A 57,274-nucleotide genomic window follows, 5' to 3' on the forward strand; every position below is an offset into this window, starting at 1 on the left:
GACGGGCCGTACCCCGAGACCCAGGAGGTCCTGGCCGGGTACACGATCGTGGAGTGCGAGAGCTACGACCGGGCGGTGGAGCTGGCCATGCGGATCGGCGAGACGCAGCATCCGGCGGGAGCCGAGCTCGACAGCGCGTTCTACGTGGACATCAGGCCCGTCGTCGGCGGCGCGGGCGACCTGGACTGACCCGCGGCCCTGCGGCTCGACCTCCTGGAACGGCAAGTGGCCACCCGGCCGGACGGCGGCGGGGTGGCCCTCTTGTGCGTGCGAGGTGAAGATCTACCTGATCAGGCAGTTGTCCCGACCGGGTTCGCCGGAGCCAGGGCGTAGTGGGCCCGGGCTCCGGTTCATCGGGACAACTGCGTGATCACGCGTTGATCGTGGCTGCTGCCGGGTGTCAGGCGGCGGAGATGCCGGCGCTGGCGGCGCGGCGCATGCGACGGCGACGCTCGGAGGCGCGCTCGTCCTCGTTGAGACCGCCCCACGTGCCGTACTTCTCGGGACGGGACAGCGCGTAGTCGAGGCACTCGTTGCGGACGGGACAGCCGCCGCAGATCGCCTTGGCCTTCCGCTCGCGTACGTCACGCTCGGGCTGCCGCTCCCCGTCGGGGCCGAAGAAGAGCACGAGGTCCTCACCCCGGCACGCGGCATCATCCTGCCAACCCCAGCTGGGGCGCGGGCGGGCGAGCTGCCGACGTACCTGAGACATGAGAAAACCACCTTCGTGAGAGGTATTTCGGTAATTGAGCCGCATTGGACGCTTTTGGCGTCACTGTTCCAACGCAAGTAAGAGCCGTGATGTTCCCTTATCAGGCGAGGGCAGGCGTGGCGTACCGCACAGGCGTGAGCCTGTCCAGCGAAACCAGCCGGTAGGTGGTGATCGTGTCGGCGCAAACCGCACCACACGGCGTCTGGAACGCCGATGGCTCAACCACAACCTGGAACCGGACGTCGCCGCAGCGCACGATGGCTTCGGTGACGTCGCCGTCCGACCTGGAGGATTCCACGGCCACTACGCCGACAGAGCACTCTCCCGTATGGGCTCGGGCGAAGTGCTCGACGGCTTGCAATGGCTCAGGGATGCCTGCGCGCCCCCGGTAGCGGTCGAGAATGATCTCGCCCGTCCGGTACGCGTTAGCCGCTGCCAGTGCAGCAGCCTGAGACATGCTGCCGTAGAAAATTCCGTGTGGCAAGCACACGAGGTTGGCGGCGTAGCGATCGCCGCCAACGTGTGACGTTTCCCATACTCTGTCGGGCAAAGATTGCGCCAGTGACCGAGCGAGGGGTAGTCCAATGCGGGCGCAGCACGCATTGCGCTTGGCGTGCGTGCAGACCAGAAATACCGGCTCGTCTTCAAGTATGCAGGACTCCGGGACCACTCCGGCCACCAGAGCGTCCAGGTCAAGATCGTCGGGACCTGCGATGACACCCCCGGCCAGCCAGGGGTTATCGCCTGCCGCGTAGGCCACTAGCACACGGATGCCCTGGTCCCGTGTGCGGGTCCGCTTTCCCGGCCGGCGGATCAGCTGGGGTCTGATACCGCGTTCGAGCGCCCGCCGGACGAGTTCCGAGATGTTCTCAGGAAGCTCGAAGCTTTCCAGGTGCGACGGCCACGGCCCGGTGTACTCCACCAGCAACCACACCCTGGCCCCCACGGTGGCGCTGGCCAGGGTGGGAACCAGGCCGGAGTGACAGCCCGCCGGATGGTCGCAGCCCCTGGTCAACGTCGTTCCCCCTACGCGTGAATCCCCTGCGCGTGAATTAGGTAAGGGTAACCTAACGGGGGCGCGGGTTTCGCGCAGGGGTACCCCTATTGGCCTGGCGTGTTCCCGTTCGACCCCTCATCACGGCTCTCACCGAGGCCCTCGCTGAGGCCCTCGCCGAGGGCTTCGCGCGCGGCCGCCAGCGCGGCGGCCCTGTCGCCCGCCACGAGCCCGATGCGGGTCCTGCGGTCGAGCAGGTCGCCCTCGTCGAGCGCGCCCTCGTGCCTGACCGACCAGAGCAGCTCGCCCGTGGTGATGCCGAGCCCGGCCGGCTCCGGATACGCCTCGGCCAGCGCGCGCACCGCCGCCGCCTCCGCGCCGTAGCGGGCGGCCAGCCGCGCCGGCACGCCCGCGGGCACAGGCCCGGCGCCGACGAGCGGGATCCGCGCGGTGCGGCACGGTCCCGCGGTCAGCCGCGCCAGCGCGACCGCCCGATCCACGGCATCCTCCGCCATGCGCCGATATGTCGTGAGCTTGCCGCCCACCACGGTCACGACGCCGTCGCCGGGCAGCACCGCGTGCCTGCGCGAGATGTCCGCCGTCCGGCCCTCGGCCGCCAGAAGGGGCCTGAGGCCCGCGTAGACGCCCGCGACCGCCTCACGGGTCACCGGAACCTCAAGAACGCCGTTCAACACCTCCAGGAGCGTTCTGACGTCCTCCTCGGGCGCCTCGGGGACGTCGGGGACCGGCCCGTCCACCGGGACGTCGGTCAGGCCGACGTGGACGCGGCCGTCCGGCTGGGGGAGTACGAGCGCGAATCGGTTGGTCTCTCCGGGAATGGGCACGTGCAGCCCGGCACGCAGCCCGGGCAGCGGCCCGAGCACCAGATGCGTGCCACGCGACGGACGCAGCTTCACCGCCGGGTCCAGGCCGCCGGCCCAGACGCCGGTCGCGTTGATCACCACCTCGGCCCTGATGTCGAACTCCGCGCCGGTCAGCTCGTCGCGCACGCGCGCGCCCCGGCCGGTGAGCCGCACCGCGCGGCACCGGGTCAGCACCCTGGCGCCGTGCGCGGCCGCCGTCCTGGCCACGGCCACGACCAGGCGGGCGTCGTCGAGCAGGCGGCCGTCCCACGACAGCAGGCCGCCGCGCAGCCCGCGCCCGTCGAGCACGGGCGCCAGGCCGAGCGCGCGCGAGGCGGCGATCCTGGACGGGCCAGGCAGCAGCCCGCGCGGGGTGCGCGCGGCGGCGCGCAGCCCGTCGCCGAGCCGGTAGCCCGCCATGACCAGCGCCGCCTGCCCGCGCGAGACCGACGGGGTCAGCGGCAGCAGGTACGGGTGCGCCCTGACCAGGTGCGTGTTCCTGAGCAGGATCCCGCGCTCGACCGCGCTCTCGTAGGCGACGTCCACCTGACCCTTGGCCAGGTAGCGCAGCCCGCCGTGCACCATCTTGGAGCTCCACCTGGACGTGCCGAACGCCAGGTCGTGCGCGTCGATCGCGGCTACGCTCAGTCCCCGTGAAGCCGCGTCGAGCGCCGCGCCGGCCCCGGTGGCGCCCAGGCCCACCACGAGCACGTCCACCCGTTCCTCGGCGGTCGAGCGCAGCTCCGCGCTCCTGCGCCGGGCGTTCAGCGAGCTATCCAAGGTAGGCCTCCAGCAGGGTGGTCAGCTCGGCGTCGAGGTCGTCGAGAGTGACGGGGTCCGCGCCGGTCCCGCTGCCCTCGCCCGCCCCGGGGTCGGTCATGGTCGGCGCTGACAGCAGGAACGACTGCGCGACCAGCAGCACCGCCCTGGCCCTGCGCCGGTCGCCGAGCGCGGGCTCCAGCACCGACAGCACCGCCTCGTGCGTGGCGCCCCTGCGGTCGAGCAGGTACGGCACCAGCAGTTCGGGGTCCGCCGCCACGATCTTGCGCCAGAGCGGGTGCGCGCGCAGCTCGCGCACGCCCGCCACGATCGCCTCGACCGGGTCGGACAGGTCGAGCCCGGAGACCACGCGCACCCATTCGCGCGTCATCAGGTCGGCCACCAGCGTGCGCACGTCCGGCCAGCCCCGGTAGATGGTCATGCGTGACACGCCGGCCCGGCGCGCCACGTCGGTGAGCGTCGTCCTGCGCACGCCGAAGGCCAGCACGCAGTCCCTGGCCGCGTCCAGAACGCGGTCGTTGTGACGAATCGACGTCATGTGTCACAGTGTAACCGTGGCTGAAGAACCGATGTCGTGGTCGGGCTGGGGCGATCCCGCCAAGGCCCGCGAGTTGCCGGAACAGGTACGCGCGCTGCTGCGTGACCTCCTGGGCGTGCGCGCGCCCGAGACCCCCGCCGTGCGGCTTGAGGAGGTGCGGCTGGCTCCGTCCGCGCTGGGCGATCACGTGCCGGCCGCGCTCGAAGCGGTCGTCGGCGCGGGCAACGTGCTGACCTCGCACGAGGCCCGGGTGCGGCGCACGCGCGGCAAGTCCACTCCCGACCTGCTGCGCATGCGGGCCGGCGACGGCTCCGACGCCCCCGACGCGGTCGTCCTGCCCGGCTCGCACGACGAGGTCGCCGAGCTGCTGCGGGTGTGCGCGGCCGAGCGGGTCGCGGTGGTGCCGTTCGGCGGCGGTACGTCCGTCGTGGGCGGGCTCGTGGCGACCCGAGCGGGTTTCGCCGGCGTGATCGCGCTCGACCTTGGCCGGATGAACCGGCTGCTCGGCGTGGACACCGAGTCGATGCTGGCCATGTTCGAGCCGGGGGTGCGCGCGCCCGAGGCCGAGCGGCTGCTGGCCGCGCACGGGCTCACGCTCGGCCACTTCCCCCAGTCCTTCGAGTACGCCACGCTCGGCGGCTTCGCCGCGGCCCGCTCCAGCGGCCAGGCCTCGGCCGGCTACGGGCGCTTCGACGACATGGTGGCCGGGCTGACCGTGGCCACCCCGGCCGGGCCGCTCGACCTGGGCCGGGCGCCCAAGTCGGCGTCCGGGCCCGACCTGCGCCAGCTCGTGCTCGGCTCGGAAGGCGCGTTCGGCGTGATCACGGCGCTGCGGCTGCGGGTGCGGCGCGTCCCCGCCGAGCGGTTCTACGAGGGGTGGCGTTTCGCGTCGTTCGCGGCCGGCTCCGCGGCCATGCGGGCGCTGGCCCAGCGCGGGCCGCTGCCCACCGTCCTGCGTCTGTCGGACGAGACCGAGACGATGATCGGCCTGGCCAAGCCGGACGCCATCGGCGGCTCGGGCTCCGGTTCCGGCTGCCTGATGATCGCCGGTTTCGAGGGCGAAGGGGCCGCAGCCCGCCGCGCCGAGGCCGCCGGCGTGCTCGCCGGGGCAGGCGGTGAGCCGCTGGGCGCCGAGCCCGGCGAATCCTGGGCGCACGGCCGCTACTCCGCCCCCTACCTGCGCGACTCGCTGCTGGCCGCGGGCGCGACCGTCGAGACGCTGGAGACGGCCGGTTTCTGGTCGAACCTGCCCAGGCTGTACGACGCGGTACGGCTGGCCCTGCTCGGCGCACTCGGCTCGCCGCTGGTCATGTGCCACATCTCGCACGTGTACGAGACCGGCGCCTCCCTGTACTTCACCGTCGTCACCCCGCAGCACGGCGACCCGGTCGAGCAGTGGGAGTCGGCCAAGACGGCGGTGAACACGGCCATCGTCGCGGCCGGCGGCGCCATCAGCCACCACCACGGCGTCGGCCGCGACCACCGCGACGCCTACGCCGAGGAGATCGGGCCGGTGGGCGTGGAGATCCTGCGTGCGGTCAAGTCGCGGCTCGACCCGGCCGGGATACTCAACCCCGGCGTCCTGGTCCCGTAGCCGGTTCAGTCGTCCGCGTCCTCCTCGGGAGGGGCGATCGTGGAGACCTCGGCCCAGGCGGCGGCGGCGTCGGAGTAGCGGCGCAGTTCTTCCAGGACGCCGGCCAGGCAGGTCAGCGCCACGATCAGGTGACCGCCGCCGGCCAGGCGCGAGAGCGCCACCGCCTCCTCGGCCAGCGGCAGCGCCTCGCCGGGCTTGCCGCGCCCGAGCAGGAGGGTGGCGGTGGTGCGCAGGCTGCGGGCCAGCAGGAGCGTGTGGTCCGACGATTCGGGGTCGAGGCCCCGGCACATGGCGATGGCCCGCTGGGCGCTTTTCAGCGCGCTGCGCCCCCAGCGGGCCTGTGACTGGGTCTGGGCATAGGCCAGCAAACCCTCAATGGCTTGCACTTCCGTGGTGCCGCGCCGGGCTGTGTCGTCTGAATCGTTTCGGGCCATCGAGCCCCCTTAGGCGGGTGCCAACCGCTTGCTTGGGAGGGTGAGGTTACACCATGACGCACCTTCTGTGTTCTCCGCGGCACGGAGCGTTTGGGATGCGGAAAAGGTAGATCGCGGTAAAGATGTGGTCATGGTGGAAGTCGCAGCTGAGCGTGGAAAGCAGCTTTCGTCACGGGTGTCGCAGGAGGGGGCCGGCTGGTCCTGTACGCAGATTGGGACGTTCGCCCAGCTCAGGCCGCATAAGCAGGGGTTTAGCTGGTTGAATCCGCGGACGCTCTGGCTGTCCAGGAACGAGATCCTCGCGGGGTTGTTCGGCGACCCGTCGGGAGAGGTGCGGGCGCGCTGGGTGGAGGCGCAGGAGGCTCGGGGGATAGACGCGGAATTTCGTATTAAGTCCGGCCTTGGGGGAAATTTCAGTTTTCTGTTGCTGGGGGACACCGGAGAAGGCGACGCCTCGCAATACGCCGTCGTGCCCGGCATGCTCAAGCTGGGGGAGCGCACGTCCTTTGCGGTCATTGCCAGTGATGTTCTCTATCCGGCCGGATCGGCGAATGAGTACGGGGACAAGTTCTTCCGTCCGTACAAGGACTACAACGCTCCGATCTATGCGATCCCCGGCAACCACGACTGGTACGACGGTCTCGGCGGTTTCATGCGGGTCTTCTGCGACGCCCCGCCGCTCAAGCCCAAGCCGGACCGGGGCCTGCGCGGCCTGTTGTGGCGCAAGCCCGAGACCATCGACGAGCCCGCCCTGGCCGAGGCGCGCAAGCTCAGGGGGCAGCCCGCGCAGCAGGCCGTCCAGCCGGCGCCGTACTGGGTGATCGAGTCGGACAGCCTGCTCGTCGTGGGCGTCGACACCGGCATCCGCGGCATGATCGACAAGCGGCAGACCGCCTGGCTGCGCCGCGTCTCGCTCGACCCGCGGCCGAAGATCCTGGTCACCGGCAAGCCGATCTACACCAGGAACGACTACAAGCCCTCACCGCTGGAGGAGGGCGGCACGATCGACGACATCGTCCGCGACCCGGCGCACCGGTACGTCGCGGCCATCGGCGGCGACGTGCACAACTACCAGCGATACCCGGTCAGAGTGGGCGACCGGGTCATCCAGTACGTCGTGGCCGGCGGCAGCGGCGCGTTCATGCACGCCACCCACACCATCCGCCGCGTCGACGTGGCCGGCGTGCACGAGGACGACTTCAAGTGCTACCCGCTGCGCGGCGACTCGCTGTCGTTCTACAGCCAGCTCTACGCCCGCAGGCTGCGCATGAAGTGGCTCTACCTCACCCCGGACGAGGCCGCCTGCATGACCACCAAGCAGGTCAAGAACGAACCGGTCAGGCCGCTGGAAGACCCGGTGAGGATCACCAGCAGGATGAAATGGGCGGCCCGGCTGCTCGGCGGCTGGAAATGGCCGTTCCGGCTGCCGGTCGACAAGGTGTTCCACCGCTACCTGTCGGAGTTCTCCGACTGGGACACCCCGCCGTTCTTCAAGCAGTTCCTGCACCTGGACGTCACGCCGGACACCCTGACCCTGCGCTGCTTCGCCGCGACCGGCTGCCTGGAGCAGGAGCTGGACCCGCCGCTCGAGGACGAGGTCCGTATCAGTTTGTCGTAGTCGCCTGGCACTCTGGTGACGTGCACGTGGTGGTGGCGGGTGAGACGATCCTGCCGGTCGGCGGGTCGCCACGGCGGCCCGGTGACCTGGCGGGGGCCGTCCTGGATCTGGAGCGGGCCGAGCGGCCGCGGTGGGTCTGGGCCGAGACGGGAGAGGTCTACCCGGCGCTGCTGGGCGCGGGCGTGCGCGTCTCGCGCTGTCACGACCTCGCGCTCACCGAGAGCCTGCTGCTCGCCCACGAGGGCCGCTACGGCGAGCCGCGCTCGGCCAGGGCCGCGCACGCCAGGCTGCACGGCCTGCCGGTGCCCGACGACGAGCCCAGCGTGCCCGGCACCCTGTTCGCGCCCGAGCCGCTGAGCGCCGAGGCCGTCGCCGAGGTGCTGGCGGACCAGCTCCGGCGGGTCGAGGCGCTGCCCGCGCCCGGCAGGTTCAGGCTGCTGGTCGCGGCCGAGTCGGCGGGCGCGCTGGTCGCCGCCGAGATGGGGCACGACGGCATGCCCTGGCGCGAAGACGTGCACGACGCGCTGCTGACCGACCTGCTCGGCCCGCGCCCGGTGCACGGCATGCGCCCGGCCAAGCTGCAGGCGCTGGCCGACGAGGTGGCCGCGGCGTTCGGCCACCAGGTCAACCCCGACTCGGTGCAGCAGCTCGTCAAGGCGTTCAAGGGGGCCGGGGTGGCGCTGAAGTCCACCAGGTCGTGGGAGCTCAAGCGGGTCGAGCATCCCGCGGTCGCGCCGCTGCTCGCCTACAAGGAGCTGGCCAGGCTGTACAGCTTCCACGGCTGGGTGTGGGCCGACCAGTGGGTGCGCGGCGGGCGGTTCAGGCCCGAATACGTGGTGGGCGGCGTCGTGTCGGGCCGCTGGGCCACCAGCGGCGGCGGGGCGCTGCAGATTCCCAAGGTGATGCGCAAGGTGGTGCTGGCCGACCCGGGCTCCACGCTGATCGTCGCCGACGCCGCCCAGCTGGAGCCGCGGGTGCTCGCCGCGATGGCCGGTGACGTGGGGCTGGCCAGGGCGGCAGGGGAGATCGACCTGTACTCGGCGCTGGCCCGGTCGTTCGGCGGCCAGCGCGACCACGCCAAGATCGCCATGCTGTCCGCCATGTACGGCGGCACCAGCGGCGACGCGCCCAAGCTGCTGGCCGTCATGCGCCAGCGCTTCCCCCGGGCCTACCAGTTCGTCGAAGACGCGGCCAAGGCGGGCGAGGAGGGCCGGCTGGTGCGCTCGTGGCTCGGCCGCACCAGCCCGCCGCCGTCCGCCGGCTGGAGGGAGCAGGTCTCCGGTCCCGAGGGCGGCCGGGCGGCGCGCGACAGGGGCAGGTTCACCCGCAACTTCGTGGTGCAGGCCACCGCGGCGGAGTGGGCGCTGTCGCTCCTGGCGGTGCTGCGCGGGCTGCTGCCCGACCCGGCCAGGCTGGTGTTCTTCCAGCACGACGAGGTCATGGTGCACTGCCCGCTCGACCAGGCCGAAGAGGTGATCGCGGCGGTCGGTGCGGCGGCGGCCGAGGCGACCAGGCTGCTGTTCGGTTCGACGCCGGTGCGCTTCCCGATGGAGGCCGTCGCGGTCGACTGCTACGCCGACGCGAAGTAGCCCCGTTTCCGGAAAGACCCTCTCGCGATCGCTTGCGCCCACTGAACCGTATGTTGTACGGTACGACGTACGGCAACGATAGGGAGAACGACTTGACCATCACCGACATCCGGCCTTTCAGCCTCGAAACCGCTCAGGCCGACCTGGACGACCTGAGCGCGCGGCTCGACCGGGTGCGCTGGCCCGACGAGGTCCCCGGGCTCGGCCGGCGGCACGGCGTCCCGCTCGCCGAGCTCAAGCGGCTGGTCGAGCACTGGCGCACCGGCTACGACTGGCGGGCCGCCGAGGCCGAGCTGAACCGGCACGACCAGTTCGTCACCGAGATCGACGGGCAGTCCGTGCACTTCCTGCACGTCCGCTCGGCGAACCCCGGCGCGCTCCCGCTGCTGATCACGCACGGCTGGCCCAGCTCCCCGGTGGAGTACCTGGACGTGATCGAGCCGCTGAGCCGTGACTTCCACCTGGTCATCCCGTCATTGCCGGGCTACGGGCTGTCCGGGCCCACCCGCGAGATGGGCTGGGGCTCCACCCGGATCGCGCACGCCTGGCTGGAGCTCATGACCAGGCTCGGCTACGAGCGCTTCGGCGTGCAGGGCGGCGACTGGGGCACCTGGATCTCCCGCGAGGTCGGCGTGCTGGCCCCGGAGCGGGTCGCCGGCATGCACGGCAACGGCATCATCTGCTTCCCGATCGGCGCGCCCGGCGAGTTCGACGACCTGAGCGAGGTCGAGCAGGAGCGCCTGGCCTTCCGCGAGAAGTACCTGACCGAGCAGTACGGCTACAAGCTCATCCAGTCGGCCAGGCCGCAGACCTTCGCCTACGGCATGGCCGACTCGCCGGTCGCGCTGCTGGCCTGGTTCGCGAGCGTCTTCGACGAGTGGAGCGACGCCGGCATCGCCGACGACCGGCTGCTCACCACGGTCATGCTCTACTGGCTGACCAACACCGCGGGCTCGGCCGCCCGCTCGTTCGTCGAGACGCCCGACACCGACCAGGACACCAGCGTCGAGTGGGAGCTCAAGCCGGCCACGGTGCCCACGTCCATCTCGGTGTTCCCGAAGGACATCCTGCGGCCGATCCGGCGCTTCGCCGAGCGTGACAACAACATCGTCGGCTGGGTCGAGCACGAGCGGGGCGGCACGTTCGCCGCGCTGGAGCGGCCGGCCGAGTTCGTCGCCGACGTGCGGGCGTTCTTCGCGTCGCTGGAATGAGGCTCAGGCGCCTTGCTGGGGTAAGGCTCAGGCGCCGCGCAGCCGCCACGCGGCGGCCAGCCAGAGCCCGGCCACCGTCACCATGACACCGACCACCAGGCCGAGCATCCCGAATCCGACGCCGCCCACGATCGCGCCCGCGACGATCGTGCCGGTGGCGCCGCAGACGTTCATCAGCAGGTCCGACAACCCCTGGACGGCGGGCCTGCGATCGAGCGGCACCGACTCGGTGACCAGCGCCGACCCGGCCACCAGCCCGCACGACCAGCCCAGCCCGAGCAGCACGAGCGCGGTGGTGACCTGCCAGACCCGGTGACCCGCGGTGCCGGCCAGCACGGCGGCGGCCAGCAGCACGGCCATGCCGAGCAGCAGCACCGGCACCTTGCCCGCCTTGTCGGCGAGCCAGCCGACCACCGGCGACAGCATGTACATGCCGGCGATGTGCAGGCTGATCACCAGGCCGATGACGTCCAGGTTCGAGCCGTCGTGGTGGAGTTTGACCGGGGTCATGGACATGACCGACACCATCGCGGTGTGGCTGACGGCGATCATGACGAGCGCGCGGCGGGCGGTCGGGATGGTGCGCAGGGTGTCCCAGGCCGTCCTGATCGTGCGCTTACCGCCGGATGTGGTGGCCGGGGTGCCGGTCAGCTCGCGGGCGAGCTTGAACGGGTCGGGACGCAGCCCCCCGATGACGATGACCAGCGCCGCCGCGAACGCCAGCGCGGCGAACGCGAACGGCCCGGCGGTCGGCGCCAGGCCGAACTCCCTGCCGATCTGGTCGGCCGGCCTGGCCAGGTTCGGCCCGGCCACCGAGCCGAACGTGGAGGCCCACACGACCAGCGACAGGTGCCGGCCCGCGTGGCCCTTCGGCGACAGGTCGGTGGCCGAGTAGCGGGCCGCCAGGCTGCCCGCGCTGCCGCCGCCGACCAGGACGAGCCCGGCCAGCAGCAGCGGCCAGTTGGCCAGGCTGATCGCGAGCACGGACAGGGCGCAGCCGGCCAGCGCCGCGAGGTAGGCCACCGCCAGCCCGGCCCGCCTGCCGCTGCGGCCGGACGCCTTGGCGGTGGGCAGCGCGAGCAGGGCCGCGCCGAGCACGGTCGCCGTGCCCGCGAAGCCGCTGATCACGGTCGAGCCCGAGAGCTGGTCGACCACCACGGAGCTGAGCGCGAGACCGACGGCGACGCCCACTCCGCCCACGATCTGCGCCGCCGACAGCACGGCCAGGGTGCGGCGCTGGATGCCGCGAATCCGGTCGGTCGGCGAGACGGCGGGCTTCGTGGGGGCGCTGGTCACTCGTGAAGTCTCGCATATCCCCCGAGATTGCCCCAAAGAGGACAGCCGCCCTGTTGAGTGGGGAACGCCGCGAACGGCTATAACCGCGCGAACGGCTATTACAGGACGACTACCTCATCACCTCGGACGATTCGCCCCGGAGCGTCGGGAATGAGGTTGATCCCGAACCACACCTTCCCGTCCCACTTGCGATGCTTCGACAGCGTCCTGATGGGCTCCTTGCCCTTGGCGTAGGTGGCCAGGTCGATGGTGGTCAGCACGCACCGGTCGCAGCCCTTGGTGACCCGGAAGTCGACCTCGCCGACGCGCACCCGCTTCCACTCGTCCTCGGCGAAGGGCCGGTCCGCGCCGTCGACCACCACGCTGGGCCTGAACCGGCCCATCGGCAGCGGCTCGGGCAGGTCCTCGCCGCGTTCCGCGGCCGTCTCGGCGACCCAGTCGTTCAGCCGGGCCAGCGAGGCGGTCGTGGTCAGCAGCAACGGGTAGCCGTCGGCCAGGCTCACCCGGTCCTCCGGTCTGCCGTAGGCGGGGTTGACCGGGCGCCGGGTCGGGTCGTCGAGCCACTTCAGCCGTACGGGCGTGCCGATCAGCGCCGACAGCCACGCCGCCGCCTCCTCGCCGCAGTCGGTGAGCTCGACCGGCGTCCGCCACACCTGGATCGTCGACAGGCCGCCGGTGGGGACGACGCGCAGCGGCTCGGCGTGCGGCCCGGTCAGCGTGAGCGTGTCGCCGTCGAGCCGCGGCACGCAGGACAACATCCGGGGATGCTCGCGGGCGGTCAGCAACTGGCCGGACTCGTCGGTCACGCAGTAACGCCGGTCGCCCGCCAGGCCCCACGGCTGGACCTCGGCCTCGTCGGTGGCATGCCCGGCGGTGGACTTGACGGGGTAATAGTGGATGCTCGCCAGCTTCATGGGGCAGACCGTACCTCAGCGCCCGCCGTGGACTCAGTGCCGGCCGTGGACTCAGTCCGGTCCCTTGGAGCGTTCTCGCGCCGGTGCGACAGCGCCGACAGCGCGATCGCGCCGAGCGCCGCCGCCCCGAGCGCGGCCCCGATCCAGCCCAGCGACGGATACCCGTGCCCCGCCTCGATGGCCAGGCCGCCCAGCCACGGGCCGGCGGTGATGCCGACGTTGAACGCCGAGACGTTCACCGCGGCGGCGAGCGTCGGCGCCCGGTCGGCCAGGGCGAACACCCGGGTGTTGAGCGCCGGGTTGACGGCGAAGCCGAACGCGCCGAGCAGGAAGACCAGCGGCACCGCGACCGGCGCGGACCCGGCCGCCAGCGCCAGCCCGGCCGAGGCCGCGACCAGCCCGGACACACCCGCGACCAGGGTGGGGAACGGCCGCGCGTCGGCGGTCCTGCCGCCCAGCGTGATCCCGATCAGGGCGCCGGCCCCGTACAGCGCGAGCACGGCGGGCACCCAGCCCGCCGCCAGCCCCGTCGCGTCGGTCAGCAGCGGGCTGAGGTAGGCGAACGACACCAGCAGCGCGCCCGTGGCCAGCGCGGTCGTGGCGTAGGCGAGCCAGAGCCCCGGCCTGGCCATGGAGCGCAGCTCGTCGATCACCCGGGACCGCGCGGCGTCAGCGGGACGGCCGCCGGGGACGGTGGCGGCGACCCCGATCGCGCTCAGCGCCGACAACCCGGCCACCGCCCAGAACGCGGCCCGCCAGCCGAGGTGCTGCCCGATCACGGTGCCCGCCGACAGCCCGACGATCGTGGCCACGGTCAGCCCGCCGGCCACCACGCTCATGGCCCTGCCCCTGGCGTCGGCCGGCACGAGCCCGAGCGCGGTGATCGCCGCCACCGCCCAGAACCCGGCGTACACGAACGCGCCCGCCACCCTGGTCGCGAACAGCACCGCATAGCTGCTGGTCAACGCGCCCGCGACGTGCGTGAGAGCGAAGATCGCCAGAAACGTCAGCAGCGCCGTGCGCCGGGGCCAGCGCAGGGTCACCACGGCCAGCACCGGCGCGCCCACCAGCATGCCCAGCGCGAACGCCGAGATCAGCAGCCCCGCGTCGGGGACGGACACGCCCAGGTCGGCCGCCAGCTCGGGCAGCAGCCCGGCCAGCATCAGCTCCGACGTCCCCTGAGCGAAGATCGACAGACCGAGCACGTAGATCGCCAACGGCACGGCGACACCATCCTTTTAGATCGTTCAGTACAAAATGAAGGCAGTGAAAATCGGGAGGCCGAGGCTCAGAATGCGCCGAGCGCGGTCGTCGCGATGGCTTCGAGCGCGGTGCTGTCGGCGCCGGCGCGGGCCGCGACCCGCAGGCCGCCCACGGTGGCGACGACGAAGTGCGCCAGCGCCCACGGGTCCTTGCCGCGGTCGATCTCGCCCCGGCTCTGGCCGAGCGCGATCGCCGCGCGCAGCGCGTCGAGCCGCCGCTCGCCGTCACTCCGCAACATCTCGGCGATCTCCGGGTCGCGCGGCCCCAGCTCCACCGCCGTGTTCACCACCAGGCAGCCGATCGGGTCGGCGGCGTCGGGCTCGACCGCCCGCCACAGCACCTGGCGGATCTTCTCCATGACCGGCAGGTCGGCGTCGAGCAGCGCGAACAGCTCGGCGTTGTGCACGTCCATGTAGTGCCGCAGCGACTTCCCGAACAGGTCGTGCTTGTTCTTGAACGTGTTGTAGATGCTGCTGCGCCCCAGGCCGGTGGCCTCGCACAGGTCCTGGGTCGAGGTGGCCTCGTAGCCCGCGCCCCAGAACGCGCGCATGGCCGCCTCGACCGCGGAGCCCTCGTCGAACTTGCGTGGTCGTGCCATGTTCGGCACGCTACCAGCTATTTGGACCGGTCAGTGCAATATCAGTTGCTCTTCCGGAACGTGTCCAGGAACACCCTGCGCGTCTCGGCCTGGTCGTCCCACTTCAGCTCCGGCAGGTCGAACGTGATGCGGAACGCGGTGTTGTCGTCGACCGTGACGTACCTGGTCAGGGCGTGCATGGGCACGCCGTTGTCCAGCGTGTAGGTGTACTCCCAGTCCGCCGCCTTCCAGCCGCGGTACTTGACCTGCTGGAGCTGCACCTGGATGTAGGCCTCCACGCCGCCTTCCGACTCCTGCTTGCTCAGCTCGGCCAGCCCGCCGTCCGGCTTCGGGGCGGCCTGCTGCACCACGATCTTCATGCCCGAGTCCTTCGGGCCGGTGAACGTGGCGCCCTCGTCGGAGGTGATCAGCTTCCAGTTCGCCGGCACGGCGGCGGAGAAGCCCGGCGGGGTGTGCTGCTCGTAGCCCTCGGGGGCGGGCGAGGCGGCCGTCTTCTCCGCGGTGGCCGCGGACTCGCCGGCCGAGGCCGATGGCCCGCCCTGCGCCACCTGCGGCGTGCCGCCGCTGGTCACGATGATCACGATGGCGCCGATCACCACGACGGCGGCCGCGAGCGCGGACAGGATCAGCAGCGGGGTCGGCCTGCCGTTACGCGTCCACGGGCTGCTCGGCTCGTCGGCGCGGCGCCTGCTGCGTCCGACGCGCCTGTCGCGCTGGCTCACGCCGGGCAGCGTGGCCAGGCGGCTGTGGCTGATCTCGTGCGACAGGTCCCTGGACTGGTCGCGCAGGTCGTCGGCGGAGGCCAGCGGCCACGGCGTGGACGTGCTCGACGCGCGGCTGTCGGTGGTCAGCGGCAGGATCGGCTGCGGCGCGGCCGGGCCGTCGAGGTCGTCGTCGAGGTCGTCGGCCAGGATCCGGTGCGGCCCGGACGGGCCGCCGAACGCCGGCGGGCCGCCGTCGATCCGGTGCGCGCCGCTCGGCCCGTCGATCGCGTGCGGGCCGCTCGCGCCGTCGACGCGCTGCGCCCCCGACGGGCTGCCGAACGCGTCGAAACCGGCCTGACGCGGCGCGTCCGCGCGGGGCAGCGGCGGCAACTGGTCGGTCATGTGGCTGCCCGACGGGCTGGTCAGGCCGTCGTAGGGCATCGAGTACCCGCCCGACGGGCTGGTCAGCGGGTCGTACGGCACCCGTACCGGGCCTGAAGGCGTCTCCACGATCCGCGAGGGCAGCGGCCCCGACGGCGATTCGAGCGGCGGCAGCAGCCCGGCGGGCGTCGGGTTCGCCTGCGACGGCAGCGTCTCGGGGTTGCGCGGCCTGGCCGAGCCGTGCGAGCGCAGGATGTGCTCCAGCATCTCGCCGACCTGCGACGAGGTCAGCCGCTCCGCCGGGTTCTTGCGCAGCAGCCCCTCGATCACCGGGCCGAGCGCGCCGGCCCGCTGCGCCCTGATCGGCTCCTGGGTGAGCACCGCGCCGAGCACCGCGATCGCGTCGGGCCCCTCGTACGGCGGCCGCCCCTCGACCGCCGCGTACAGCGTCGCGCCGAACGACCACAGGTCGGCCGCCTGGGCCAGCGGCTGCCCGGACAGGCGCTCCGGCGGCACGTACGCGGGCGAGCCCATGAGCAGCCCGGTCTGGGTGATCGTCACGTCACCCTCGATGGCCGCGATGCCGAAGTCGGTCAGCACCACCCGGTCGGAGGTGAGCAGCACGTTGCCCGGCTTGATGTCGCGGTGCAGGATTCCGGCGGCGTGCGCGTGCCGCAGCGCGTCGAGCACCCTGATGCCGATCTCGGCCGCCTGCACCACCGGCAGCGGGCCCGACTGGCGTACCGCCTGCTCCAGCGACCAGGCGCGCACCAGCTCCATCACGATCCACGGGCGGCCGTCCTCCTCGACCACGTCGTGGACGGTCACGATGCCCGGGTGGGTCAGCCGCGCGGCCGACCTGGCCTCGCGCAGCATGCGCCGGTGCGCGACCTGCTTGCCCGCGTGGTCGAGCCCGAACGGCAGGATCAGCTCCTTGACCGCGACGTCCCGGTCGAGCAGGACGTCGTGCGCGTGCCACACCATGCCCATGCCGCCCCTGCCGACGGGCGACATCAATCGATAACGCCGGCCTACCAGGCGGCCCTGGCTCTGGGGCGCTCCCCCCGGTGCGCCTCCCTCTGGGCCGGGCCCGCTGAGCAAGCGGTCGGCTGCCATACTCCCGCCCCCATCTACGCCTCATCCGTCACGTGCGTTGCCCGCTACTTGCAGATTATGAGGTTGGCAACGATATAGGCAGGTCAATCCGGAATGGAAGCTGACCATCGCTTACATCCCACCTGACGTGCCGATATGAGGGTATTCAAATGGATCACTTATCCGAATTGGCGAGGGCCAGCAATGCGTTCGTGAACGCTTCCACCGGCGGCCTGACCAGGCCCGCACCGACTTGTCCCGTTCCAGCGATCCGGCCCGCGATGCCGGTGTTGACCACCGGCAGCAGCCCGGTTCTGGCCACCAGAGTGACATCGATCCCGATCGGCGTGCCGCGGAAGCCGAGTGCCGGGATCTGGTAGGCGGGATGCTCGGCGAGCGTGATCTCGTACATGGAGCGGGTGGCCGCCATCGCGTCCGGCACCTCGCCGCCGACGAACCTGACGATGGCCGGGGCCGCCGCCATCGCGAACCCGCCGAGCCCGGACGTCTCGGTGATCGTGGAGTCGCCGATGTCCGGGTTCGCGTCGTCCGGGCCGTACGCGCCGAGATACAGGCCGTCCGGCACGCCCGCCGGGCCGGTGAACCAGCGGTCGCCTAGCCCCGACACCTGCACGCCGAAGTCGGTGCCGTTGCGCGCCATGGCCACCACCAGCGACGAGCCCGGCACGTCCCTGGCCGCGTCGGTGCTCACCTTGCCCGCGGCCATGCCCGCGTTGAGGAAGAAGTGGTCGTTGCCGTTGATGAAGCGCAGCACCTCGGCCGCCTGCCCCGGCGCGGACTCCACCACCGCCGGGGCCAGCTCGCGCAGCAGCAGCGAGGTGGCCGCCCGGTTGCGGTTGTGCAGCTCGTCGCCCATCTGCAGGGCCTGCGCCATCATCGAGCGCAGATCGATCGGCCCGGTACGCGCCAGCGTCGCCGCCAGCACCGGACCCAGCACCTCGTCCATCCAGCGCAGCCGGTCGAGCACCTCCGGGCCGTAGGCGCCGTAGCGCAGCACCTTGCCCAGGCCCTCGTTCAGCGAGCAGTACGCGGTGCCGCCGTGCTCCTCGTCACGCACCTCCAGCAGCCACATCGACGGGCTCACCACGCCCGCCATCGGCCCCACCGCCGCGTGCGCGTGGCACGGCGCCAGCGCGATCTCCCCGCCGGCCAGCCTGGACGCCGCCTCGTGCTCGTCGGCCGCGTGCCCTTCGAGCAACATCGCGCCGATCAGCGCGCCGCGCATCGGCCCGGACGCCCGCTCCCAGGTGATGGGCGGGCCCGCGTGCAGGAACGTGCGCGCGGGCAGCACCTCGGCGGCCCGCCGCACCCCCACCAGGTACGGCCGCGCCGACACCAGCCGGCCCACCGCCCGCTCGTTGGCGGCCTGCCTGCGCGGATCGGCCAGCACCTCGGCCAGCGCCTCGGCGGTGCCCGGCAGCGGCGGACGCCAGTCCACCGGGGTGGTCGCGGCGGCCTGGGCGCGGAGCGCGTCGTCGAGCAGACGCGCCCCGACGGTGATCACGTGGGGCGGGGCGGAGAGCAGCGTCATAGGAGAGTCCTGGCGTACCTGGCGGCTTGGGCGTTGGAGACGAACACGGCCGCGCCGGCGCGGCTGAAGGCGGCCGCCTGGCGGTCCGGGTCCTGCGGGTCGCCGGCCGCGCCGATCAGCGCGATCACCACGGTGGCCGGCGTGCGGGCCACGGCCGGGGCGAGCGCGGCGGCCGGGTCGGGGTCGGCGCCGTGGCCCAGCACGACGTCCATCAGCACGACGTCGCCTTCCCGCGCCTTGGCCAGGGCCTCGACGCGCAGGGTCGGGTCGATCATCGGGTGGGCGCGGCCCCTGGTGAAGGCGTCGTCGCCGTAGTCGACGAAGTCGCCGCCGCCGGCGATCAGCTCGGCTTCCGACTTGAGCGTGCCGCCGGAGTAAACGCCTCTGAGCGTCCCCATCGGTGCGGCAGCCGGTGGCGGAGCGGGGAGACCCGGCCAGTACGGCCACTCGGGCACCGGGCGGCCGAGCCGGCGCAGCGCCTCCTCGGCGGCCCACGTCAGGTCACCGCCGAACCCGCCCGGCTCCGCGGGTTCTTCTGTGGGCTCGCCGAGCAGGGCGAGGACGACCGGGGTGCGGAGCCCGGACACCGCCGTCCGCACCCTGCTCGCCACGTCCGGCGCGGGCGGCTTGGAGACGAGCACGATCAGCTCGGTGGCCGGGTCGTCGTCCAGCAGCCGCAGGGCACGCAGCGTGGACAGGCCGCCCACCTCGGACGACAGGTCGCGACCGCCGACCCCGAGCACGTGGCTGACCCCGACGCCGGCCCGGTCGAGCAGGCAGGTCACCTGCTGGGCGCCGGTGCCCGAGGCGGCGACCAGGCCGACGGGGCCCGGGCTGAGCACGTTCGAGAAGCCGAGCCCGACGCCGGCGATCGCCGCGGTGCCGCAGTCCGGGCCCATGACGAGCACGTCACGCTGGTCCGCCAGCTCCTTGAGCCGCCGTTCCTGGGCGAGCGGCACGCCGTCGCTGAAGATCATGACGGGCAGCCCGGCCTCGACGGCGTCCAGTGCCTCGCCGAAGGCGTGTTCGCCGGGCACCGACACCAGGACCAGGTCCGCCGGACGCCTGGCGGCCGAGCGGGTGGTCAGCGGCGGCCGGTCAGGCTCGCCCGCTTGCCCCGCGCCCGGGTACGGCCGCTGTGACAGCGCGGCGAGCTGCCTGTCGAGCTCCTGGGCGGCGAAGTCCGGGTCGCCGCCGCGCAGCGCGACCAGCAGGTCGCCAGGCTCGGCCGCGGGCACCGCGAAACCGAGGTCGCGGGCCAGCGACAGGTTCAGCTCAGTGGCCATCGCGACCACCGCCACCGTCATCCCCGGCAGCTCGCCCAGCGCCCGGCTGACCCGCATCAGGCTGACCGAGTCGTGGTAGACGCCCTTGCGCAGCCACACCAGATCCCGCACCGGCTCGCCCACGCCGCTGACGGGACCGCTGACCGGATCGCCGACCGGACCACTGATGGGGCCGCTGACCGGACCGCTGACGGGGCTGCTCATTGGGGGCCGCCGAGCGCCAGCACCGCCATGAGCCCGATCGCCACGCCCTGGGCCAGGTCGGCCCCCGAGGTGTGGCCGAGCGCGTGCAGCCGGCGCACCGCCGGTTCGAGCGGCTGCCGCCCGGCCAGGCCGCGCAGCACCGCGATCACCTCCGGGCTGGCCTCGCCCCTGGCCGCGCAGTGCAGCAGCGTCGCCGAGATCGGCGTCGTACGGGTGCGCGCGTCGAACGTGACGGTCGCCGCCAGCCAGTCGGCCAGCCACACCGCCCGCCCGGTGGCGGTGGCCGAGCCCAGGTGCCTGAGCGTCACCAGCAGCCCGGCCAGCACGTCGTCGCCGCTGGGCGTGAGCCCGGGACCGAGACCGACGAGCCGCTCGGCCGCCGTCACCGCGCCGAGCAGCCACCCGGACGCGCAACTGGCCGCGAGCAGCTCCACGGCCGGGTTCCCGGCCAGCCCGGGCGGGCCGCCGTCGAGCCGGGACGCGCCGCCCGCGAGCACGCTCCTGTCGATCGGGCCGAGCGGGGGAGCGGGGTCCCACCAGCGGCGGGCGCGCAGGCTCAGCCGGCCCAGCTCGACCGTGCCGTCGCCGACCGACGCGTCGTCACCCACCGTGACGTGCGGGAGCGGCGCGGCCAGCAGCACCGAGTTGGGCAGCCTGGTCGCCGCCCCGGTGATCATGGCGATGACCGACGGTTCGAGATCGGTCCTGACCTCCAGATAGACGCCGGCCGGGAACGCCGCGAGCACCCGGGCCGGCCGGCGCGGCCCGTCGAGCACGGCGCGGATCGCGGTGCTGGCCGCGCCCGTCACATGGGTGCGTGCCCGCCTCGCGTGAATACCGACGGTCACCGGACCTCCCTACCGACCATGGGTCTGACCGTAGAACGGGCCGGGAACCCTCCGTACGGAGGAATTTGCCAAGAGTCAGCGGGAAGGTTGTGTCTTCCTGACAGACCGCTTCTCGGGTCACAATCACCACATGGAGCCCCCCGTCCGTCTCGCCAGCACGGGAACGATCATTCACGGTGTGTCGGTCGGAGAGGTGCTCGGCGTCTCCTCGCTGGCCGAGGCCAGGCTGATCGCGGGGGAGAGCGGGCTCGGCCGGATCGTGCAGCGGCTGAACGTCATGGAGGTGCCGGACATCCTGGCCTGGGTGAAGCCGCACGAGCTGCTGCTCACCACCGGCTACCCGCTGCGCAACACGCCGCAGTCGCTCGGCCGCCTGGTGGCCGACCTGGACGAACGCGGCCTGGCCGCGCTGGCCATCAAGCTCGGCCGCTACGTCGACGAGCTGCCCGGCGAGATGATCGAGCAGGCCGACCGCCTGGGCTTCCCGCTCATCCTGCTGCCCAACGACGTGGGCTTCGACGACATCCTCAACCAGGTGCTGACCGACATTCTCAACCGCCAGGCCGCCGTGCTCGCCCGCGCCGAGGAGGCGCACCGGGCGCTGGTGCAGGTGGTGCTGGCCGGCGGCGGGCTCGACGAGGTCACCGCCGAGGTGGCCCAGCTGCTCGACGTGGCGGTGGCGGCGGTCGACGGCGGCGGCCGGATCCTGGCCGCCGCAGGACCGCCCGACCACATCACGGCGCTGCGCGAGTCCATCACCCGCGAGGGCCCGCCGGTCCAGACCTCCCGCACGTCCGGCGGAGGCGGCCGGGCGAGCGCCGGCACGAGCACGGGAACCACCGGCGCGGGCACCGGAACCGGCGGGCGCGCGTTCGCCTCGGTGCCCGTGGTCGCCGGCGGGCACCACCACGGCAGGATCGTCGCCTGCAGCCCGTCCGGCGCGATCAGGGACAGCGACGTCGGCATCCTGGAACGTGCCGCCACGGTCGCCGCCCTGGTCGTCACCCGCCAGGAGGCGGTCAACGCGGTCGAGAGCAAGTACCGCGCCGACTTCCTGCGCGACGTGCTCACCGGCCGGGCCGGCACCGCCGAGCGGGTGATGGCCAGGGCCAGAGCGTTCGGCTGGGACCTGGAGCGGCCGGTGACCGTCCTGGTGGCCGAGCTCGACCCCGAAGGCGACGAGCGCAGCGCGCAGGACCGGCTGGTCACCTGCTGGACGGCGGCCATGCGCAGGCACGATCCGCGCGGCGCGGTGGCGGGCTTCTCGCACGAGGTGGTGGCCGTGGTGGGCGCCGCGATCGACGCCGCCAGAGTGGCCAAGGACGCCGCCTCGGCGTTCGCCGACGTGCCGCCGGCCACGTTCTCGACCGGCACCTCCCGGCCGAGCCCGGGAGCCGAGCTGCTGCCCGAGGCGTACTCGCAGGCGTTGAAGGCGGCCAGGGTCGGCCGCCAGCTGCACGGCCCGGGGGCGGTGGCGCACTTCGACCAGCTCGGCGTCTACCGGCTGCTGTCGCTGGTCAACGACACCGGCGAGCTGCACGCGTTCGTCCGCGAGACGCTCGGCCCGCTCGCCTCCGACGACGACGCCGAGAACGGCGACCTGCGGCGCACCCTGCAGGTGCTGCTGGAGACCAACCTCAACGTGGCCGAGACGGCCAGGCGGCTGCACTTCCACTACAACACGCTGCGTTACCGCATCGGCAAGCTCGAACGCCTGCTCGGCAACTTCACCGACGACCCGCACCTGCGGCTCAACCTGACGCTGGCCCTGCACGTGCTGCGGATGCGCGGCATCTAGGCTTACCCCGTGGAATTCGAACTGCGCTCCGAGTACATCCCGCTGTGTGATCTCCTGAAGTACTGCGGCATCACGGAGACGGGCGGCATGGCCAAGCACCTGATCGCCGAGGGCATGGTGCTGGTCGACGGCGAGGTGGAGCTCAGGAAGACCGCCAAGATCCGTTCCGGCCAGGTGGTCAGCGGCGAGGGCTTCTCGATCGACGTGCGCTGACTCGCCGCGCGACACGCCAGGTGAACGGGCCGCCACCCCCTGTGCGAAGTACTCGCGGCCACCGTCTATTGTGCTCTCCGACACAACGTCGGAGAGCACGGCCGCTGGTCGGGTCATGGATATAGGGGTTGGCGGGCGTGGCGCTCGGATGGAAGCTGCACGGAGACGGCAAGCGGCTGGCGGCCGGCGAGGTGGTCAAGCCGGAAGAACGGCTCACCTGGCCGCGCATGGTGGGGTTCGGTGCGCAGCACGTCATCGCGATGTTCGGCGCGACGTTCGTGTTCCCGCTGGTCATGGGGCTCGACGCGAACCTGGCCGTGATGATGTCGGGCGTCGCGACCATCCTGTTCCTGCTGATCGTCAAGGGGAAGATCCCCAGCTACGTCGGCTCCAGCGCGTCGTTCGTCGGCGCGGTGACGGCGATCAGGCTGGGCGGCGGTGACAGCGCGACCGTGACGGGCGCGCTGCTGGCCGTCGGCGTCGTGCTGGCGCTGTGCGGGCTGGTGATCCACAAGCTGGGCGTGCAGATCATCCACCGGGTCTTCCCGCCGATCGTCACCGGCGGCGTGGTCATGCTGATCGGGTTCGGCATGGCGTACGTGGCCGCCGACGTGTACTGGCCGCAGGACCCCTGGGTGGCGCTGCTCACCATGGCGGCCACGTTCGTGTTCATCGGCGTTCTGCGCGGCTTCCTCGGCCGGATCGGGGTGCTGCTCGGGCTGGTGTTCGGCTTCCTGCTGTCGTGGGGCTGGGACCAGATCGACGGCAAGATCCTTTCCGCTGACGGCAGCGGCAAGGTGACCGAGCACTTCCGCGTCAACCTCGACGCCGTCGCCGCCGCCGACTGGATCGGGCTGCCGAAGCTGCATGGCCCGGTCTTCGAGGTATCGGCGATCGTGCTGGTGCTGCCCGTGGTGATCGCGCTGATCGCGGAGAACGTCGGCCACGTCAAGGCCGTGGGCGAGATGACCGGCACCGACGTCGACGCCTACATGGGCCGGGCGGTCCTGGCCGACGGCGTCGGCACGGTCGTGGCCACGTCCGTCGGCGGCTCGGCCACCACCACCTACGCGGAGAACATCGGCGTCATGGCCGCCACCCGCGTCTACTCCACGGCCGCCTACTACGTCGCCGCCGTCATCGCCATCCTGTTCGGGCTGTGCCCCAAGTTCGGCGCGCTCATCGCCGCCACGCCCGGCGGCGTGCTCGGCGGCGTCACCACCATCCTGTACGGCATGATCGGCCTGCTCGGCGCCAAGATCTGGATCGAGAACCGGGTCAACCTGTCCGACCCGGTCAACCTGGTGCCGGTGGGCGCGGGCATCATCTGCGCCATCGGCCCGGTGGCGTTCCCGCTGACCGACACGTTCGCGCTCAGCGGCATCGCGCTGGGCACGATCGTCCTGCTGCTCGGCTACCACCTGCTGCGCGTGACCCGCAAGGAGGAGGTCACCGCGTAGGGCGGTCGTAGTAGCCGGGCCCGGCGATCAGGACGTGCCCGAAGCGGGCGCGGTCCTCGTCGTCGGGGACGACCATGCCGCCCAGGCCGACGGAGAGTTCGGGGACGGTGCCGCCGAAGCCGTCCTCGATCTCGACCTCGAACCGCTCGCCCAGCGTGGCGAGCACGTCCTCGGCGGGGGTGGCGAACACGTCCATGCCCAGCAGCAGCACCCGCGCGGCCGGGTGCGTGTCGTCGTCGTCGCGGAAGATCTCGATCGTCTGGACCACCCCGGTCGAGCCGCAGTGCACGTGGACGTCCACGCCGCCGCCCGTCAGCCGCCAGTCCAGCGGCAGCGCCCCCGGGTACGGCGCGTGCTCCCGGGGCTCGCCCCACGCGCGCAGCGCGGCGCCCGCCCGCTCCCGCGTGGCGCCCAGGAGGACCGGGCCCGCGCCGCGGAGCGGGTCCAGTTCGATGGTCAATGAACTCATGACATAACCCCTCAATCCCCGATATGTCGGGCGACCATGATTCCGCAGGATCAGGGATCGCCTGGTCCCGCGCCGAGATTTGGCAGATCATGCCCGTGTAGGAGCGGGGCTCTGGACTTAATGTGCCCGGCAACAGCACTGTCCGCGCCGGGCCGAAATGGGGCTCACATGGCATGGGGATGGACCAAACACGGTGACGGCAAGAGCCTGGCCCCCGACGAGGTGGTCAGGCCCGAGGAACGGTTGTCCTGGCCGCGCATGGTGGGGTTCGGGGCCCAGCATGTGATCGCGATGTTCGGCGCGACGTTCGTCTTCCCCCTGGTCATGGGGCTCGACCCGAACGTGGCCGTGATGATGTCCGGCGTCGCGACCATCCTGTTCCTGCTGATCGTCAAGGGGAAGGTGCCCAGCTACCTGGGCACCAGCGCGTCGTTCGTCGGCGGCGTGTTCGCCATCAGGGCCGCCGCCGGCGGCGACACCGCAGGCGCCGACGCGATCGTGACCGGCGCCATCCTGGTCGCCGGGCTGGTGCTGGCGCTGGCCGGGCTGGCGGTCCACTGGCTCGGGGTGCAGATCATCCACCGGGTCTTCCCGCCGGTGGTGACCGGCGCGGTGGTGATGCTGATCGGGTTCGGGCTGGCGTTCGTGGTGGCCGACGTCTACTGGCCGCAGGACCAGTGGGTCGCCTTCCTCACCATGCTGGTGACGTTCCTGGTCATCGTCGGCTTCAAGGGTTTCATCGGGCGGATCGGGGTGCTGGTCGGGCTGGTCGTCGGTTTTGTCCTGTCGTGGGGGCTGGACAAGACCGCCGGCCCGATCACCGCCAAGCTGCCCGGCCAGAACCTGCGTGACGCGGCCGGGGCGAGCTGCCCGGTCGAGGGGACGTACTGCGTGGCCACGCCGTTCGCGCACGACCGGGTGAGCTTCGCCGCCTTCGAGCAGGCCCCCTGGTTCGGGCTGCCCGACTTCCACGTGCCCGACTTCAAGACCTCGGCCGTGCTGCTGGTGCTGCCCGCGGTCATCGCGCTGATCGCGGAGAACGTCGGGCACGTCAAGGCCGTGGGTGAGATGACCGGCACCGACGTCGACCCGTACGTGGGCCGGGCCATCGCCGCCGACGGCGCGGCCACCGTGCTCACCAGCGCCGTGGGCGGCTCGCCGACCACCACCTACGCCGAGAACATCGGCGTCATGGCGGCCACCAAGGTCTACTCGACGGCCGCCTACTACATCGCCGGCGCGATCGCGATCCTGTTCGGGCTCTCGCCCAAGTTCGGCGCGCTGGTGGCCGCCACGCCGGGTGGCGTGCTCGGCGGCGTCACCGTCATCCTGTACGGCATGATCGGACTTCTCGGCGCGAAGATCTGGATCGAGAACCGGGTGAACTTCGCGGACCCGGTCAACATGGTCCCGATCGGCGCCGGCGTCATCCTGGCGATCGGACCGGTGAAGCACGTGATCGGTGGCGACTTCACGCTCGAAGGCATCGCGCTCGGCACCGTCGTGGTGGTGGGCGGGTACCACCTGCTGCGCGTCATCGCGGGCCGGCGCGCGGCCGAACCGGCTCGGCCGGCCGGGAGCGACGCCGGGTGAAGCCGCCGCCGTTCGAGTACCACGCGCCCCGCGACCTCGGCGACGCGCTGCGCGTACTGGCCGAGGTGCGGGGGAAGGTGCTGGCCGGCGGGCAGAGCCTGATCCCGATGCTGAACATGCGGCTGGCCGCGCCCGCGCACCTGGTGGACGTCAACCGGCTGGGCGTGCTGGCCGCCATGGACGCGAGCGCCGCCGGGGTACGGGTGGGCGCGCTGGTCCGGCACGCCCAGGCCGAGCGGTCCTGGGCGCACCCGCTGCTGTCGCGGGCGCTGCGGCTGGTCGCGCACCCGGTGATCCGTAACCGGGGGACCGTGGTGGGCAGCCTGGTGCACGCCGACCCGGCGGCCGAACTGCCGGCCGTGCTGGCGCTCCTGGACGGCTCGGTGACGGTGGCCCGCTGGGGTGGGCCAGGCGGGCCGACGCAAGGCGGCGGGCCGGCGCCGGTGACCGCGGGCGCCGGCGGGCCGGGCGGCGACGGCCTCGTGGCGGTCCCCGCTGGCGCGACCCTGCGTGAGATCCCGGCGCACGCGTTCTTCACCGGCCCGATGGAGTCGGCCGTCGAGCCGGGGGAGCTGGCCGTCTCGGCGTTCTTCCCCGCGCTGGGCGCGCGTACCGGATCGGCCTTCCACGAGGTGGCCAGGCGGCACGGCGACTACGCGCTGGCCGGCGTGTGCGCCGTGGCGAGCCTCGACGGCGACGGCGCCGTCGCCACCGCCCGGGTGGCCTGCGTCGGTGTCGGCCCGGTCCCCGTCGTCGTGGACGTGACCGCCGAATGCGCCGGTCGCCCGCCGTCCGAGACGCGGTGGGCGCGGGCGGCGCGGGCCGTCCAGGAACGCATCGAGCCGGAAGCGGACATCCACGCCACGGCCGCCTACCGGCGGCACCTCGTCGGCGTGCTCACCGAACGGGCGCTGCGCGAGGCGGCGGAAGGAGGCGCGGCGGGTGGAGCATGAGATCACGCCGGTGGGAGGAGGCGCGGCGGGTGGAGCATGAGATCACGCTGACCGTCAACGGCACGGCCCGCCGGGTGCGGGTGCCCGCGCGGCGGCTGCTGTCGGACTGCCTGCGCCACGATCTCGGCCTCACCGGCACCCACGTGGGCTGCGAGCACGGCGTCTGCGGCTGCTGCACGGTGCTGCTCGACGGCGAGCCGGTGCGCTCGTGCCTGACGTTCGCGGTGAGCGTGGACGAATGCGAGATCACCACCGTCGAGGGCCTGGCCGGGCCCGGCGGGCTGTCCGCGGTGCAACGGGCGTTCGCCGAGTGCCACGGGCTGCAGTGCGGCTTCTGCACCCCGGGCTTCCTGTGCACGGTGACCGCGCTGCTGCGGGCCAACCCGGCGCCGACCGACGACGAGGTGGTGGAGGGCATCTCGGGCAACCTGTGCCGGTGCACCGGCTACCAGAACATCGTCAAGGCCGTGCACCGGGCCGCCGAGCTGCTGGCCGAGGAGGCGTGACGGGGTGACCACCAGACTGTTCGGCGAGCCGGTGCCGCGCCGCGAGGACCCCAGGCTGCTCACCGGGCAGGGCGCCTACCTCGACGACCTCGGCCCCGGCGCGCTGGCCGCCGCGTTCGTCAGGTCGCCGCACGCGCACGCCCGCATCCGCGACATCGACGTCGGCCCGGCGCTCGACGTCGAGGGCCTGATCGCCGTCTACACCTGGGAGGACCTGCCGGAACGCGTCGGCAGGCCGCTGCCGCTGCTGATCCCGCACCCCGCGCTCACCCACGGACGCACCGCCTACCCGCTGGCCAGGGACATCGTCAGGCACGTCGGCGAGCCGGTGGTCATGGTGGTGGCCACCGACCGCTACGCCGCCGAGGACGCCTGCGCGCTCATCGAGGTCGACTACGAGCCGCTCAAGCCCGTCGTCGGCCTGGAGGAGGCCGCCCAGGGCGGCACGCTCGTGCACGACGACGTGCCCGGCAACGTCGGCGCGCACCTGGTGCAGGAGGTCGGCGCGGCCGACGGCCGGGGCGCCAGGGAGACGATCGAGACCGCGCCGCACACGCTCGCCTTCCGGCTCGACATCGAGCGCAGCGCGAGCATGCCGCTCGAAGGCCGCGGCGTGTACGCCCGCTGGGACGGCCGCGACCTGCGCGTGTACTCCAGCACCCAGACCTCGACCAGCGTGCGCATGGCGCTGTCGGCCGCGCTCGGGCTGCCGCTGCCGCAGGTCGAGGTGATCGCGCCGGACGTCGGCGGCGGCTTCGGAGTGAAGATCGTGCATCCCTGGCCGGAGGAGGTGCTGATCCCGTGGGCGGCCATGACGCTGAACCGCGAGATCAAGTGGGCCGAGGACCGCAGGGAGCACTTCATCTCATCCGCGCACGAACGCGGGCAGGTCCAGTACGTCCGGGTCGGCTTCGACGACGACGGCCGGGTGCTCGGGCTCGACGTGACGATCCTGCACGACCACGGCGCCTACACCCCGTACGGGATCATCATCCCGATCGTCACCTCCACCCAGCTGCTCGGCCCGTACAAGATCGGGTCGTACCGGGTGGAGTTCAGCGCCGTCTACACCAACACCGTGCAGGTCACGCCGTACCGGGGGGCCGGGCGTCCGCAGGCCGTGTTCTGCATGGAGCGGACCATGGACAAGATCGCCCGCCATCTCGGCAAGGATCGCGCGGAGGTGCGCCGGGCCAACTTCATCGGCCCCGACGAGTTCCCCTACGACCAGCGCATGACCTTCCAGGACGGCCGCCCGCTCATCTACGACAGCGGGAACTACCCGGAGATGCTGCGCATGCTCAAGGAGCTGATCGGCTGGGACACCCACGTCCGGCGGCCGGGCGTGGGCATCGGCCTGGGCTGCTACGTCGAGGGCACCGGCGTCGGCCCGTACGAGGGCGGCCACGTGATGGTCACCTCCGACGGCCGGGTGCACGTCTCCACCGGGCTCACCTCGCAGGGCCAGGGGCACGAGACCGTGTTCGCCCAGATCGCCGCCACCGAGCTGGGCGTGCCGATCGAGCGGGTCTCGGTGGTCACCGGCGACACGCGCAGGTTCGGTTACGCGGTCGGCACGTTCGCCTCGCGCGCGGCCGTGGTCAGCGGCAACGCCATCGCGCTGGCGTGCAGGAAGGTGCGCGAGAAGGCGCTGCGCATCGCCGCGGACGCGCTGGAGGCCGACCCGGCCGACCTGACCGTCAGCGACGGGATCGTGCACGTGGCGGGCACGCCGTCGGCGGCGATCCCGCTGTCGACGGTGGCGGTGCTGGCCAACCCGCTGCGTTACGCCTTCGACGAGGAGACCGCCAAGGCCACCCAGTTCGCCGGCGCCGCCGCGCCCGACCGTCCGCCGGTGGCCGAGGGGGACGAGCCAGGGCTGGAGGGCCGAGACTACTACTCGCCGATCAGGTCCACGTTCGCGGCGGGCATGCACGCGGCGATCGTCGAGACCGACCCGGACACCGCCGAGATCCGGGTGCTGCGGTACGCGGTCGTGCACGACTGCGGCAGGCTGATCAACCCGATGATCGTCGAGGGGCAGATCCACGGCGGCGTCGCGCAGGGCATCGGCGGCGCGCTGTACGAGCGCATGGCCTACGACGCGCACGGCCAGCTCGTCAACGCCTCGTTCATGGACTTCCTCATGCCGTACGCCACCGAGATCCCGCGCGTCGAGACCGCGCACCTGGAGACGCCGTCGCCGCTGAACCCGCTGGGCGTCAAGGGCGCGGGCGAGGCCGGGGTCATCCCGGTCTCGGCGGTGATCGCCTCGGCCGTCGAGGACGCCGAGGGCATCGAGATCGACCGCATGCCCATCTCGCCCTCCGACCTGTACGAGCTCCGCGAGCTGCGCGAGTCACGCCGTATGCCATGATCCCCGGATGGAACTGCGCCTGCCCGCCGCCGGGCTGACCGAGCCGCCCGTCGTGCCGTCCAGGGTGCGGCTGATCGACCTGGCCTGGAACGCGCTCACCGAGCCGCCCGCCCACCTGGGCGAACTCGGCGCGCTGGAGGAGCTCAGGCTCGACGGCAACCGGCTGCGCGCGCTGCCCGACCTGTCGGGGCTCACCCGCCTGCGCGCGCTGCACCTCGACGGGAACGAGCTGACCGAGGTGCCGTCCTGCCCGCCGTCCCTGGAGACGCTCTTCCTGTACGGCAACGCGATCACGACGCTCCCCGACCGCCTCCCCGGGCGCCTGCGCCACCTGGCGGCCGGCGGCAACCGGCTGACCGGCGTGCCCGGCGCGCTCTGGAAGCTGGACACGCTCGAATCGCTCAACCTGGCCGAGAACGAGCTGACCGACGTCCCCGCGGCGATCGGCGGGCTGACCCGGCTGCGCATGCTCGACCTCGGGCACAACCGGCTCACCACGATCCCGGCCGAGCTGGGCGACCTGCCGCTGACCGACTACCTCTACCTGAGCGACAACCGGTTCACGCGGGTGCCGGAAGCGCTCGGCCGGCTGGACCGGCTCGCCTATCTCAACCTCACCGACAACCTGCTGGAGCTGCTGCCGGACTCGATCGGCTCGATGGCGGCGCTGGTGGAGCTGCGGCTGTACAACAACCGGCTGCGCGAGCTGCCGGAGACGATCGGCAGGCTGGGCCGGCTGCGCGAGCTGCACCTGCGCGGCAACCGGCTGACCGGGCTGCCGTCCGGCGGCCTGGCCGGGCTGGGCGAGCTGCGGCTGCTCGACCTGCGTGACAACCTGCTCGGCGAGGTGCCGGCCGCGATCGGCCTGCTGAGCGGGCTCACCCACCTCGACCTGCGCAACAACCGCCTCAGGACCCTGCCGGACACGCTGGCCGAGCTGCCCGCGCTGGAGAAGCTCGACCTGCGCTGGAACAAGCTCGACGGCGAGCCCGACGCGCTGCGCCGGCTGCGCGAGCGGGGATGTGTCATTTTGCGCTGAACCCGGGTCCCCGGCCCTGCGTATCTCGGCACATGACGACATTTCCACGTCTGGCCGCCGTCGCGCTGCTGGCCGGGCTCGTCACCGCCTGCGCCCCCGGCTACGGGAGCGGCGGTAACGTCGCCGCCGGCGGGAACCCGGGCCGGGCGGCCAAGCCCCTGACCGTCGAGCAGTTGTCCGCCAAGGTCGGCTGCGAGCCGCGCATGCAGGTCGACGCGGCCGAGCTGCGCACCGGCTACTGCAAGACCCCCGACGGCGAGTTCTTCGTGACCACGTTCGCCAGCCAGGCCGGCAAGGACGCCTGGATGGACGCGGCCCCCGAGTACAACCCGCACCTGGTCGGCCCGCTGTGGACGGTCCTGTCCAGCCGCGAGGTGCTCGACCTGCTCAAGGAGCGGCTGGGCGGCGACCTGCACCTGAAGGACCACCGCACCAACCGGATGCGGACCGTCGACTAGGCGGCCGCGGCGCTCACGGTGACGCGCTTGCGGAACACCCAGTACGTCCAGCCCTGGTAGACCAGGATGAACGGCAGGGTGATCAGCCCGATCCAGCTCAGCACCCGCAGCGTGTACGGCCCCGAGGCCGCCTCGGCCAGCGTCAGCCCGGGCAGCGGCGACACCCGCAGCTCCATGAACACCGCCAGCGTGGCCAGCACGATCGCGCCCGCCGTGGTGGCGAAGGCCCAGCCCTCCCTGCGCCGCCAGATCAGCGCCGCACCCGCGGCGAGCGCGGCCACCGAGGTCAGGGCCGGGATCGAGCCGAGGTTCGACAGCGTCACCACGGCCAGCGCCAGCGCGGGCACGGCGGCGGCCAGCGCCACCACGCGGGCGCGCTCACGCACCCGTCCGGCGGTCTTCAGCGCCAGGAAGACCGCGCCGTGCAGGGCGCAGACCGCCAGCGTGAACGCCCCGCCCAGCACGGCCGCCAGGGCGCTGCCGAACAGCAGGTCGGCGAAGACCGCGCCCCACAGGAAGGCCGGCAGCGCGCTGCCGACGACGATGCCCAGGTCGCACCAGAGCGGATTGCGCACCTTGCCGCGCCACTCAAGTCCCACGCCGCGCACGATCAGGCCCACCAGGATCAGCGTGACCTGCAGGTAGAAGGTGCTGAACACGCCCGCGTACCAGGCGGGGAACGCGGCGAACATGGCGCCGACGGCGGTGATGAGCCACACCTCGTTGCCGTCCCACACCGGGCCGATGGTCTGCAGGCTCTGCCGGTGCTCGGCGGAGTTCCTGCTGACGAGCGGGGCCAGCAGCCCGACCCCGAAGTCGAAGCCCTCCAGGACGAAGTAGCCGGTCCACAGGAAGGCGATGATGATGAACCACAGGTCGATCATGGGTGTCAGTCCCTCAGTACATCAGCGACGGTTCGAGCTTCTCGGCCTGCGGCAGCGCGGGCGCCGGGTCGTCCAGGCCCTTGCGCACGTGCCTGGTCAGCAGCACCACCTCGGCCACGGCGAGCGCGCCGTACAGCAGCGTGAAGATCGCCAGGGACGTGGCCACCTCGGCCAGCGACACGCCGGGCGAGACGCTGGCGGCGGTGAGCAGCTCGCCGGCGACCGTCCACGGCTGGCGGCCGATCTCGCTGAGCAGCCAGCCGGCGGTCACCGCGAGCAGCGGCAGCGGGAGCGCCAGGATCAGCACCCGCGAGAACCAGGCGGGGAACTCGCGCCGGCGGCGGGTCAGCCAGAGGCCGAGCACCGACAGCCCGACCGTGGCCAGGCCGAAGACGATCATCACGCGGAACGACCAGAACACCACCGGCTGGTTCGGCCGGTAGTCGCCGGGGCCGAACTGCTGCTCGAAGCGGCGCTGCAGGTCCTCGGTGCCCTGGACGGTGGCGTCGAAGTCGTTGGTCGACAGGAAGCTCAGCACCTTGGGGATCTCGATGCCCGGCGCCAGCGAGAACGCGGCCCCCGCCGTGTCGCGCTCCAGGCCCTCGGCCGAGGCCAGCTTCATCGGCTGCTGCTCGTACATCAGCTTGGCCGACAGGTCGCCGGTGCCGGCCACCACGGCGCCCGCGATCGCGGTCATCACCAGGGCGGCCCTGGCGGCGCTGCGCCACATGCCGGCGCGCGTCTTCAGCAGCCAGTAGCCGCTCACCGCGAGCACGAACCCGCCGGCCACCACGAACGCCGCGCCGATCACGTGCGGGACCTGGGCCAGCGCGGTGGAGTTGGTCAGCACCGCCCAGATGTCGGTCATCCTGGCCTTGCCGTCGACGACCTCGTAGCCGACCGGGTGCTTCATCCAGGCGTTGGCGGCCAGGATGAAGTACGCCGACAGGTTCGAGCCGATGGCCGCGGCCCAGATGGTCGCCAGGTGCACCTTCTTCGGCAGCCGGTCCCAGCCGAAGATCCACAGCCCGAGGAACGTGGACTCCATGAAGAAGGCCAGCAGGGCCTCCATCGCCAGCGGCGCGCCGAACACGTCGCCGACGAACGTTGAGTACTCGCTCCAGTTCATCCCGAACTGGAACTCCTGCACGATGCCGGTGACCACGCCCATGGCGAAGTTGATCAGGAAGAGCTTCCCGAAGAACTTCGTCAGCCTGAGGTAGCTCTCCTTCCCCGTGCGGTGCCAGGCCGTCTGCAGGCCCGCCACGAAGATCCCCAGTCCAATGGTCAACGGCACGAACAGAAAGTGGTACACGGTGGTGATTCCGAACTGCCACCGTGCGAGATCAAGTGCGTCCATCTACCCCGCCCGACATCTGAGCTCTACAAGCTGTAGTACATCTACTTGAAGTAGTACTACAAGCTGTAGAGCAACGCGATGCGACCTTCGTCACATCCCCCCAGTGATTCAGGGTTAAAGCATCCCGTGCAGGTCATGCCGGACGCGTCACCCGCCGGGCTGATTCGGGCCTACCCCGCGCGGCGGACCCTCTGTGGAGCGGCTACGTGTCGCCTATTGGGCGCCGGCCCGGGCCGCCTTCAGGTACGCCTCCAGGTTCCCGAGCTCGAACCCGCGCCGCTTGATCTTGTTCACCAGGATGCGGAAGTCCCTGGCCAGGTTCGGGCGGAAGTGCAGCAGCAGGATGTCGCCGGGACGCAGCTTCTTGTCGGGCACCTGATAGGCGATCTTGCCGCCGGGCTGGACGGTCGCCGTCCAGAGCAGCACCGCCGACAGGCCGCACGCCTTGGCCGCGCGCAGCGTGTCCGTGTTGTAGTTGCCGAACGGCGGCCTGAACAGCGTGGGCCTGCTCCCGAGCCGCTGCTTGACCAGCCTGGACGCGCCGCAGATCTCCGCGCGCTGGGCCTCGTGGCCGAGCAGGCGCAGGTTCGGGTGGGTGAGCGTGTGGTTCTCGACGGGCACCCCGGCCGCCTGCAGCTTCCGGAAATATGACCACTTGCCGGCGCCGACGTAGCGGGCCGGGCCGCCGGACTGGTCGGGCGTGCCCTTGGCCTCCACCGCGTCGCGCATCACGAACGCGGTGATGGGGATGCGCTGGTCGCGTACCTGCTGGACGAACCCGGGGTCCTGCTCCCAGCCGTCGTCGATGGTCAGGAAGACGACCTTGCGCTTGGTCGGGATCGAGCTGATGACCGGCGGCAGCCCGCCAGTCGAGGAGATCGCGCCCACCTCGCCGGGGCGCGGCAGCACGCCCGGAGGCGGCAGCGGCGCGGGGGACGCCGAGGACGACGGCGCCGCCGACCTCGCGGGGGACGACGGGCGCGAACCGGCCGTCCCGTCGGCCGCGCAGGCCGTGATCAGCACTGCCGCACACCCCGCCACCAGCCGCGACGCCACCACGCCCGCCCGCCGGCGGCCGATCCCCCTCGTGCACATGGCGCCCTATCTTGCCAGTTCTCCATGGGACGACGGGTGTCCCGGCTGGCAGGTGTTGCCCTATGTCCGCGGACCCGCGCTGCCTACAGTGGCGATGTGAACATCGTGGGCAGCGCCGTGATCGGCGTCGACAGGCAACGGTTGTGGGCGGCGCTGCGCGACCCGGCGGTGCTGGTGCGCACCCTGCCCGGGTGCGAGCGGCTGGAGGAGACCGGGCCCGACACGTACAGGATGACGATCAGCGCGGGCGTCGCCTCCATCAAGGGCGTCTACCAGGGCGAGGTGGCGCTGAGCGAGCCGTCCGAGCCCGAGCGCTTCGTGCTCGAGGCCCGCGGGCAGGGCGCGCCGGGGACGGTCGCGGCCACCGTCCAGGTGCGGCTGGCCGAGAGCGACGGCGGCACCCGCGTCGACTACGACGCCGACGCGGTGATCGGCGGGATGATCGGCGGGGTCGGGCAGCGGCTGCTCGCCTCGGTGGCCAAGCGCACCGCCGCCGAGTTCTTCACCGCCGTCGAGCAGCACCTGCGCGCCCCGGCCGCCCTGGCCGTCGTTCCCGACACCGCGGAGCCGGCCGTGCACGAGCGTCCGGCCGTCGTACACGAGCGTCCGGCGGCCGAGCGGCACACCGAGACGCGGCCCTGGGTGATGCTCGCCTCCTTCGGCATGGGCGCGGGCATCGCCCTGACCGGGGTGGCCGTCGGGTGGCTGCTGGGCCGCGCCGGGCGACGCCGTTCCTGATCAGATGCGCGGCATGGCGGTACGGGCTCTCGCGGAAAAGGATCTCCAGGCGTAGCGTGGCGGTATGCGGCAGGCACATGCTGAAGACGCAAGGACCGAGGCCAAGCGAGTCGTACGAAACCTGTTGGGGGAGGAGCGCCCGACCGCCGAGTCCTTGATCGGCGACGTGCGCCCGGTGCTCGGCGACGAGCGCACCGACCGGAGCCTCGGGCTGGCGCTGGGCGCCTCGCTCACCCGGCGGTCGGCCGAGCTGGCCGCCATCGCCGCCCTGCTCGTCGGCACCCGCGAGCTGGGCCTGGAATGGTGGACGCGGCCCAGGGGCGGCAAACTGCCCGCGCCCGACGAGGTGCTGCGCACGGCCGTCGCGATCGAGCCGTGGACCGACCTGACCGCGCTGGAGATGCTCGCCGCCTGGATCTCCGACGACGCCGCAGACCAGCTCTGGGGCCAGCCCGTCGCCCAGGTCGACCTCAACTCCTGGCAGGCCGAAGACCGCTTCGACCTGCCGCCAGGGGTCAAGCCCGGCCAGCGGCTGGTGGTGCACTTCGACGCCGGCGGCCGGCTCGACGCGGTCGTCACCCGCCGGCCCGACGAGGACCTCGGCTCGAACCTGGACTTCCACTCGCTGCGCTACTCGCGTCCCGCCGAGGCGCAGTGGAGCTGGGGCGTCGCCGCCGGGCTCGGGCCGCACCGGCTGCCCGGCGAGGTGCCCGACCCGTACGTGCGCCGCGTCGACCCGGCCGCGGTCGGCATCCTGCGCGACTGGGCCACCAGGCACGGCGCCACCCGCGACCAGCTCGGCGAGCGGTGGGAGACGGTGGGCGACGTGGTGGCCGCGATCGAACGCGTCGACTGGATGTGGCGCAGCGGCGAGTGGTTCGGCTGGTGGCGCGGCGCCTCCGCGCTGGTCGACGACTCGGCCTACCTGCCCTACCGGCTGGAGGAACTGGCCGCGGGCTGAGCAGGAATGACCGGGTGACCGGCGTGGTTGACGTCAGATGTGAAAGTCGAGATCTTTTCCGACGTCGTCTGCCCCTGGTGCTACATCGGCCACGTCCGGTTCGCCAGGGCCGCCGACCGGTTCCGCGCCAAGGGCGGCACCCTTGAGGTGACGATGCGCCCGTACCAGCTCAACCCCGACGCCCCGGCCGAGGGCGAGCCGCTGCTGCCCGCCCTGGAGCGCAAGTTCGGCCCGAACGCCACGCAGATGGTCGAGCGGGTCGCCTCGGTGGGCAGCGAGGAGGGCCTGGTCATCGACCACGCCAGGGCCGTCAGCGCCAACACGTTCGAGGCGCACCGGCTCATCGAGATCGCCGCGGGCCAGGGCCTGGGCGAGGAGATGGCCGAGCGGCTGTTCCGCGCGTACTTCAGCGAGGGGCTGAACGTCGCCGACGCCGACGTGCTGGGCAAGCTGGCCGCGGAGACCGGCGTCACCGACACCGGCGAGGGCGCCGAGCAGGTGCGCGAACACCTGGCCAGGGCCGGCCGGCTCGGCATCACCGGCGTGCCGCTGTTCCTGTTCGAAGGCCAGTACGCGGTCTCGGGCGCGCAGCCGGAAGAGGTCTTCACGGCCGCCATCGACGAGGTCGCGGAGAAGACCGGGCAGACCCCGATCACCCAGCTCGCCGCGCCCGCCGACGGCTGCGACGACGACGGCGTCTGCGCGGTCTGAGCTCAGCAGGTCCCTTCGCCGAGCTGCCCCGTGCGGTGGTGGCGGCGGCAGAGCACCTGGTAGCGCACGGGCGAGGCATCGGTGTCACCGATCACCACCTGCTCGCCGGTGCGCACCATCCTGCCGCCCACCACCCGGGCGTTCAGCAGGCCGGGGCGTCCGCACCAGCACAGCACCTCGACCTGCAGCCGGCACACCTCGTCGGCCAGCTCGAACAGCCGCTGCGCGGCCGGGAACATGACGGACCTGAAGTCCGAGGCGAGACCGAACGCGTAGACGTCGACGCCGTGCTCGTCCACCAGCACGGCCAGTTGCTCGATCTGCTCGACCGTGTAGAAACAGGCTTCGTCGCAGATCAGGTAGTCGATTCTGTCGTGCCCGGTGACCAGTGTCACCAGATCGAGAGAATCCTCGACCTCGATCGCCTCCAGTCCGAGCCCTATCCTGCTGGTGATCTTCGGACCGCCGGACCGGTCGTGCTTGGTCAGCACCAGACCACGCCTGCCCTGGCGTCCGTGGTTGTAGTTCATCTGGAGCGCCAACGTGGACTTCCCGCAGTCCATCGGGCCGAAGTAGAACTTCAGTACGGCATCGCGGGCGCCGGCCGGCACGGCAGACAAGGCAGACAGTTCGGTCACGGGGGGCCAGCTTAGCGGCTTGGCTTGTTCCACAAGCTCGTGGGACATTTCTCCCCTGAGTATCAGGAGGATCTGTGGTCACGGACAAACCCCCAGCGCTCGACGCGATGATGACGCCGGACGACGTCACCGCCGCCCAGGCCGACGCCGCGCGATGGCGCTACGGTTTCCTGGTCGTGGTGACAGGCATCATCGCGGTCCTGGTCGCCTTCGGCGCCGCCGTGTTCGCCACCCGGGAATTCGCCGCGCTGTTCGCCGGCGTGGCCGGGGTGGTCGGCACGATCATCGGCGCCTACTTCGGGGTGCAGGCCGGCCAGTCGGGGAAGGCCAAGGTCGAGGCCGAGCTGGCCAAGTCCCAGGAGATGGTGGTGCGGCTGGCCGCCTACGTGGGGACACAGAACGCGCCCCGCGTCATCGACGAAGTGCTCGGCCGACGCAGAAGCTGAGGAGCCATGCGCAGCGTCCGAATCGGAGTCGACACCGGCGGCACGTTCACCGACGTGGTGGCCGTGGACGAGCAGACCGGTGAGATCGTCACCACCAAGACCCCCTCGACCCCGGCGAACCCCGCCGACGGGTTCATCACCGGCATCGGCAAACTGGGCGAGCTGGACGTCGGCTCCATCGTGCACGGCACCACCGTGGCCACGAACCAGCTGCTCGAAGACCGGATGGCGAACCTCGGGCTCGTCACCACCGAGGGCTTCGAGTTCATCCTGGAGATCGCCAGGCAGAGCGTGCCCGACGGGTACGGCAACTCCTACTTCTGGGTCAAGCCGCCACGCATCGTCCCCGTGCACCTGGTCAGGACCGTCGGGGGGCGGCTGGACCACCTGGGCGCCGAGGTGCGCCCGTTCAACGAGGAGCAGGCCGCCGAGGTGGCGCGCTGGTTCAGGTCGAAAGGCGTCACCGCGATCGGCGTCTGCTTCCTGCACTCCTACGCCAACCCCGAGCACGAGCGCCGCATGCGCGAGGTGATCTGGCGCGAGCACCCGGAGGCGACCGTCTCGATCTCCAGCGACGTGCTGCGCGAGTACCGCGAGTACGAGCGCTCGGTCACCACGCTGGTCGACGCCGCGGTCAAGCCCACCATGCGCCGCTACATCGCCAGCCTGTCCACCAGGCTGGGCATGCCGTTCTCGGTGATGAAGTCCAACGGCGGCGTGCTGTCGGCGCGCGAGGTGGTCAACCAGCCGATCACCACGGTCCTGTCGGGACCTGCGGCCGGCGCGCTCGGCGCGGCGCTCATCGCCGCCACCGCGGGCCACCCGTCGGTGATCACCCTCGACGGCGGCGGCACCTCCACCGACGTGGCCGTGGTGATCGACGGCGAGCCGTCCGTCACCACCGAGGGCGCCATCGGCCGCTACCCGGTGAAGATCCCGATGATCGACATCGTCACGGTGGGCGCGGGCGGCGGCTCGATCGCCTGGATCTCGCCCGAGGGCACGCTCAAGGTCGGCCCGCGCTCGGCCGGCGCCGACCCGGGGCCGCTCTGCTACGGCCGCGGCGGCACCGAGGTGACCGTCACCGACGCGCACGTCTTCCTCGGCCGCATCCCGCCGCACCTGCTCGGCGGCGAGATCCCGCTCAACGCCGAGGCCGCGCGCGCCGGCATCCAGGCCCTGGCCGACAAGCTCGGCCTCACCCCGGAACGCACCGCGACCGGCATCCTGGAGATCAGCGCGTTCAACCAGAGCAACGCGATCAGGCAGCTCACCGTCAAGCGCGGGCTCGACGTGCGCGACTTCCCGCTGGTGACGTTCGGCGGCTCGGGGCCGCTGCTGGCCTGCCGGCTGATCGACATCCTCGGCCTGCCCGCCGTGGTCATCCCGCCCGACCCGGGCAACGTGTCCGCGTTCGGGCTGCTCACCGTGGACGTCAAGAACGACTACGTGCGCACGTACGTCACCCGCGACCTGGCCCTGGAGCGGGCCGGCGAGATCTACCGCGAGCTCGAACATCAGGCGGCCGAGGCGCTCGACCGCGAGGGCTTCGACGATCCGGTCTACGCCCGCAGCGCCGACCTGCGCTACTACGGCCAGGCCTACGAGGTGCGCGTGCCCGCCCCCGCGGGGGAGATCGACGACGACTGGAAGCGGCAGGTGATCGACGCCTTCCACCAGGCGCACGAGAAGCTGTACGGCTACGCCTACCGCGACGACCCCCGGCACGGCGTCGAATGGGTCAACCTGCGCGTCTCCGGCATCGGGCCCATCACCCGCCCGACCATCCGGCGCAGGCAGTCCGGGGCGGCCAAGCCCACCCCCGCCACCAGGCCGGTGCACTTCGACCACGTCGCGCAGACCCCGATCTTCCAGCGGGCCGACCTCGGACCCGGCATGAAGGTGGCCGGGCCCGCGGTGATCGAGGAGTACGGCTCGACCATCCCGATCCACCCGGGCTTCATCGCCCGCGTGGACGAGTACGGCAACGTGGAGGTTCGCCGTGACTGACCCGATTCTCGTGGAGATCGTCGAGGGCACGCTGGCCTCGGTCGAGCAGGAGGTCGAGACGGCGATCGCGCGCACCGCCCGCTCGCCGATGATCCGCGACGCGCACGACTTCCGGGCCGGCATCCACGACGCGCGGCTGCGCAAGCTCACCGGACGCTCCTACAGCGCGCTCGTGCAGCCCATCGTCCGCGACTTCCCGATCGAGACGATGAAGCCCGGCGACGTCTACTTCCACAACGACGTCTACCTGTCGGAAGGCGGCATCGGGCACCTGCCCGACCTGTGCGTCACCGTCCCGGTCTTCCACGAGGGGGAGGTGGTGGCGTTCGTGCAGGCGTTCGGCCACCACGACGACATCGGCGGCGCCGTGCCCGGCTCCATGCCCTCCCACGCGCGGTCGGTCTACGAAGAGGGCCTGATGGTCCCGCCGATCAAGCTCTGGGACGAGGGCGTGCCCAACGAGACCGCGCTGCGCATCATGACCCGCAACTCGCGCATGCCCGACTCGCTGGCCGGCGACCTGGACGCCGAGTGCTCGGCCTGCCTGATGGGCGCCAGGCGGCTGGGCGAGCTGTTCGACCGCTACGGCAAGGACGCCGTCGTCGAGTGCTTCGACGCGATCATCGCCAAGACGACGGAGACGTTCCGCCGCGAACTGCTCGCCAAGATCCCGGAGGGCAGCTACGTCTGGGAGGACTACGCCGAGCACGACGGCGTGGACGAGCCCAGGCTGCACACCCAGCGCATCACCCTGACCGTCGACCACGCGGCCGAATCGCCGCTCACGATCGACTTCACCGGGACGTCCCCGCAGGCCAAGGGCCCGATCAACCACGCGGGCGACTACGCCGACGGCGTCTTCCTGAAGAAGTGGCTGGCCCCGGTGCTGCGCAACCTGGCCGACACGCCGGAGCGCATGGCCGAGCTGGACGTCAACGAGGGCGTCGTCCCGCTGATCAAGATGATCTTCCCGGAGAAGGGCACGCTGCTCACCCCGGTCTTCCCCGCGCCCACCAACGCCCGCACGTTCGTCATCCTGCGCCTGCTCGGGGTGCTGGCCGGCGTCCTGGCCAAGGCCACCGGCGGCCGCATGCCCGCCGACCAGGAGACGATCCGCTACACCGGCGTGTACGGCACCGACGCCGACGGGCTGCCGTACCTGATGCGCGAGGTGCTGGGCGGCGGCTCGGGCGGCCGCTGGTACGCCGACGGCGAGGACACCATCCACATCGTGCCCGACTCGCGCAACATCCCCGTCGAGTTCGCCGAGGCCCGCTGGCCGTTCCGGGTCGAACGCCTGGCCCTGGCCTGCGACTCCGGCGGACCCGGCATGTTCAGGGGCGGGCTCGGCTACGACAAGCACATCAGGATGCTGCGCGACGCCTCGTACATGTCGATCGCCGACCGCTCCATCCTGTCCTGCTGGGGCGTCAACGGCGGCCTGGCCGGCCGCCCGTTCCGCGTGGAGATCGGCGGCAAGGAGATGGACGGCCTGGTGGACGACCACCCGGTACAGGCCGGCGACCTGATCCGCATCCGCACCACGGGCGGGGGCGGCTGGGGCTCCCCGTACGACCGTGACCCCCGCGCGGTCGCCGCCGACGTCCGCGACGGCAAGGTCTCGATCGCGGGCGCCCTGGGCGACTACGGCGTGGTGCTGGACGGGGACCGCATCGACGAACGCGGCACCGCCGAACTCCGCGCCCGCCTCCGCCCCCCGGCCGACCGCTTCTTCGACCGCGGCCCTGGCTACCCGAAACTCTCGGGCGGCAGAACCTTCGCCGAGGTGGACGAACTGTAAGGATCCCATCACTTAACGTAAGTGACGGGGCTAGCATGATCCCCCGTGAACCCCCCGTTCTCGGCCTACGTCGATGAATCCATGCGCATCCAGCAGGGCCTTTACCTGATGGCCGCGGTTCTGGTCGCACCCGCTCGGGCGGAGGCGCACCGGGCCGCGCTCAGGTCGCTGCTGCTGCGCCGGCAACCCCGCCTGCACTGGCGCGACGAGAACGACAAACGCCGGGCGCAGTTGGTGGAGGCGCTGGCGGCCTTGGGGCTGAGAGGTCTCGTCATCGTGGGCGCCGGGCTCGCCCGCCGGACGCAGGAGCGCGCCCGGCGCAAGTGCATGGAGCGCCTGCTCTGGGAACTGGGCCACCGCCATGTCACCGACGTGATCTTCGAACGGCGGGAACCGACGCTCGACGCCCGCGACCGCGACATGATCGAGGCGCTCAAGGGCCGCCACGCCATGGCCCCACGCCTGCTCGCGGTGTGGCGCTCGCCTTTCGACGAGCCGCTGCTCTGGCTCCCCGACGTCGTGGCCGGCGCCCGAGCGGCCGCCGAAGCGGGAGACACCAGGTTCTGGGCCGAACTGGGCGAGGGGATGACACTGGAGTACGTGGACGCACGCTGAGGCCGATGGGCGCGCTGGTTCCGGACAGCGCGAAGCCCGGGCTCCTGTCAATTCCGGCAGTACACCCGGGCCCACTTCCGGCCCCCCCAGCAGGAGGGCGGCGTGCTCTCACTGTACCCGGCCGAGCACGAATAGTCACCTGAAATCCTCAAGCCCGAAGCCCCTGGTGGCCTATGTCAACGAAGTGTGAGAATTTCATCACTTAGCGTAATGATCGAGGCTAGCATGATCCCCCGTGAACCCCCCGTTCTCGGCCTACGTTGATGAATCCATGCGCATCCAGCAGGGCCTTTACCTGATGGCCGCGGTTCTGGTCGCACCCGCCCGCGCGGAGGCGCACCGGGCCGCGCTCAGGTCGCTGCTGCTGCGCCGGCAACCCAGACTGCATTGGCGCGACGAGAACGACAAACGCCGGGCGCAGCTCGTCGAGGCGCTGGCGGGCCTGAGGCTGCGGGGGATCGTTCTAGTGGGTACGGGCCTTGATCGTAAGAGGCAGGAGCGCGCTCGGCGGAAGGTCATGGAGTGCCTGCTCTGGGAGCTGGGGAATCGCCACGTGCGCGAGGTGGTCTTCGAGCAGCGCGACCGCAGGCTGGACGCGCAGGATCACGACATGATCGTCACGCTCAAGGGTCGGCATGCGATCACGTCGCGACTGCAGGTGGCGTGGCGTTCGCCCTGCGCTGAGTGCGGACAGCGCGAAGCCCGGGTTCCTGTCAATTCCGGCAGTACACCCGGGCTCACTTCCATCCCCCCCCGCAGGAGGGCGGCGTGGTCCTACTGTACCCGTTCAGCCACGGATAGTCACCCCGCTTCTGGTTGGTCGAAGCTGGCGAAGTAGGTGGCCGACATGTCCTCGTCCCCGTGGCCGGCGGCCTCGGCGCGGCGGAAGCGGTCGCCGGCGGCGGCGACCAGGTCGAGCCGGACGCCTGCCGCCGCCCCCGCCTCCGTGATCAGCCGGGTGTCCTTCTCCGCGTTGTGCACGGTGAAGCTGGGCGTGAAGTCGCCGCCCAGGATGGACGCGGACTTGGCCTGGAAGTAGACGCTGTCCATCGGGCCGCCGGTGACGACCTGACGGACCAGGTCGGGGTCGACGCCCAGGCCCTTGGCCAGTGCCAGGGATTCGGCGACGACGGCGGTCATGGAGATGCCGTAGCTGACCGTGGCCATCTTGAGCTTGGTGCCCGCGCCGGAGGCGGCGTCGTCGTCCAGCCAGAGGGTGCGCCGGCCGACGGCGGCGAAGACCGGGTCGAGCGCCTGCCTGGCGGCCTGCGGTCCGGCCGCGAGGACGATGAGCGCGCCCTGCTCGGCGGGCTGCCTGGTGCCCTGGACGGGCGCGTCGGCGAGGACGAGCCCGTGGCGGCCGGCGAGTTCGGCCAGGCGGCTCACGGCGGCCACGCCGACGGTGCTCATCTGGGCCCAGACCTGGCCGGTGCGCAGCCCCGGCGCGGCGGAGGTGATCGCGTCGTGGACCGCGTCGCCGTCGCTCAGCATCGTGATGATCACATCGGCGCCCTCGACCGCCTCGGCGGGGGAGCCGGCGACGACGGCGCCGTCGGACTCCAGCGGCAGGGCCTTGGCCTGGGTACGGTTCCACACCCGTACCGTCATGCCGGACTTGAGCAGGTTGCGGGCCATGGGTGCGCCCATGAGCCCCGTGCCGAGCACCGCTACGACGGACATGCCTTCCCCCTTTTTGAACCGATCGTTACAACAGAAGACCTTACTCCTTCCCTGGGCGATCATCGTGACCCGGCCGCGTGACAGGATGGCGGTCATGGGACCGTTGCGGATCATCGCGGTGCGGCACGGCGAGAGCGAGGCGAACCTCGCCTACCAGCGGGCGGGCGACACCCCGCTGGTCTACGAGCGCGGCGACGACGAGGTGACGCTGACCGGGCGGGGCGTGCGGCAGGCGGCGGCGCTCGGACGGCTGCTGGCCGGCCTGCCCGCCGACGAGGCGCCGGAGGTGGTGTGGTGCTCGCCGTACCTGCGGGCGCTGGACACCTGGAAGATCGCGCAGGAGGCGTGGGGCATCGCCGCACCGCTGCCGGTCGCCGTCGACGAGCGGCTGTGCGACCGGAGGTGGGGCGAGCTCGCGCCGTACAACGAGGCGGCCATCGCGCAGCAGTTCCCCGAGGAGCTGGCACGCTGGCGGGACGAGGGCGACTACGTCTACCGGCCGCCGGGCGGCGAGTCGTTCGGCGACGTGGCGGTGCGGCTGCGGGACTTCCTCGGCGACCTGCGCGAGGAGGCCGACGGCCGGCGGGTGCTGATCGTCGCGCACGACGCGGTGGTGCTGATACTCCGGCACGTCATCGACGAGACGCCCGACGCCGACCTGGCCGCGGTGGCGCGGTACGCGCCGATCATGAACGCCTCGGTCTCGATCTGGCACGCGCCCGAGGGTGCGCTGAGCCTGCTCAGCTTCAACGACACCGCCCACTTGACGCCGCCCGGCTGACCCCGCCCACCAGCCTGATCCCACCCGGTGGGGGTCACGTTTGGATGATCAGGTCGGCTCGGGTGCGGGTGTCGTCGTCGGCGAACCAGGTCTTCTCCGCCTCGAACCACGCGTGCCAGCGCGGCTCCAGTTCGGCCCCGTCACGCTCCAGCACCCGCCGCATCCTGACCGGCTCGGACGCCTCCACCCACACCGTGAACGCCAGCAGCCGGGCCGCCGACCGGCGGGCGGTGCCCACGCCCTCGACGACGAGCGCCGGCGCCGGCGGCACCTCGACGTGCTCGGCGTAAACGCCCCGCACCCAGTCGTACCTGCGGAAACCGCCGGGCTCGCCGCGTTCGAGCGGTGCCAGGACCTGGTCGTGCAGCGCGTGGAACCAGGTGGCGGGACCCTCCTCCCACGGCACGGGGAAGTCGTCGCTGTGGATCACCTGGCACCCCAGTGCCCGGCCCAGCCGTCCGGCGAAGGTGGTCTTGCCGGAACCCGCGGGCCCGTCGACGGCGACCAGCCGGACGGGACCGCACGACGGCGGCAGGTTTCCGATGCGCTGGGCCAGCGAATTCACGGGACCCAGGGTAGGTGGAACAGGGCGGGAGCCTGAGAGAATATTCTTTCGCCCCGGACGCACGCTGGAGGTTGATCTTGCTCGGACCCCTCGGTGACATCGTGGTGCTCGACTTGTCCAGGGCCCTGGCCGGGCCGCACGCGGCGCAGATGCTCGGCGACCTGGGCGCCCGGGTGATCAAAGTGGAGCATCCGGACGGGGGCGACGAATCGCGGGGCTGGGGTCCGCCCTTCGTCGGGCCGGATCACGACATCTCCACGTATTTTCTCGCGGCCAACCGCAACAAGCAGTCCATCGCCGTCGACCTGAAGTCCGAGGACGGCAGGCGGCTGGTCGAACGGCTCGTCCGGCAGAGCGACGTGCTCATCGAGAACTTCCGCACCGGCGTCCTCGACCGCCTGGGCTTCCCGATGGCGCGGCTGCACGAGCTCAACCCGCGCCTGGTCGTGCTGTCGATCACCGGGTTCGGGCACGACGGCCCCGAGGGTGGCCGGCCGGGATACGACCAGATCGCCCAGGGCGAGGCCGGGCTGATGTCGCTGACCGGCCCGTCGCCGGAGGAGCCGTACCGGGTGGGGGCGTCCATCGCCGACCTGCTGGCCGGCATGCACGGCGCCTACGGCGTCGTCAGCGCCCTGTACGAGCGCGAGCGCACCGGCCGCGGCCGGGTGGTGCGCACGTCCCTGCTGGCCGCCGTCACCAGCGTGCACGCCTACCACGGCACGGCCTGGACGGTCGGCGGCGAGGTGCCCGGCGCCAACGGCAACCACCACGTCTCCATCGCCCCGTACGGCGCCTTCCGCTGCGCCGACGGCCTGCTGCAGATCGCCGTCGCGAACGAGGGCCAGTGGAAGAAAGTGGCCGCGCTACTCGACATCGACCCTCATGAGGCGAAATATGCGACGAACAGGGAAAGATTCGCGCATCGGGAAGAGCTGATCGCCGACATGGAGAAGGCGCTGGCCGTCCACGACCGCGCCCACTGGCTGGCCAGGCTGGGCGAGGCAGGCGTGCCGGCGGGCGCGATCAGGTCCATCGACGAGGTCTACGCGTGGGAGCAGACCCGCTCGCAGGGGCTGCTCATCCAGGTCGACCACCCGGTGCTCGGCCCGATCGAGCTCCCCGGCCCGCCGCTGCGCTTCGAAGCGACGGGACTCGGGGAGACGGAGGCCGACGAGACGGCGGGCGCGCGGCACACCGCGCCGCCCGCGCTCGGCCAGGACGACGACGCCGTCCTGGCCTGGCTGGAGGAGCGTGAGCGGTGAAAGAAGGCCGGTGAGAAGGAGCCGGTGAAGGAAGGCCAGTGAAAGGAGCCGGCGCAAGAAGGCCGGTGGAGATCCGGCATACCAGGCACCGGGCGGCGCCGTCGTGCGTCACCATGACATCGTTGATTGACATGAGGGAGCGAGAGTGAGCCGTCCGGACGCGCGCACACTGATCGACACGGTCCTCGACGGGGGATCGTGGAAATCGTGGGACGCGCCGCCCGCCGACCCGGCCGAGCCCGGCTCACCCTACGCGGAAGAGCTGGCCGCGGCCCGCGTCAAGTCCGGTTACGACGAAGCAGTCGTCACCGGCGAAGGGCTGCTCGACGGCCGCAGAGTGGCCATCGTGGCCTGCGAGTTCTCGTTCATGGCCGGTTCCATCGGGGTCGCGGCGGCCGAGCGGTTCGTGGCCGCGGTCGAGCGGGCCACCAGGGAGCGCCTGCCGCTGCTCGCCGCGCCCGCCTCGGGCGGCACCAGGATGCAGGAGGGCGCGCTGGCGTTCGTCCAGATGGTGAAGGTCACCGCCGCGCTGCAGGTGCACCGCGCCGCCGGGCTGCCGTACGTGGTGTACCTGCGCCACCCGACGACCGGCGGCGTGTTCGCGTCCTGGGGGTCGCTCGGGCACGTGACGGCCGCCGAGCCGGGGGCGCTGATCGGGTTTCTCGGGCCGCGCGTGTTCGAGTCGCTGCACGGCTACGCGTTTCCCGAGGGCGTCCAGGTGGCGGAGAACCTGCACGTCCACGGGCTGGTCGACGCGGTGGTGTCGGCCGGCGAGGCGCGCGCGGTGGCGATCAAGGCGCTGGCCGTGCTGTGCGCCGACACGGCGGGGGTCGAGGCGGGCGTACCGCCCGAGGAGGACCTGCGGCCGGTGGAGGCTTGGGAGGCGATCACCCGCTCCCGCCGCGACGACCGGCCGGGCGTGCGCACCCTGCTCAAGCTGGCCGCCGCCGACGTGACACCGCTCAGCGGCACCGGCGAGGGCGAGAACGAGCCCGGGCTGCTGCTGGCGCTGGCCAGGTTCGGCAGCGCCCCCGCCGTCGTGCTCGGCCAGGACCGGCGCAGGCAGCGCGCCAACTCGCCGCTCGGCCCGGCCGGGCTGCGCGTGGCCAGGCGCGGCATGCGGCTGGCCGCCGAGCTGGGGCTGCCGCTGGTCACCGTCGTCGACACGGCCGGGGCCGACCTGTCCAAGACGGCCGAGGAGGGCGGGCTGGCCGCGGAGATCGCCCGCTGCCTGGCCGAGCTGGTCATGCTCGACGCGCCCACCGTCTGCCTGCTGCTCGGCGAGGGCGCGGGCGGCGCCGCGCTGGCGCTGCTGCCCGCCGACCGGGTGCTGTGCGCCCAGCACGCCTGGCTGTCGCCGCTGCCGCCGGAAGGCGCCTCGGCGATCCTGTACCGCTCGGTCGACTTCGCCCCCGAGATCGCCCAGGCCCAGCGCATCCGCGCCACCGACCTGCGCCGCGACGGCATCGTGGACCGGGTCGTGCCCGAACTGCCCGACGCCGCCTACGAGCCGCGGCAGTTCTGCGAGCGGGTGGGCCGGGCGCTGGAGTACGAGATCGCCGGGCTGCTGCGGCAGGGCCCGGCCGACCGCTTCGCCGCCCGCCAGGCCCGCTACCGCAACCTCGGCTAGCTGTAGCCCTCCGGCTCGTACGTCCACTTCACCGCGCCGTCGGGGCCGTAGCCGGTGAACGTCATGCCGGGCACGAACGTGTCCCCATCGGACCTCGATCCGGAGAACAACGCCACGCCCTGCCCCCACGGGTCGGGAACGGTGACGGCCGTGCCGGTGCCGCCGCCCGGCAGGGTGATCTCGATCCTGGCCGTGCCGGCCAGCGTGAAGCCGTACCAGAGGTCGCCGTCCGAGCTCCACCTGATCGGCCGCTCGTCGGCGATCGTGTCGGCCAGCCGCCCGCCGGGGATCGTCTCGAACGAGTTGGGCAGCGACCTGCCGTCCTTCCAGAACGTGGCGCAGTTGCCCTCCTGCAGCACCGCGGTGACGCCGCTGTCCAGGGCGTGCGCCTGGCCGTCCGCCCGGCCGTCCGCCTGCTTGGCCGGCCGGCAGCGAGGCTCGGTGAAGTGGACGTCCTCGAGCCGCCTGCCCTTCTGCTCGATGGCGTACGCGGCGATCTCGGCGGTCAGCGGGTGCCGCACGTACCAGACGCGGGCCGGGCCGCCGGGGACGGTCAGAAACCGTGCGGGAATGCGCCGGCCGTCGGGCAGCACCGCGTCCACGCCCCGCCAGCCGGGCCCGGCCATTCCGTAGACGAGCTTGACGCCCGGTTCGGGCAGGTAGGTGATCGTCCAGCCCAGGCTGAAGGAGTCGGGGCCGCCGACGTTCATGCCGCAGCTGCTGTGCCGCTCGCCGATCGGGGTCACGCCGCCGGAGGAGCAGAGCACGTTCTCGCCGGCCTCCTCGGTGAACCAGAGGCGGACCGGGCCGTGGGTGAAGTCCGCGGTGCCGGGAACGGCGACGATCTCGCTCACGCGTCGTTCAGGGCCGGGGTCCTCGGGCGGGCTCCAGTCGTCGTGCCACAGTTCCCGGCCCGCCGCGTCGTAGGCGGTGGTGCGGTGGCTTTCGTCCCAGCCGTCCGGCTTCTGCCCGGCGAACAGCACCAGGCCCAGGTTCCACGGGTCGGGGACGGCCCGCGCGCTGGTGCTCTGACCGGTGCCGCCGGTGAAGGTGAGCCTGGCGACGTCCGCGCGGGCCACGCCGAAGACCGTGCTCTGGTGGTGGCGTACCTGGACGGGAGCCTCCTTCAGCAGGTACTGCGGCTGCAGCGAGGACTGGCCGACCGGCGCGCCGCGGCGGGTCCACCGCAGGGCCCGGCCGTCCACCACCTGGCGGGGCTGGACGACCAGCCCCTCAGGCAGCTCCAGCGGGTCGCCCGCGGGCCGGTCCGCGGTCCGCTCGGCGGCGCGCGCCGCGGGCAGGATCATTCTGGACAGCTCGTCCAGGACCTTGCCGTCGGAGCCGGACAGCCGCACCGAGGACACCTTCTCGCCGCTCGGGTAGCTGACCGCCCAGATCACGTACGGCGCCCCGGCCGGGCGCAGCAGCGTGCCGGGGACGCCGCGGCCGTTCGCGCCGACGCCGGTGACGGCGGTGACCTCGGGCAGCGCCACCCCATAGTCCATGGTCACGGCGGCGCCCCCGGTCTGGGTGGTGCCCTCGTACCAGCCGGGGACGGACCGGGAGAGCAGCCGCAGCCCGCCGCAGTCGCCGAACGCCGGGCCTTCGGACCGCTCGACGACGTAGCACAGCTCCGGGTAGCCCAGCCTCGCCTTGGCGAACCACAGGTGCAGCGGCCGGCCCTCGGCCGGGTTGTCCAGCGTCACCCGCTCGCCCATGGCCGTCCTGTCCCGCATCAGCCGCTGGTGGATCGCGTTGACGTCGTTCGCGGTGATCTCGCCCCGGCCCCCGCCGAGCAGGGCGGGCACGAACGACGCCAGCAACGCGACCGGCAACGCGGCCAGCGCCCAGCGCAGCCGGCGGTGGCGCGGCGCGCGCCGCTCCAGCCGCGCCCAGGCGTCGGGCGCGGCGTCGAAGGTCTGGGCGCGGGCGTCCAGCGCGGCGCGCAGCCGCGCCTCCAGGCCCTCGCCGCGCTCCTGATCCGGCTCGTTCACGCGTCCTCCTGAAGGGCCTTGCCCAGGGCGGCCAGCGCCCGGCTTGCGTGGGTCTTCACCGAGCCCGGCGACACGCCCATGGCCCCGGCGATCTCGCGTTCCGACAGGTCCAGCCAGTAACGCAGGACGATGGCCTCGCGCTGGCGGCGCGGCAGCCGGTCGAGCGCGGCCAGCAGTGCCCGGTGCTCCTCGGCGACGAGCACGCTGTGCTCGCTGCTGCGCACCGGCTCAGGAGGTTCGGGACGCCGCAGCCTGATCAGCCGCAGATGCCGCAGCCGGTTACGGGTCAGGTTGCACACGGTCGCACGCAGATACGCCACCGCGGCCCCGTCGTCGCGCAACCGCCTGGAGTGCAGCCGGGCGAACGCCTCCTGCGCGATGTCCTCGGGATCGTCGGCGCCGAGCAGCCCCGCCAGCCGCACCAGCGACCGGTACTGGGCGGCGAACAGCTCGGCGAACCACGGCTGCGCCATGGTGGGTGAATCGATCACGCTACCAAGACACGCGAATCGGGCCCCGGTTGACTACGGGACGGGAATCCGTTCGACGCGGATGGAGAAGACCTCCTCGCGCGGCACGACCACCTCGTACGCGCCGTGGTCGACCATCCAGTAACCCAGCGCCTCGGCCTTCTGGCCGCTGTGCCCGGTGTAGGCGATGTGCAGGCCGTCCTCGTCCTCGTCGAGGACGATGCACGCCTCGCCGCCGAACGCGCCGACCGTGCGGATCAGCACCAGCCACTCCAGGTCGGCCCGCGTCACCGTACGACGCCAGTAGCCGGCGGCCGACTCGAATCCGTCGAGCTCCTCCTCGCTGAACAGCACCACCTGGTCGCTGTCGGGCCCGAGCGCGGCGGGCAGCGTGCGGCCTTCGTAACGCGCGACGAAGCCGGAGGCCACCGGCGTGATCTCCGCGCTCATGCGCAGGGCCGCCAGGTCAGCCCGTCGTACTCGGCGAAGCGGCGCTCGCCCGCGCCGGCGAGGTGCACGATCTCCGCGCCCGCCGGGATCGGCATCGGCAGCGTGTGGAACTGGGGGACCACGTGGTCGCGCGAGGTGGTGAACCCGTTGCCGGCGAACGGCGGCGCGTCGCTCCAGTCGCCGCCCATGTGCGGCCCGTACGGCACCGCGTAGGTGTCGACGTCGCGGGCGTACCAGCGCATGACGTAGAGCTCGGGCACCTCGGCACTCAGCTCGGAGCCGTCGAACGACAGGTCGAGCCCGTGGAAGAGCGCCGCCGGCGTGGTCAGCCTGGCGCAGTCCTGCACCCGGTAGACGTAGCCGGAGATGACCGTGCGCTTGCCCGACAAGTACGGCACGAGCAGACGCGGCGGGACAACCTTCTGCATCTGCGTTCCGCTCACACTTCTACTTTACGATCGGTTGACCCGCAGCACCCGATGTTCAAGGCAGGGCAAGGTCGTCCGGGCCGAGATCGTGACCTCGGGATCGGCCTCGACGACCTGCACGGCCGGGCCGGTGCCGAGATCGGCGCGCACCACGCCCAGCGGGTCGACCAGCATGCTGCGGCCGACGCCGTAGCCGTCGCTCGCCTCGGCCGGGTTGGGGGCCTGGCCGACGGCGGCCGTCCACATGGTGTTCTCCAGCGCCCGCGCGCGCACCAGCGTGACCCAGTGGTCTTCCTTGAGCGGGCCGGAACCCCAGGCGGCGATCACCGCGAACAGCTCGGCGCCCTGGTCGACCAGGGCCCTGGCCAGCTCGGGGAAGCGGACGTCGTAACAGGTGATCAGCCCCACCCTGACCCCGGCCAGCTCCACCACCGTCGGCTCGCCGCCGGGCGCGACCAGCTCGGACTCCTTCGCGCCGAACGAGTCGAACAGGTGGATCTTCCGGTACGCCGCCTTGATCGCGCCGGACGCGTCGATGGCCACGGCCGTGTTGTGCACCCGGTCGCCGCCGGGCTCGAACACGCCCGCGATGACCGACAGGCCGTGTTCGCGTGCGGACTCGGCGAGACCCGTCACGAACGGGCCGTCCAGCGGCTCGGCGAGGTCGGAGATGCGCCGGCCGTAACGGGTGAGCGTGGCCTCGGGGAAGATCGCGAGCTCGGCCCCTTCGGCCTTGGCCAGCGCCTCTCTGGCCCTCTTGAGGTTCGTGGACGGGTCAGGGGACACCGGGATCTGGCAGAGGGCGATTCTGGTCACGGCCAGACTCTAGCCGGTTGGGCACCCGCCGAAACCAGGTCAGGCAGCGCCAAATCCATTCCAGCGGGCCATACCTGAACCGCGCCAGCCACCACCTGCTGAACAGCACCTGCGCGATCACCGTCACCGCCGCCACCCCGATCACGGACCACCGCGTCGGGTCGGTCTTGATGAGCGGACTGGCCAGGACGACGACCGCGGTGCCGGTGAGATAGTTCGTCAGCGCCAGGCGGCCCAGCGGTTCGAGCACGGCGGACAGCCAGGGCCGCAGCACCAGCGGCAGGCCCGTGGTGTAGGCGGCGGCGCCGGTCAGGGCGGCCAGCGAGTAGAGGGTCCAGTTGTGCTCGGCGAACCAGGGCGTGGCGCAGTCGCCGGGCGGGCAGTCCTTCGACACGAACCAGGCCAGGGTGAGCAGCGTGGACGCCAGCGCGCTGACCGCGAACACCGGCAGCAGCAGGGTCCTGGGCGGGCTCAGGTCCATCAGGGCCATGCCGATCAGGAACAGGCCGGGGATGAGCACCGGCCCGCCGCCCGCGATCACCCCCCACGCGGTCACGCCCGCCCCGAGCAGCAGCACCGGCAGCCCGCGGGCCAGGAACGAGACGGGCAGCAGCACCAGCGCGCCGTAGAAGGCGTAGTCGGTGAGCACCTCGCCCGGGTAGAAGACGTGCTGGGCCAGGCCCAGGCAGAACAGCCAGAACAACCGGCTGAGCAGCACCCAGCGGCCGGCCCGGCGCAGGAACAGCACGAAGCCGATGCCGAACAGCAGCGAGAAGATCGGGTAGAACCGGCTCTGGAACAGGGCCTCGACCACCCAGTCGACGCCCGTGGACGGCTGCTTGCCCCGGGTGTGCTGCCAGGTGTTGACCAGCATGATGCCGCCCACCGCGAAACCGCGTAGGGCGTCGAGTTCACGGATGCGCGTCACAGGAACCAGGTGAACCACCATACGCAGAATCCGGCGCTGACGAGGGTTGCCACGATCTGTGGCCATCTGCGGCGTTGCAGGAGGGACGCGGCCGTCAGCGCGGCCGAGACGGGCGCAAGCCAGCCGTACAGGGTGACGGTGGACGGGACCCCCACGGCCAGGGCGACCGCGTTCGACGCGGCCAGCGCGTGGACCGACTGGGCGATCAGCCCGGCGCAGGCGAGCCCGGCCAGGCCCGCGGTGGCCGGCAGCGACCTGCCCTTGAGCGCGCCGGTGACGAACTGGAGCAGCGAGATCAGCGCGAACAGCGCGAAGGGCGCGGCCTGCCAGGGGGCGCGGGAGATCAGGTAGGGGGCGGCGGTGACGTGCAGGTCGGGGGCTCTGGCGGGCCTGACGTCCTGACACGGGCCGCCGGTCGCGGTCCCGTCGGCGACGGCGGTGGTCCCGGCAGTGGTCCAGGCCGTGGTGCCCGGGGTGTCGAGGAAGTGGGCGATCTGGGCGCGGGCGCAGGCGTCGGACAGGAAGACGGCGTGCGCGGCGGCGGGGAACTCCGCGAAGCGGGCGTTGGGCAGGGCGGCCGCGGCCGGGCGGCTGGTGCGCGGCGGGGTGGTCGGGTCGTGCTGCCCGCCGAGCACCAGCGCCGGCGCCTTCGTGGTGGACCGGGTGAGCGGAGATTTGGGCAGCTTCCAGGCGTCACACACCGCTTTATCAGCATTTATGGTGAAAAGTCGTGATCTAGACGCGAATCGGTTGTACGGCACCTCGTCCTGGCACTGCACCGCGTGATACAGCCCGAACTCGTGGCTCAGCAGCCCGTCCGCCACCCCGTCGACCAGCGGCGCGAGCGGCGCGTCGCGCCCCGCCGCCAGCGCGCCCACCAGCGCGGGCGCCACCGCCGCGACGTCGCTCTCGTGCAGCGCCTCGGCCAGGATCGCCGCGACGTCGTCGCCGGTCACCTCCGCGGTGAAACGGGTGCCGAGCAGCGGGTCGGTCGTGGGCAGCCGGGCGGGCGCGCGGTTCAGCCGGCGCACCGCCCGCTCGAACGCCGCGCCGGTGCCCGCGCCCAGCCCGGCCAGCGTGCCCGCCAGGTTCGCCTCGGCGTCGTCGTACCAGGCGACGCCCGCGGGCAGGAACGAGTCGAGCACCACCGAGCGCACGCCGGCCGGGTCGGCGGCGGCCACGTCCAGCATCACCCGGGTGGAGTAGCTGACCCCGAACAGGTTCCACGAGGCGTAGCCGAGCGCCTGGCGCAGCGCCACCACGTCGGCGGCGATCTCGCCGGTGGTATAGCCGCGCAGGTCCACCCCCTGCTCGCCGAGCCGCGCGCGGCAGCGCACGGCGGCCGTGGCCACGTCGGGACGGGGCCGCTTCACCTGGCCGAGCAGCGCCTCGGCGGTCTCCGGGCAGCTCAGCACGGGCGCGGAGTAACGGCTGCCGCGCTGCTCCACGGTCACCACGTCGCGGTCCGGGAACATGGCCGCGAGGAAGCCGGTGAGCTGCATCGACGCCGATCCCGGCCCGCCGCTCATGTACACCACGGGATCCGGCTTGCGGCCGGGGGCCGTGGAGACGCGGACGGTGTAACCGACCTTGATCGTCCGGGCCGGGGCGTCCCGGCGTTCCGGCACGACGAGGAAGCCGCACCGGGTCCGCGCCGGTACGGCGACCGGGCACAGGCGCGACTCCAGCGGCGCGGGAGAACTCATGACGGGGGGTGCGGTCAGGGCGAGCGCCAACGCGATCCGAATGATCACAGCACGACACTAATAGTGTGGGCACGTGACGGAACCACTTGTAGCCAGGATGCGCGCCTTCGGCACGACGATTTTCGCCGAAATGAGCGCGCTTGCCGTGCAGACCGGGTCCATCAACCTCGGCCAGGGCTTCCCCGACACCGACGGGCCCGCCGCGATGCTCGACCGCGCGGTGCACGCGATCAACGCCGGGGCCAACCAGTACCCGCCGGGCCCCGGCGTGCTCGAACTGCGCCAGGCCGTGGCCGAGCACCGCAGGGAGCACTACGGGCTCGACTACGACCCGGCCGGCGAGATCCTCGTCACCGTCGGCGCCACCGAGGCCGTCGCGGCGAGCGTGCTGGCGCTGTGCGAGCCGGGCGACGAGGTGATCGCCTTCGAGCCGTACTACGACTCCTACGCCGCCTCCATCGCGCTGGCCCAGGCCAGGCTGGTGGCCGTGACGCTGCGCCCGGTCGAGGGCCGTTTCACCTTCGACCCGGACGAACTGCGCGCCGCCATCACCCCCAGGACCCGCGTGATCCTGGTCAACTCGCCGCACAACCCGACCGGCACCGTGTTCACCCGGGCCGAGCTGACCGTCATCGCCGAGCTGTGCCAGGAGTTCGGGCTGACCGCGGTCACCGACGAGGTGTACGAGCACCTGACGTTCGACGGGGTCGAGCACGTCCCGCTGGCCACGCTGCCCGGCATGCGCGGGCGTACCGTCATGATCTCCTCGGCGGGCAAGACGTTCTCGGTCACCGGCTGGAAGACCGGCTGGGTGTGCGCGCCGTCCGAGCTGGTCACGGCCGTCCAGACGGTCAAGCAGTTCCTCACGTTCACCGCGAGCGCGCCGTGGCAGCTCGCGGTGGCGTACGGGCTGCGCAACGAGCTCGAATGGGTGGCCGCCCTGCGCGCCGGGCTCCAGGACAAACGCGACAGGCTCATGGAGGGGCTGGCCGCGGCCGGGTTCGAGGTGTTCGGCCCGGCGGGCACGTACTTCGTCCAGACCGACATCCGCCCGCTCGGCTTCACCGACGGGCTGGAGCTGACACGCCGGCTGCCGGAGCTCGCCGGGGTGGTCGCGATCCCGACGCAGGTCTTCTACGACCACGCCGAGCGCGGCAGGCACTTCGTCAGGTTCGCCTTCTGCAAGAAGGACGAGGTCATCGACGAGGCCGTCACCCGGCTCAAGCGCCTGTCGACCTAGCGTCGCGTCCGAGGTGGTATCACCGCGATACCACCTCGCACTACGATGGCGGGCATGGCCATGACCCTTCGCCTGAGCGACCAGCAGACCGAGGCACTCCGCAAGCGCGCGGAGGAGGAAGGGCGGAGCATGCAGCAGGTCGTGCTCGCCGCGCTGGATGAGTACCTGACCAGGCACAGCGCCGACGAGGAGGTCCGCCGCCTCGGCGCCGCGTCCAGGGAACGCTGGCGCGACGTGCTCGATCGGCTGGGCGAATGAACCGGCCGGGCGAAATGATGCGGTATCTCACGCTGGAGCAGGTGCTGGAGCTCGCGGAGGCCGAACTCGGCGAGATCCTCGCCGTACGCGACCTCGGCCTGGTCGACTCCGCCGTGCACCGGCCGCGGGCCTCGATGTTCGGCCAGGACGCCTACCCCGACCTGCTGACCAAGGCCGCGGCGCTGCTGCAGTCGCTGGCGATCAACCACCCGCTGGTCGACGGCAACAAGCGGCTGTGCTGGCTGACCACCGACGTGTACCTCCGCTACAACGGCGTCGAGCTCGACACCGACGACGACTCCGCCTACGACCTGGTCATCGCCGTGGCGTCCGGGAAGCTGGACGAGGTCGGCGAGATCGCCGGGGTGCTGCGGGCGTTCACGACACGACCTTGACCGGGAGCCGGCGCTGCCGGATCGCGCCGCGCACCGCCTTGGCGAGCTGGGCGTACTCGGTGGCGCGGG

Annotated in this window: 56 protein-coding genes (2 of these 56 running past the window's edge); 28 read left to right on the forward strand and 28 right to left on the reverse strand. The window is 72.1% G+C overall.

Going from position 1 to position 57,274, the window contains the following annotated elements:
* Positions 1-189: the end of a YciI family protein gene (locus HII36_RS01580; protein ID WP_173521200.1), read on the forward strand. It extends 234 nt beyond the left edge of the window; 189 of the gene's 423 nt are visible here — the last part of the coding sequence; the start codon falls outside the window, past its left edge; the stop codon is at positions 187-189.
* Positions 190-400: 211 nt separating this feature from the next.
* On the opposite strand, the gene HII36_RS01585 is transcribed toward HII36_RS01580, so the two are convergent.
* From HII36_RS01585 to HII36_RS01600, 4 genes are all read right to left on the reverse strand, one after another.
* Positions 401-712: a WhiB family transcriptional regulator gene (locus tag HII36_RS01585; RefSeq protein ID WP_157245964.1), complete on the reverse strand. Its 312-nt coding sequence runs from the start codon at positions 710-712 to the stop codon at positions 401-403.
* 100 nt (positions 713-812) lie between these two features.
* Positions 813-1,646, reverse strand: coding sequence for a sucrase ferredoxin (locus HII36_RS01590; protein ID WP_328807548.1), 834 nt, complete (start codon positions 1,644-1,646; stop codon positions 813-815).
* 167 nt (positions 1,647-1,813) lie between these two features.
* A complete protein-coding gene (locus HII36_RS01595) occupies positions 1,814-3,349 on the reverse strand; it encodes a glycerol-3-phosphate dehydrogenase/oxidase (protein WP_173521202.1) in 1,536 nt (511 codons plus the stop codon).
* The gene (locus tag HII36_RS01600; RefSeq protein ID WP_173521203.1) at positions 3,342-3,887 is read right to left on the reverse strand and encodes a TetR/AcrR family transcriptional regulator; all 546 of its coding nucleotides are present in this window, start codon (positions 3,885-3,887) and stop codon (positions 3,342-3,344) included. Before HII36_RS01600 ends, HII36_RS01595 begins: the two co-directional genes overlap by 8 nt.
* 31 nt (positions 3,888-3,918) lie before the next feature.
* On the opposite strand from HII36_RS01600, the gene HII36_RS01605 reads away from it, so the two are divergent.
* On the forward strand, positions 3,919-5,481 hold the full coding sequence (locus tag HII36_RS01605) for an FAD-binding oxidoreductase (protein WP_173521267.1): 1,563 nt from the start codon (positions 3,919-3,921) through the stop codon (positions 5,479-5,481).
* A 5-nt stretch (positions 5,482-5,486) separates the two neighbouring features.
* Here the strand turns inward: HII36_RS01605 and HII36_RS01610 are convergent, their stop codons facing one another.
* Positions 5,487-5,849, reverse strand: coding sequence for a hypothetical protein (locus tag HII36_RS01610; protein ID WP_173521204.1), 363 nt, complete (start codon positions 5,847-5,849; stop codon positions 5,487-5,489).
* A 490-nt stretch (positions 5,850-6,339) separates the two neighbouring features.
* Between HII36_RS01610 and HII36_RS01615 the strand changes: the two genes are divergently transcribed.
* The 3 genes from HII36_RS01615 to HII36_RS01625 all read left to right on the forward strand — a co-directional run bounded on the left by HII36_RS01615 (position 6,340) and on the right by HII36_RS01625 (position 10,333).
* A complete protein-coding gene (locus tag HII36_RS01615; RefSeq protein ID WP_236003070.1) occupies positions 6,340-7,533 on the forward strand; it encodes a metallophosphoesterase in 1,194 nt (397 codons plus the stop codon).
* Complete coding sequence (locus tag HII36_RS01620; protein ID WP_217369052.1) at positions 7,473-9,122, forward strand: bifunctional 3'-5' exonuclease/DNA polymerase; 1,650 nt, start codon at positions 7,473-7,475, stop codon at positions 9,120-9,122. The genes HII36_RS01615 and HII36_RS01620 overlap by 61 nt, the downstream gene beginning before the upstream one ends.
* Before the next feature lie 92 nt (positions 9,123-9,214).
* The gene (locus HII36_RS01625; protein ID WP_236003071.1) at positions 9,215-10,333 is read left to right on the forward strand and encodes an epoxide hydrolase family protein; all 1,119 of its coding nucleotides are present in this window, start codon (positions 9,215-9,217) and stop codon (positions 10,331-10,333) included.
* A 27-nt stretch (positions 10,334-10,360) separates the two neighbouring features.
* Here HII36_RS01625 and HII36_RS01630 read toward each other — a convergent pair whose 3' ends face one another.
* The 8 genes from HII36_RS01630 to HII36_RS01665 all read right to left on the reverse strand — a co-directional run bounded on the left by HII36_RS01630 (position 10,361) and on the right by HII36_RS01665 (position 20,474).
* Positions 10,361-11,629, reverse strand: a complete 1,269-nt coding sequence (locus HII36_RS01630; protein ID WP_328807549.1) for an MFS transporter — start codon at positions 11,627-11,629, stop codon at positions 10,361-10,363.
* Positions 11,630-11,727: 98 nt separating this feature from the next.
* A complete protein-coding gene (locus HII36_RS01635; RefSeq protein ID WP_173521208.1) occupies positions 11,728-12,543 on the reverse strand; it encodes an MOSC domain-containing protein in 816 nt (271 codons plus the stop codon).
* On the reverse strand, positions 12,540-13,766 hold the full coding sequence (locus tag HII36_RS01640; RefSeq protein ID WP_173521209.1) for a Cmx/CmrA family chloramphenicol efflux MFS transporter: 1,227 nt from the start codon (positions 13,764-13,766) through the stop codon (positions 12,540-12,542). Before HII36_RS01640 ends, HII36_RS01635 begins: the two co-directional genes overlap by 4 nt.
* A 65-nt stretch (positions 13,767-13,831) precedes the next feature.
* Entirely contained in the window at positions 13,832-14,404 is a 573-nt protein-coding gene (locus tag HII36_RS01645) for a TetR/AcrR family transcriptional regulator (protein WP_173521210.1), read from the reverse strand.
* A 41-nt stretch (positions 14,405-14,445) separates the two neighbouring features.
* Positions 14,446-16,503: a serine/threonine-protein kinase gene (locus tag HII36_RS01650; protein WP_173521211.1), complete on the reverse strand. Its 2,058-nt coding sequence runs from the start codon at positions 16,501-16,503 to the stop codon at positions 14,446-14,448.
* 256 nt (positions 16,504-16,759) lie between these two features.
* Complete coding sequence (locus tag HII36_RS01655) at positions 16,760-18,136, reverse strand: YlbE family protein (protein WP_173521212.1); 1,377 nt, start codon at positions 18,134-18,136, stop codon at positions 16,760-16,762.
* Positions 18,133-19,626 (reverse strand): FdrA family protein, encoded by a 1,494-nt coding sequence (locus tag HII36_RS01660; protein ID WP_217369039.1) that lies wholly within the window; start codon positions 19,624-19,626, stop codon positions 18,133-18,135. Before HII36_RS01660 ends, HII36_RS01655 begins: the two co-directional genes overlap by 4 nt.
* Entirely contained in the window at positions 19,623-20,474 is an 852-nt protein-coding gene (locus HII36_RS01665; protein ID WP_173521213.1) for a DUF2877 domain-containing protein, read from the reverse strand. Before HII36_RS01665 ends, HII36_RS01660 begins: the two co-directional genes overlap by 4 nt.
* Positions 20,475-20,604: 130 nt before the next feature.
* Between HII36_RS01665 and HII36_RS01670 the strand changes: the two genes are divergently transcribed.
* The 3 genes from HII36_RS01670 (at position 20,605) to HII36_RS01680 (ending at position 23,945) form a co-directional block, all read left to right on the forward strand.
* Positions 20,605-22,272 (forward strand): PucR family transcriptional regulator, encoded by a 1,668-nt coding sequence (locus HII36_RS01670; protein ID WP_173521214.1) that lies wholly within the window; start codon positions 20,605-20,607, stop codon positions 22,270-22,272.
* Between the two features lie 9 nt (positions 22,273-22,281).
* Entirely contained in the window at positions 22,282-22,485 is a 204-nt protein-coding gene (locus HII36_RS01675) for an RNA-binding S4 domain-containing protein (protein ID WP_173521215.1), read from the forward strand.
* Positions 22,486-22,622: 137 nt separating this feature from the next.
* Complete coding sequence (locus tag HII36_RS01680; protein WP_328807550.1) at positions 22,623-23,945, forward strand: uracil-xanthine permease family protein; 1,323 nt, start codon at positions 22,623-22,625, stop codon at positions 23,943-23,945.
* On the opposite strand, the gene HII36_RS01685 is transcribed toward HII36_RS01680, so the two are convergent.
* Positions 23,935-24,414, reverse strand: a complete 480-nt coding sequence (locus HII36_RS01685) for a hypothetical protein (RefSeq protein WP_173521216.1) — start codon at positions 24,412-24,414, stop codon at positions 23,935-23,937. The genes HII36_RS01680 and HII36_RS01685 overlap by 11 nt on opposite strands.
* Positions 24,415-24,582: 168 nt before the next feature.
* Here HII36_RS01685 and HII36_RS01690 point away from each other — a divergent pair, with 168 nt between their 5' ends.
* Genes HII36_RS01690 through HII36_RS01715 form a run of 6 tightly spaced genes read left to right on the forward strand, consistent with a single transcriptional unit; the run spans position 24,583 to position 31,340 of the window.
* A complete protein-coding gene (locus HII36_RS01690; RefSeq protein ID WP_173521217.1) occupies positions 24,583-26,007 on the forward strand; it encodes a uracil-xanthine permease family protein in 1,425 nt (474 codons plus the stop codon).
* The gene (locus HII36_RS58500; protein WP_173521218.1) at positions 26,004-26,960 is read left to right on the forward strand and encodes an FAD binding domain-containing protein; all 957 of its coding nucleotides are present in this window, start codon (positions 26,004-26,006) and stop codon (positions 26,958-26,960) included. Before HII36_RS01690 ends, HII36_RS58500 begins: the two co-directional genes overlap by 4 nt.
* Before the next feature lie 29 nt (positions 26,961-26,989).
* On the forward strand, positions 26,990-27,466 hold the full coding sequence (locus HII36_RS01700; RefSeq protein ID WP_328807551.1) for a (2Fe-2S)-binding protein: 477 nt from the start codon (positions 26,990-26,992) through the stop codon (positions 27,464-27,466).
* A gap of 4 nt (positions 27,467-27,470) precedes the next feature.
* On the forward strand, positions 27,471-29,843 hold the full coding sequence (gene cutA / locus HII36_RS01705) for an aerobic carbon-monoxide dehydrogenase large subunit (RefSeq protein ID WP_173521220.1): 2,373 nt from the start codon (positions 27,471-27,473) through the stop codon (positions 29,841-29,843).
* Between the two features lie 7 nt (positions 29,844-29,850).
* The gene (locus tag HII36_RS01710; RefSeq protein ID WP_173521221.1) at positions 29,851-30,882 is read left to right on the forward strand and encodes a leucine-rich repeat domain-containing protein; all 1,032 of its coding nucleotides are present in this window, start codon (positions 29,851-29,853) and stop codon (positions 30,880-30,882) included.
* A gap of 32 nt (positions 30,883-30,914) precedes the next feature.
* On the forward strand, positions 30,915-31,340 hold the full coding sequence (locus HII36_RS01715; RefSeq protein WP_173521222.1) for a hypothetical protein: 426 nt from the start codon (positions 30,915-30,917) through the stop codon (positions 31,338-31,340).
* Here the strand turns inward: HII36_RS01715 and cydB are convergent.
* The 3 genes from cydB to HII36_RS01730 all read right to left on the reverse strand — a co-directional run bounded on the left by cydB (position 31,337) and on the right by HII36_RS01730 (position 34,679).
* Entirely contained in the window at positions 31,337-32,224 is an 888-nt protein-coding gene (gene cydB, locus HII36_RS01720; protein WP_173521223.1) for a cytochrome d ubiquinol oxidase subunit II, read from the reverse strand. The two genes, HII36_RS01715 and cydB, sit on opposite strands and share 4 nt — an antisense overlap.
* Before the next feature lie 13 nt (positions 32,225-32,237).
* Entirely contained in the window at positions 32,238-33,584 is a 1,347-nt protein-coding gene (locus tag HII36_RS01725) for a cytochrome ubiquinol oxidase subunit I (RefSeq protein ID WP_173521224.1), read from the reverse strand.
* 213 nt (positions 33,585-33,797) lie between these two features.
* The gene (locus HII36_RS01730) at positions 33,798-34,679 is read right to left on the reverse strand and encodes a polysaccharide deacetylase family protein (RefSeq protein ID WP_173521225.1); all 882 of its coding nucleotides are present in this window, start codon (positions 34,677-34,679) and stop codon (positions 33,798-33,800) included.
* A 96-nt stretch (positions 34,680-34,775) separates the two neighbouring features.
* Between HII36_RS01730 and HII36_RS01735 the strand changes: the two genes are divergently transcribed.
* The 3 genes from HII36_RS01735 to HII36_RS01745 all read left to right on the forward strand — a co-directional run bounded on the left by HII36_RS01735 (position 34,776) and on the right by HII36_RS01745 (position 37,089).
* On the forward strand, positions 34,776-35,417 hold the full coding sequence (locus tag HII36_RS01735) for an SRPBCC family protein (RefSeq protein ID WP_328807552.1): 642 nt from the start codon (positions 34,776-34,778) through the stop codon (positions 35,415-35,417).
* A gap of 124 nt (positions 35,418-35,541) precedes the next feature.
* Positions 35,542-36,378, forward strand: coding sequence for a hypothetical protein (locus HII36_RS01740; protein ID WP_236003072.1), 837 nt, complete (start codon positions 35,542-35,544; stop codon positions 36,376-36,378).
* Between the two features lie 39 nt (positions 36,379-36,417).
* Complete coding sequence (locus HII36_RS01745; protein WP_173521228.1) at positions 36,418-37,089, forward strand: DsbA family oxidoreductase; 672 nt, start codon at positions 36,418-36,420, stop codon at positions 37,087-37,089.
* 2 nt (positions 37,090-37,091) lie between these two features.
* Here HII36_RS01745 and HII36_RS01750 read toward each other — a convergent pair whose 3' ends face one another.
* On the reverse strand, positions 37,092-37,727 hold the full coding sequence (locus tag HII36_RS01750) for a thymidine kinase (RefSeq protein ID WP_173521229.1): 636 nt from the start codon (positions 37,725-37,727) through the stop codon (positions 37,092-37,094).
* A 74-nt stretch (positions 37,728-37,801) separates the two neighbouring features.
* Between HII36_RS01750 and HII36_RS01755 the strand changes: the two genes are divergently transcribed.
* From HII36_RS01755 to HII36_RS01775, 5 genes are all read left to right on the forward strand, one after another.
* Complete coding sequence (locus HII36_RS01755) at positions 37,802-38,173, forward strand: hypothetical protein (RefSeq protein ID WP_173521230.1); 372 nt, start codon at positions 37,802-37,804, stop codon at positions 38,171-38,173.
* A 6-nt stretch (positions 38,174-38,179) separates the two neighbouring features.
* Positions 38,180-40,183, forward strand: a complete 2,004-nt coding sequence (locus tag HII36_RS01760) for a hydantoinase/oxoprolinase family protein (protein ID WP_173521231.1) — start codon at positions 38,180-38,182, stop codon at positions 40,181-40,183.
* A complete protein-coding gene (locus tag HII36_RS01765) occupies positions 40,176-41,984 on the forward strand; it encodes a hydantoinase B/oxoprolinase family protein (RefSeq protein WP_173521232.1) in 1,809 nt (602 codons plus the stop codon). The genes HII36_RS01760 and HII36_RS01765 overlap by 8 nt, the downstream gene beginning before the upstream one ends.
* Before the next feature lie 45 nt (positions 41,985-42,029).
* On the forward strand, positions 42,030-42,599 hold the full coding sequence (locus tag HII36_RS01770; protein ID WP_173521233.1) for a hypothetical protein: 570 nt from the start codon (positions 42,030-42,032) through the stop codon (positions 42,597-42,599).
* A gap of 235 nt (positions 42,600-42,834) precedes the next feature.
* Positions 42,835-43,437 carry a hypothetical protein gene (locus tag HII36_RS01775; protein WP_173521234.1) on the forward strand — a complete coding sequence of 201 codons (603 nt, stop codon included), beginning with the start codon at positions 42,835-42,837 and terminating at the stop codon, positions 43,435-43,437.
* On the opposite strand, the gene HII36_RS01780 is transcribed toward HII36_RS01775, so the two are convergent.
* Positions 43,401-44,279 carry an NAD(P)-dependent oxidoreductase gene (locus tag HII36_RS01780; protein ID WP_173521235.1) on the reverse strand — a complete coding sequence of 293 codons (879 nt, stop codon included), beginning with the start codon at positions 44,277-44,279 and terminating at the stop codon, positions 43,401-43,403. The genes HII36_RS01775 and HII36_RS01780 overlap by 37 nt on opposite strands.
* Before the next feature lie 94 nt (positions 44,280-44,373).
* Between HII36_RS01780 and HII36_RS01785 the strand changes: the two genes are divergently transcribed.
* Positions 44,374-45,060: a histidine phosphatase family protein gene (locus HII36_RS01785; protein ID WP_217369042.1), complete on the forward strand. Its 687-nt coding sequence runs from the start codon at positions 44,374-44,376 to the stop codon at positions 45,058-45,060.
* A 34-nt stretch (positions 45,061-45,094) separates the two neighbouring features.
* On the opposite strand, the gene HII36_RS01790 is transcribed toward HII36_RS01785, so the two are convergent.
* On the reverse strand, positions 45,095-45,625 hold the full coding sequence (locus tag HII36_RS01790) for a uridine kinase family protein (RefSeq protein ID WP_173521236.1): 531 nt from the start codon (positions 45,623-45,625) through the stop codon (positions 45,095-45,097).
* Between the two features lie 77 nt (positions 45,626-45,702).
* Here HII36_RS01790 and HII36_RS01795 point away from each other — a divergent pair, with 77 nt between their 5' ends.
* The gene (locus tag HII36_RS01795) at positions 45,703-46,890 is read left to right on the forward strand and encodes a CaiB/BaiF CoA transferase family protein (RefSeq protein ID WP_173521237.1); all 1,188 of its coding nucleotides are present in this window, start codon (positions 45,703-45,705) and stop codon (positions 46,888-46,890) included.
* Positions 46,891-47,035: 145 nt separating this feature from the next.
* Positions 47,036-48,520, forward strand: a complete 1,485-nt coding sequence (locus HII36_RS01800) for a carboxyl transferase domain-containing protein (protein WP_173521238.1) — start codon at positions 47,036-47,038, stop codon at positions 48,518-48,520.
* On the opposite strand, the gene HII36_RS01805 is transcribed toward HII36_RS01800, so the two are convergent.
* Genes HII36_RS01805 through HII36_RS01835 form a run of 7 tightly spaced genes read right to left on the reverse strand, consistent with a single transcriptional unit; the run spans position 48,517 to position 55,360 of the window.
* Positions 48,517-50,514 (reverse strand): hypothetical protein, encoded by a 1,998-nt coding sequence (locus tag HII36_RS01805; protein ID WP_173521239.1) that lies wholly within the window; start codon positions 50,512-50,514, stop codon positions 48,517-48,519. The genes HII36_RS01800 and HII36_RS01805 overlap by 4 nt on opposite strands.
* The gene (locus tag HII36_RS01810; RefSeq protein WP_328807553.1) at positions 50,511-51,005 is read right to left on the reverse strand and encodes a SigE family RNA polymerase sigma factor; all 495 of its coding nucleotides are present in this window, start codon (positions 51,003-51,005) and stop codon (positions 50,511-50,513) included. Before HII36_RS01810 ends, HII36_RS01805 begins: the two co-directional genes overlap by 4 nt.
* 33 nt (positions 51,006-51,038) lie before the next feature.
* A complete protein-coding gene (locus HII36_RS01815) occupies positions 51,039-51,434 on the reverse strand; it encodes a hypothetical protein (RefSeq protein WP_173521240.1) in 396 nt (131 codons plus the stop codon).
* Entirely contained in the window at positions 51,431-51,877 is a 447-nt protein-coding gene (locus HII36_RS01820) for a hypothetical protein (protein WP_328807554.1), read from the reverse strand. The genes HII36_RS01815 and HII36_RS01820 overlap by 4 nt, the downstream gene beginning before the upstream one ends.
* A gap of 9 nt (positions 51,878-51,886) precedes the next feature.
* Positions 51,887-52,678 (reverse strand): carbon-nitrogen hydrolase family protein, encoded by a 792-nt coding sequence (locus tag HII36_RS01825; RefSeq protein WP_173521241.1) that lies wholly within the window; start codon positions 52,676-52,678, stop codon positions 51,887-51,889.
* Positions 52,638-53,606 carry a DUF418 domain-containing protein gene (locus HII36_RS58505; RefSeq protein WP_217369043.1) on the reverse strand — a complete coding sequence of 323 codons (969 nt, stop codon included), beginning with the start codon at positions 53,604-53,606 and terminating at the stop codon, positions 52,638-52,640. Before HII36_RS58505 ends, HII36_RS01825 begins: the two co-directional genes overlap by 41 nt.
* Positions 53,603-55,360 carry an alpha/beta fold hydrolase gene (locus HII36_RS01835; protein WP_173521243.1) on the reverse strand — a complete coding sequence of 586 codons (1,758 nt, stop codon included), beginning with the start codon at positions 55,358-55,360 and terminating at the stop codon, positions 53,603-53,605. Before HII36_RS01835 ends, HII36_RS58505 begins: the two co-directional genes overlap by 4 nt.
* 25 nt (positions 55,361-55,385) lie before the next feature.
* Between HII36_RS01835 and HII36_RS01840 the strand changes: the two genes are divergently transcribed.
* Genes HII36_RS01840 through HII36_RS01850 form a run of 3 tightly spaced genes read left to right on the forward strand, consistent with a single transcriptional unit; the run spans position 55,386 to position 57,205 of the window.
* A complete protein-coding gene (locus HII36_RS01840; RefSeq protein WP_173521244.1) occupies positions 55,386-56,552 on the forward strand; it encodes a pyridoxal phosphate-dependent aminotransferase in 1,167 nt (388 codons plus the stop codon).
* Positions 56,553-56,606: 54 nt separating this feature from the next.
* Positions 56,607-56,810, forward strand: coding sequence for a FitA-like ribbon-helix-helix domain-containing protein (locus HII36_RS01845; protein ID WP_173521245.1), 204 nt, complete (start codon positions 56,607-56,609; stop codon positions 56,808-56,810).
* Between the two features lie 14 nt (positions 56,811-56,824).
* On the forward strand, positions 56,825-57,205 hold the full coding sequence (locus HII36_RS01850) for a type II toxin-antitoxin system death-on-curing family toxin (protein WP_217369044.1): 381 nt from the start codon (positions 56,825-56,827) through the stop codon (positions 57,203-57,205).
* On the opposite strand, the gene HII36_RS01855 is transcribed toward HII36_RS01850, so the two are convergent.
* Positions 57,189-57,274 carry the 3' portion of a LysR substrate-binding domain-containing protein gene (locus tag HII36_RS01855; RefSeq protein ID WP_173521246.1) on the reverse strand. It continues 838 nt past the right edge of the window, so the window shows 86 of its 924 coding nt (coding positions 839-924); the start codon falls outside the window, past its right edge; its stop codon occupies positions 57,189-57,191. The genes HII36_RS01850 and HII36_RS01855 overlap by 17 nt on opposite strands.

This window comes from Nonomuraea antri, from assembly GCF_013283785.1.
Lineage (GTDB): Bacteria > Actinomycetota > Actinomycetes > Streptosporangiales > Streptosporangiaceae > Nonomuraea > Nonomuraea antri.

Coding starts and splice junctions, on each gene's coding strand:
- HII36_RS01585 (WP_157245964.1), bottom strand. CDS start 712: ATGTCTCAGGTACGTCGGCAGCTCGCCCGCCCGCGCCCCAGCTGGGGT.
- HII36_RS01600 (WP_173521203.1), bottom strand. CDS start 3,887: ATGACGTCGATTCGTCACAACGACCGCGTTCTGGACGCGGCCAGGGAC.
- HII36_RS01605 (WP_173521267.1), top strand. CDS start 3,919: ATGTCGTGGTCGGGCTGGGGCGATCCCGCCAAGGCCCGCGAGTTGCCG.
- HII36_RS01635 (WP_173521208.1), bottom strand. CDS start 12,543: ATGAAGCTGGCGAGCATCCACTATTACCCCGTCAAGTCCACCGCCGGG.
- HII36_RS01645 (WP_173521210.1), bottom strand. CDS start 14,404: ATGGCACGACCACGCAAGTTCGACGAGGGCTCCGCGGTCGAGGCGGCC.
- HII36_RS01650 (WP_173521211.1), bottom strand. CDS start 16,503: ATGTCGCCCGTCGGCAGGGGCGGCATGGGCATGGTGTGGCACGCGCAC.
- HII36_RS01655 (WP_173521212.1), bottom strand. CDS start 18,136: ATGACGCTGCTCTCCGCCCCGCCCCACGTGATCACCGTCGGGGCGCGT.
- HII36_RS01660 (WP_217369039.1), bottom strand. CDS start 19,626: ATGAGCAGCCCCGTCAGCGGTCCGGTCAGCGGCCCCATCAGTGGTCCG.
- HII36_RS01670 (WP_173521214.1), top strand. CDS start 20,605: ATGGAGCCCCCCGTCCGTCTCGCCAGCACGGGAACGATCATTCACGGT.
- HII36_RS01685 (WP_173521216.1), bottom strand. CDS start 24,414: ATGAGTTCATTGACCATCGAACTGGACCCGCTCCGCGGCGCGGGCCCG.
- HII36_RS01690 (WP_173521217.1), top strand. CDS start 24,583: ATGGCATGGGGATGGACCAAACACGGTGACGGCAAGAGCCTGGCCCCC.
- HII36_RS01710 (WP_173521221.1), top strand. CDS start 29,851: ATGGAACTGCGCCTGCCCGCCGCCGGGCTGACCGAGCCGCCCGTCGTG.
- HII36_RS01715 (WP_173521222.1), top strand. CDS start 30,915: ATGACGACATTTCCACGTCTGGCCGCCGTCGCGCTGCTGGCCGGGCTC.
- cydB (WP_173521223.1), bottom strand. CDS start 32,224: ATGATCGACCTGTGGTTCATCATCATCGCCTTCCTGTGGACCGGCTAC.
- HII36_RS01725 (WP_173521224.1), bottom strand. CDS start 33,584: ATGGACGCACTTGATCTCGCACGGTGGCAGTTCGGAATCACCACCGTG.
- HII36_RS01730 (WP_173521225.1), bottom strand. CDS start 34,679: ATGTGCACGAGGGGGATCGGCCGCCGGCGGGCGGGCGTGGTGGCGTCG.
- HII36_RS01760 (WP_173521231.1), top strand. CDS start 38,180: ATGCGCAGCGTCCGAATCGGAGTCGACACCGGCGGCACGTTCACCGAC.
- HII36_RS01780 (WP_173521235.1), bottom strand. CDS start 44,279: ATGTCCGTCGTAGCGGTGCTCGGCACGGGGCTCATGGGCGCACCCATG.
- HII36_RS01785 (WP_217369042.1), top strand. CDS start 44,374: ATGGGACCGTTGCGGATCATCGCGGTGCGGCACGGCGAGAGCGAGGCG.
- HII36_RS01815 (WP_173521240.1), bottom strand. CDS start 51,434: ATGAGCGCGGAGATCACGCCGGTGGCCTCCGGCTTCGTCGCGCGTTAC.
- HII36_RS01845 (WP_173521245.1), top strand. CDS start 56,607: ATGGCCATGACCCTTCGCCTGAGCGACCAGCAGACCGAGGCACTCCGC.
- HII36_RS01850 (WP_217369044.1), top strand. CDS start 56,825: ATGATGCGGTATCTCACGCTGGAGCAGGTGCTGGAGCTCGCGGAGGCC.